General features: G+C 51.3%; 47 protein-coding genes, 1 other RNA gene and 1 pseudogene. 29 read left to right on the top strand and 20 right to left on the bottom strand.

All coding sequences use genetic code 11. The features are described from left to right. Positions 1-353 precede the first annotated feature (353 nt). The 8 genes from GNT65_RS19250 to smpB all read right to left on the bottom strand — a co-directional run bounded on the left by GNT65_RS19250 (position 354) and on the right by smpB (position 7640). On the bottom strand, positions 354-1361 hold the full coding sequence (locus GNT65_RS19250; RefSeq protein ID WP_160798816.1) for a ParA family protein: 1008 nt from the start codon (positions 1359-1361) through the stop codon (positions 354-356). A gap of 191 nt (positions 1362-1552) precedes the next feature. Beyond that, complete coding sequence (locus GNT65_RS19245) at positions 1553-2107, bottom strand: recombinase family protein (RefSeq protein WP_160798815.1); 555 nt, start codon at positions 2105-2107, stop codon at positions 1553-1555. Between the two features lie 375 nt (positions 2108-2482). Then, entirely contained in the window at positions 2483-2842 is a 360-nt protein-coding gene (locus tag GNT65_RS19240; RefSeq protein WP_244952233.1) for a DUF2787 family protein, read from the bottom strand. A 77-nt stretch (positions 2843-2919) separates the two neighbouring features. Continuing rightward, on the bottom strand, positions 2920-3402 hold the full coding sequence (gene radC / locus GNT65_RS19235) for a RadC family protein (protein ID WP_160798814.1): 483 nt from the start codon (positions 3400-3402) through the stop codon (positions 2920-2922). A gap of 349 nt (positions 3403-3751) precedes the next feature. After that, on the bottom strand, positions 3752-4780 hold the full coding sequence (locus tag GNT65_RS19230) for an endonuclease domain-containing protein (RefSeq protein WP_160798813.1): 1029 nt from the start codon (positions 4778-4780) through the stop codon (positions 3752-3754). Further along, positions 4780-6261: a site-specific integrase gene (locus GNT65_RS19225; RefSeq protein ID WP_160798812.1), complete on the bottom strand. Its 1482-nt coding sequence runs from the start codon at positions 6259-6261 to the stop codon at positions 4780-4782. Before GNT65_RS19225 ends, GNT65_RS19230 begins: the two co-directional genes overlap by 1 nt. A 409-nt stretch (positions 6262-6670) precedes the next feature. Beyond that, positions 6671-7026: a transfer-messenger RNA gene (gene ssrA, locus GNT65_RS19220) on the bottom strand. Between the two features lie 122 nt (positions 7027-7148). After that, the gene (smpB, locus tag GNT65_RS19215; RefSeq protein ID WP_160798811.1) at positions 7149-7640 is read right to left on the bottom strand and encodes an SsrA-binding protein SmpB; all 492 of its coding nucleotides are present in this window, start codon (positions 7638-7640) and stop codon (positions 7149-7151) included. Positions 7641-7843: 203 nt separating this feature from the next. Between smpB and GNT65_RS19210 the strand changes: the two genes are divergently transcribed. Together GNT65_RS19210 and GNT65_RS19205 are read left to right on the top strand one after the other, a co-directional pair. Next, the gene (locus GNT65_RS19210; RefSeq protein ID WP_160798810.1) at positions 7844-8275 is read left to right on the top strand and encodes an SRPBCC family protein; all 432 of its coding nucleotides are present in this window, start codon (positions 7844-7846) and stop codon (positions 8273-8275) included. 28 nt (positions 8276-8303) lie between these two features. Beyond that, complete coding sequence (locus GNT65_RS19205) at positions 8304-8636, top strand: RnfH family protein (protein ID WP_160798809.1); 333 nt, start codon at positions 8304-8306, stop codon at positions 8634-8636. Positions 8637-8818: 182 nt separating this feature from the next. Here GNT65_RS19205 and GNT65_RS19200 read toward each other — a convergent pair whose 3' ends face one another. Then, positions 8819-9319: an outer membrane protein assembly factor BamE gene (locus tag GNT65_RS19200; protein WP_160798808.1), complete on the bottom strand. Its 501-nt coding sequence runs from the start codon at positions 9317-9319 to the stop codon at positions 8819-8821. A gap of 396 nt (positions 9320-9715) precedes the next feature. On the opposite strand from GNT65_RS19200, the gene GNT65_RS19195 reads away from it, so the two are divergent. The 6 genes from GNT65_RS19195 (at position 9716) to GNT65_RS19170 (ending at position 18598) form a co-directional block, all read left to right on the top strand. Further along, the gene (locus tag GNT65_RS19195; protein ID WP_160798807.1) at positions 9716-10525 is read left to right on the top strand and encodes an SAM-dependent methyltransferase; all 810 of its coding nucleotides are present in this window, start codon (positions 9716-9718) and stop codon (positions 10523-10525) included. Positions 10526-10610: 85 nt separating this feature from the next. Then, the gene (locus GNT65_RS19190) at positions 10611-10832 is read left to right on the top strand and encodes a hypothetical protein (RefSeq protein WP_160798806.1); all 222 of its coding nucleotides are present in this window, start codon (positions 10611-10613) and stop codon (positions 10830-10832) included. A gap of 75 nt (positions 10833-10907) precedes the next feature. Next, positions 10908-12629 (top strand): GGDEF domain-containing protein, encoded by a 1722-nt coding sequence (locus GNT65_RS19185; RefSeq protein WP_160798805.1) that lies wholly within the window; start codon positions 10908-10910, stop codon positions 12627-12629. 1105 nt (positions 12630-13734) lie between these two features. Further along, complete coding sequence (aceB, locus tag GNT65_RS19180; RefSeq protein ID WP_160798804.1) at positions 13735-15369, top strand: malate synthase A; 1635 nt, start codon at positions 13735-13737, stop codon at positions 15367-15369. A 106-nt stretch (positions 15370-15475) separates the two neighbouring features. Continuing rightward, complete coding sequence (aceA, locus tag GNT65_RS19175) at positions 15476-16801, top strand: isocitrate lyase (protein WP_160798803.1); 1326 nt, start codon at positions 15476-15478, stop codon at positions 16799-16801. Between the two features lie 348 nt (positions 16802-17149). Next, on the top strand, positions 17150-18598 hold the full coding sequence (locus GNT65_RS19170) for an HDOD domain-containing protein (RefSeq protein WP_160798802.1): 1449 nt from the start codon (positions 17150-17152) through the stop codon (positions 18596-18598). Positions 18599-18600: 2 nt separating this feature from the next. Here GNT65_RS19170 and GNT65_RS19165 read toward each other — a convergent pair whose 3' ends face one another. The 4 genes from GNT65_RS19165 to GNT65_RS19150 form a co-directional block, all read right to left on the bottom strand. Beyond that, on the bottom strand, positions 18601-19074 hold the full coding sequence (locus tag GNT65_RS19165; protein WP_160798801.1) for a nuclear transport factor 2 family protein: 474 nt from the start codon (positions 19072-19074) through the stop codon (positions 18601-18603). Between the two features lie 23 nt (positions 19075-19097). Beyond that, complete coding sequence (locus tag GNT65_RS19160; RefSeq protein WP_160798800.1) at positions 19098-19922, bottom strand: M90 family metallopeptidase; 825 nt, start codon at positions 19920-19922, stop codon at positions 19098-19100. A gap of 220 nt (positions 19923-20142) precedes the next feature. Then, positions 20143-20574 carry a CopG family transcriptional regulator gene (locus GNT65_RS19155; RefSeq protein ID WP_160798799.1) on the bottom strand — a complete coding sequence of 144 codons (432 nt, stop codon included), beginning with the start codon at positions 20572-20574 and terminating at the stop codon, positions 20143-20145. Next, on the bottom strand, positions 20534-21277 hold the full coding sequence (locus GNT65_RS19150) for an AAA family ATPase (RefSeq protein WP_160798798.1): 744 nt from the start codon (positions 21275-21277) through the stop codon (positions 20534-20536). Before GNT65_RS19150 ends, GNT65_RS19155 begins: the two co-directional genes overlap by 41 nt. Positions 21278-21849: 572 nt before the next feature. Here GNT65_RS19150 and GNT65_RS19145 point away from each other — a divergent pair. From GNT65_RS19145 to GNT65_RS19135, 3 genes are all read left to right on the top strand, one after another. Then, on the top strand, positions 21850-22074 hold the full coding sequence (locus tag GNT65_RS19145; RefSeq protein WP_160798797.1) for a DUF3820 family protein: 225 nt from the start codon (positions 21850-21852) through the stop codon (positions 22072-22074). A 127-nt stretch (positions 22075-22201) separates the two neighbouring features. Next, complete coding sequence (locus GNT65_RS19140) at positions 22202-22504, top strand: hypothetical protein (RefSeq protein WP_011865085.1); 303 nt, start codon at positions 22202-22204, stop codon at positions 22502-22504. A gap of 245 nt (positions 22505-22749) precedes the next feature. Beyond that, a complete protein-coding gene (locus GNT65_RS19135) occupies positions 22750-23250 on the top strand; it encodes a GNAT family N-acetyltransferase (RefSeq protein ID WP_160798796.1) in 501 nt (166 codons plus the stop codon). 42 nt (positions 23251-23292) lie between these two features. Here GNT65_RS19135 and GNT65_RS19130 read toward each other — a convergent pair whose 3' ends face one another. Continuing rightward, the gene (locus GNT65_RS19130) at positions 23293-25053 is read right to left on the bottom strand and encodes a bifunctional metallophosphatase/5'-nucleotidase (RefSeq protein WP_160798795.1); all 1761 of its coding nucleotides are present in this window, start codon (positions 25051-25053) and stop codon (positions 23293-23295) included. A 130-nt stretch (positions 25054-25183) separates the two neighbouring features. Next, the gene (locus tag GNT65_RS19125; RefSeq protein WP_160798794.1) at positions 25184-26317 is read right to left on the bottom strand and encodes a CNNM domain-containing protein; all 1134 of its coding nucleotides are present in this window, start codon (positions 26315-26317) and stop codon (positions 25184-25186) included. A gap of 145 nt (positions 26318-26462) precedes the next feature. Here GNT65_RS19125 and rlmN point away from each other — a divergent pair, with 145 nt between their 5' ends. From rlmN to GNT65_RS19080, 9 genes are all read left to right on the top strand, one after another. After that, positions 26463-27584 (top strand): dual-specificity RNA methyltransferase RlmN, encoded by a 1122-nt coding sequence (gene rlmN / locus GNT65_RS19120; RefSeq protein ID WP_160798793.1) that lies wholly within the window; start codon positions 26463-26465, stop codon positions 27582-27584. A 32-nt stretch (positions 27585-27616) separates the two neighbouring features. Then, on the top strand, positions 27617-28405 hold the full coding sequence (pilW, locus tag GNT65_RS19115) for a type IV pilus biogenesis/stability protein PilW (protein WP_160798792.1): 789 nt from the start codon (positions 27617-27619) through the stop codon (positions 28403-28405). Then, positions 28405-29397, top strand: a complete 993-nt coding sequence (locus GNT65_RS19110) for a RodZ domain-containing protein (RefSeq protein ID WP_160798791.1) — start codon at positions 28405-28407, stop codon at positions 29395-29397. The genes pilW and GNT65_RS19110 overlap by 1 nt, the downstream gene beginning before the upstream one ends. Positions 29398-29415: 18 nt before the next feature. Beyond that, entirely contained in the window at positions 29416-30531 is a 1116-nt protein-coding gene (gene ispG, locus GNT65_RS19105; protein WP_160798790.1) for a flavodoxin-dependent (E)-4-hydroxy-3-methylbut-2-enyl-diphosphate synthase, read from the top strand. A 153-nt stretch (positions 30532-30684) separates the two neighbouring features. Beyond that, a complete protein-coding gene (gene hisS / locus GNT65_RS19100; RefSeq protein WP_160798789.1) occupies positions 30685-31956 on the top strand; it encodes a histidine--tRNA ligase in 1272 nt (423 codons plus the stop codon). Positions 31957-31970: 14 nt separating this feature from the next. Next, positions 31971-32594 (top strand): tetratricopeptide repeat protein, encoded by a 624-nt coding sequence (locus tag GNT65_RS19095; protein ID WP_160798788.1) that lies wholly within the window; start codon positions 31971-31973, stop codon positions 32592-32594. A gap of 11 nt (positions 32595-32605) precedes the next feature. Beyond that, positions 32606-33793, top strand: a complete 1188-nt coding sequence (gene bamB, locus GNT65_RS19090; protein ID WP_160798787.1) for an outer membrane protein assembly factor BamB — start codon at positions 32606-32608, stop codon at positions 33791-33793. A 94-nt stretch (positions 33794-33887) separates the two neighbouring features. Beyond that, positions 33888-35357 carry a ribosome biogenesis GTPase Der gene (der, locus tag GNT65_RS19085; RefSeq protein ID WP_160798786.1) on the top strand — a complete coding sequence of 490 codons (1470 nt, stop codon included), beginning with the start codon at positions 33888-33890 and terminating at the stop codon, positions 35355-35357. Positions 35358-35547: 190 nt separating this feature from the next. Further along, positions 35548-36081: a hypothetical protein gene (locus GNT65_RS19080; protein WP_160798785.1), complete on the top strand. Its 534-nt coding sequence runs from the start codon at positions 35548-35550 to the stop codon at positions 36079-36081. A 68-nt stretch (positions 36082-36149) separates the two neighbouring features. Here GNT65_RS19080 and xseA read toward each other — a convergent pair whose 3' ends face one another. Beyond that, positions 36150-37478 carry an exodeoxyribonuclease VII large subunit gene (gene xseA, locus GNT65_RS19075; RefSeq protein WP_160798784.1) on the bottom strand — a complete coding sequence of 443 codons (1329 nt, stop codon included), beginning with the start codon at positions 37476-37478 and terminating at the stop codon, positions 36150-36152. 119 nt (positions 37479-37597) lie between these two features. Here xseA and guaB point away from each other — a divergent pair, with 119 nt between their 5' ends. The 3 genes from guaB (at position 37598) to tadA (ending at position 41430) form a co-directional block, all read left to right on the top strand. Beyond that, positions 37598-39064, top strand: a complete 1467-nt coding sequence (gene guaB / locus GNT65_RS19070) for an IMP dehydrogenase (RefSeq protein WP_160798783.1) — start codon at positions 37598-37600, stop codon at positions 39062-39064. A gap of 104 nt (positions 39065-39168) precedes the next feature. Further along, positions 39169-40746 (top strand): glutamine-hydrolyzing GMP synthase, encoded by a 1578-nt coding sequence (guaA, locus tag GNT65_RS19065; RefSeq protein WP_160798782.1) that lies wholly within the window; start codon positions 39169-39171, stop codon positions 40744-40746. A 147-nt stretch (positions 40747-40893) separates the two neighbouring features. Further along, on the top strand, positions 40894-41430 hold the full coding sequence (tadA, locus tag GNT65_RS19060; protein ID WP_160798781.1) for a tRNA adenosine(34) deaminase TadA: 537 nt from the start codon (positions 40894-40896) through the stop codon (positions 41428-41430). 47 nt (positions 41431-41477) lie between these two features. On the opposite strand, the gene GNT65_RS19055 is transcribed toward tadA, so the two are convergent. Continuing rightward, on the bottom strand, positions 41478-41615 hold the full coding sequence (locus GNT65_RS19055; protein WP_160798780.1) for a hypothetical protein: 138 nt from the start codon (positions 41613-41615) through the stop codon (positions 41478-41480). 51 nt (positions 41616-41666) lie between these two features. Next, positions 41667-43097, bottom strand: a complete 1431-nt coding sequence (mltF, locus tag GNT65_RS19050) for a membrane-bound lytic murein transglycosylase MltF (protein WP_160798779.1) — start codon at positions 43095-43097, stop codon at positions 41667-41669. Positions 43098-43422: 325 nt separating this feature from the next. Here mltF and purL point away from each other — a divergent pair, with 325 nt between their 5' ends. The 4 genes from purL to cydX all read left to right on the top strand — a co-directional run bounded on the left by purL (position 43423) and on the right by cydX (position 51388). Next, on the top strand, positions 43423-47304 hold the full coding sequence (gene purL / locus GNT65_RS19045) for a phosphoribosylformylglycinamidine synthase (RefSeq protein WP_160798817.1): 3882 nt from the start codon (positions 43423-43425) through the stop codon (positions 47302-47304). Between the two features lie 1241 nt (positions 47305-48545). Continuing rightward, a complete protein-coding gene (locus GNT65_RS19040; RefSeq protein WP_160798778.1) occupies positions 48546-50102 on the top strand; it encodes a cytochrome ubiquinol oxidase subunit I in 1557 nt (518 codons plus the stop codon). 15 nt (positions 50103-50117) lie between these two features. Beyond that, a complete protein-coding gene (gene cydB, locus GNT65_RS19035) occupies positions 50118-51257 on the top strand; it encodes a cytochrome d ubiquinol oxidase subunit II (RefSeq protein WP_160798777.1) in 1140 nt (379 codons plus the stop codon). Between the two features lie 14 nt (positions 51258-51271). Continuing rightward, complete coding sequence (gene cydX / locus GNT65_RS19030; protein WP_041510590.1) at positions 51272-51388, top strand: cytochrome bd-I oxidase subunit CydX; 117 nt, start codon at positions 51272-51274, stop codon at positions 51386-51388. A 905-nt stretch (positions 51389-52293) separates the two neighbouring features. Here cydX and GNT65_RS19025 read toward each other — a convergent pair. After that, complete coding sequence (locus GNT65_RS19025) at positions 52294-52524, bottom strand: DUF2188 domain-containing protein (protein ID WP_088905075.1); 231 nt, start codon at positions 52522-52524, stop codon at positions 52294-52296. A 249-nt stretch (positions 52525-52773) separates the two neighbouring features. Between GNT65_RS19025 and GNT65_RS20580 the strand changes: the two genes are divergently transcribed. Both GNT65_RS20580 and GNT65_RS19020 read left to right on the top strand, forming a co-directional pair. Beyond that, entirely contained in the window at positions 52774-53055 is a 282-nt protein-coding gene (locus GNT65_RS20580) for a hypothetical protein (protein WP_181006376.1), read from the top strand. A 172-nt stretch (positions 53056-53227) separates the two neighbouring features. Beyond that, the gene (locus tag GNT65_RS19020; protein WP_160798776.1) at positions 53228-53674 is read left to right on the top strand and encodes a hypothetical protein; all 447 of its coding nucleotides are present in this window, start codon (positions 53228-53230) and stop codon (positions 53672-53674) included. A 140-nt stretch (positions 53675-53814) separates the two neighbouring features. On the opposite strand, the pseudogene GNT65_RS19015 reads toward GNT65_RS19020, so the two are convergent. Continuing rightward, positions 53815-53942 (bottom strand): annotated as a pseudogene (locus tag GNT65_RS19015) (IS4 family transposase); the annotation flags it as partial.

Genomic DNA, 53942 nt, shown 5'->3' with positions numbered 1-53942 from the left:
TGCGCAGCTTCTAATTTGAACTCTGCACTGAATGTCGGTCTTGTGTTCTTCATTTCTACCACCTTTTTTCCAGAAGTGAGTCTATCACTTCGTCTATTCAGGTGGCCAAATTCACTATGCCACTACAATCTGTGTTCCAATAAACTCAAGCTTCCTTCGGACGTCCTTGTTCTAAAGTGTGAGCTAAGTTGTTGATTTTAGACTGCGGTAGGCAGAAAAAAAGACGTCCTGAGACGTCTTTAATCCTTTTATTGGTGGAGGCGGCTTATGTCAAACCCCCATTACCTAACTACCTGATTTCTTTCTGGAACCGACAGTGGGTTATGTAGCACAGAATGTAGCACAGGCATTTATTAAATGACATGCATTAGACGTTCAATAATTCCTTTGTAATGACTTGCTGACTTTCGGGCTTTAGTGATGTGAGCACCTCTAAGCTTATCTCGACCTGTACAGTCGAAAACAGGTTTTTTCGCTTCTAATGAATAGGGTACAAGACTATGAAGGTTTGGGATGTCACCTAGATGCCAATTTAAATCTTTACCATCCCACTCGAACACTTGTCCTCTTGGCTGAAGCTTCTCTACTACATTCTCTCTGATTGCTCCGTCAACTCTATTGCCGAATATTTGCCACCCTAGAGTCATTCCTTTTTGGTTGTTTCTAATGTTATGTTGTTGTTTTACATAACCTAAAAACTTAGGAGCTCCTTTAGGTATGTCTATATCAACAGTACCTCTGGCTTTCCATGCTTCTTGACACTGTACCCAGCCATCGTTCCAGTTAAGCATTTTGTTACCTAAGTTCTCTGTGCCTCTTATTGAGAACAAATCTGGTGACATCGGTACAATGAAGTAATCACTACTACCGAGAACAGCCCTGTTGAGTGCTCCCAAGTTTGGTCCTAAATCAACAAATACTGCATCAGCATTGACATTTTTAGATGCCCATCGAATATACCTGTGGATCGCCGATTGGACCCTGATATCTGGTTCAGAGCCGCCTCGTGCGGCGTTCCAAGAATCACCCAATCTATCTTCAAAGTTGCTCAGTGCTATATCACCTGGGGCAAGAAAAAGAGTGGGGTACTGGGTATTGAATTGCATTGGAGCTAATTCGCGAAAGTCACCTAAACCTCTATAGATTGGCTCAACAACACGGTACATGCTGTTTCCGGTTTCTTCCCAAGCCTCACTTAATTGCTCATCCTTTAAGCAATATGAGGAAAGGTTACATTGGCTATCGAGATCCACCATTAAGATTCGTTTGCCTTTTTTAGCTAGTAGGTGAGCTACATGGAACAAATATGTAGTTTTGCCAACGCCGCCTTTATTGTTAAACACGCTAATAACTGGAACCATTTAAACTCCATTTTGGTTAGGTGAAAGTCCTTTGGATTCTATCATTTACTTCTTATAAAGTCTCTTGCGAAACCAAAGGACTTCAGACAATTCATTCTTGTGGCTAACTAACCTCAAGCTCATTCAGTATGAGAAGTTTGTGAAAAGGCACTATGGAGTCAACTTGGTAGATGATCTCCATTGTGACTTCATCATGTCTTCTTTCGTTGGTCTTTCGCTATTCGCTGCACACTTGATAGGGAAATGCCTGTACGCTTGGCAATCTCGGCTTTTGGTATGCCTTCTTGCAGCATGACCACCACTTGGTTTCGTTTGAGCATGGCGATGGGCTTACGTCCTTTATAGCTCCCACGTTGCTTTGCTAGAGCGATCCCTTCAGCTTGTCGTTCTAACATTAACTCTCGCTCAAACGTGGCTATCGCACCGACCATAGTTAGCATTAACTTTCCGGTTGGCGTACCTGTATCAATCCCTAGGTTTTGGATTTTCAGGGTGACTTTCTTAGTGGCAAGAAACTCTGCGATTTCCAGTAAGTGTCGGGTGTTTCTTGCCAGCCTGTCTAATTTGGTCACTACAACTGAATCACCTTCACGTACAAACTCTAGCATTAAGGTGAGTTGTGGCCGGTCATCTTTAGCACCGCTAACTTTCTCCTGAAACACCTTATCGCATGGACTCAGGGCGGCGAGTTGGGCATCTAGGCTTTGTCCTGTGGTTGATACTCGGGCATATCCAATGGTTGCCATCATGGTCTCCTTAGTTGGTCATTAGGGTCTAGGTTCACTGACTAAACGTGTCAAAAGTCGGAAAGGGACCCATGTGACATGGTTTAAGCTTCCTTTTTTGCTATGTCACATGGGCTTGGTCTATTGACCTGTACGGCGAGGACTCAGGAAATCTCCTTCTCGTTATCCTCGTCATCTAGGCCATGGTTACTTTGGTGGTTAACCCAAGGGTCTTCACCTGACAGATATTCGTCAGCGAATGCTTGGATTAAGATTGGCACTATGGTCAGTAGTGCGGCTTTAGCGACCTGCTTCATTAGTTCGTTAATGATGATTCTCCTTGTTATCTAATCGGCAGCATAAAGGTCTTACAGTCCTTCTTGCTGCATTGGTGGGTTAATCCCAAGTGATGGTTATCTGAAACGTATCGTTGTTCAGATAGCTGCGGAAGTTGGCTTCCCATATCCGATAGATACCGCTGAAGTTTCTAAGGGGATGAATACCAACAAATGCCTGATACCCCTGTCCGGTGGTGAAGTTGAAGTCGATATCCTTTTCCAGCTCAGGGTAGGGGCGGCCAAAGTAGCCAAAGTCAGTGATGTAGCAGATGTGCCAATCGCTGTTCGTAGGGCAGGGCTCTATGCGGATCTCGACAGGATGAATACCACCTGATTCAGGTGAATAATCAGGGGCACGAAAGTTGAGCGTTACGCCAGTCTGCAAGGTGGCTGGTGGTTTCTCTGCAAGTAAGGCCATAAGTTGTGCCACCAGCATTCTGGTAACGGGAAGCCAGCGTCTTGCTGGTTGAGCGTTGATGAAAATCGATTTGTCTCTCATATCCACCCCCGCTCGGCGAATGATACAACGTCCAGATGACCAATCACCAGATGGTCAAGTACAGGGATGTCTATGGTTGCTAATGCCGCCTTTAGACGCACTGTGATCCGTCTATCTGCATCTGATGGTTCAGGGCAACCCGATGGGTGGTTGTGGGCGAATATTACCGCTGCGGCGTTCCTAGCGAGTATTAGCTTAACGACTTCTCTGGGGTATACAGCGGCTGCGTCTATGGTGCCGTAGAACAGCTCCTCGTAGCGAATAAGCCGATGCTGACTATCCAGTAACATGACGGCAAAGACTTCCCGTTGGTAGTCACTCATACGCAATTTAAGATAGTCTTTTGTGATGACCGGAGAGTTGAATGGTTGGTGTGGTTCAGTTTGTTGGCCGTAACGGGCTTCCAGAATAGCAATAGCTTCTCTGACTACGTTATCATCGGGTGTTTCAGATAGTGGATTAGTGTGTTTGGATAACATGGTTAGACTCCTGAGTAATTGTTTTTCCTCAAGATTCTTATGCCTTAGTCCAATTCAGATATTTAATCAGGTACAAGGTATGAAAGTGTCGGACTGTTACTTACCATGGTCCGACACTTTGATTTTGGACGTTTTGCTTAAATCCCTTTGGGATAAGGGGACTGAGCGTTATACATGTGCATATAAAGAAAAGGGTGTAGTCCCTAGGGCTATATACAGTGTATTTCTACGAAAATTTATTGGTTTAGTGGAACAAAATCGATAACCTATTGATAATTAATGACTATAAATTGTCATCGGTACCGGTAATTGTCACTCGTTTTGCCACTTTTTTTGGAACAATTGCACATTAGTTGTCTTCCTCATGCTCAATAACCAATACCCTCATTTCCTTGCCTTGGTATTGGAGCCTTGCTCGTTTCGATGAAACACCGTTTTGGTGTAAGAAATTGGCGATATCGACCAGTGGTTGTTTCGACCTTGATTTAATCGCCCCGATGGTTTGTAGGTATTCTAAGCATACATCCAAGTTAGTCGGTGGAATAAACCGTTTGCCCGTGCGAGGATGCGTTTTGATGAGCAAGTTGATCTGCTCTTGAATAGCCGATGGAAGATGCAGTGGATAACAGATTTCATAGCAAGTACCTAGCCATTCTTGTGCGTTCTGCTTACCCAAGCGAATGACCTTGTAGCCCAATGCCTCCAGTTCAGTATCACGCTCCCTATCCTTGCGTTTTTGTCTAATGGAACCGTGATACTCTTCATCAAATTCAATGACAAATTTGTTGACGACTACTGATGTCTGATACTCCTTGGTAACGGTGATCACAAAGTCCACGATGTGGGAAGCGATAGGTACCTGCTGATCAAAGCGAAAGTCAATGTTTCTATGCCGTGCATCTAACTCCTCGGTTAATGATTTCAGTTTGATAGCAAACTTTTCCTCGGCTCTTGCTCGCTTGGTTATAGGGGCTGGAAACCCTGTGTACTTAGCAAGTTTTTCTAGGTGTGTGCGGTTGTAAGCTGCGTTTGGACCATAGGCGAGCAGTAACATGGCAAAGGTGACATGTAGTGTTCGAATGTATCTGGGGTTCTTGGTGTTTGGAAAGTCGTCGTCCTTAAGTACGCCTGCTTTAATTGCTGCGGCAATTGCTCTTTTCATCCACTGGGCGTAGCGCCCGTTGGCATTATGCAGCTTACTGTAAAGCGTTCGCATCTTTACTAGAGGGGGACAGGTAGCATAATGGTGTTGTAATGCTTCTTGATAGATATCTTCGAAGCGATAGTCTTGCCGTAACAGCGGTTTCCAACCATTGGCCATTACTGCTTGTTCAAAGCGAACTGAATAGCGATATGCGGGGATTCTAGGAGTATTCATTATGCTGACTCCTCTTCAGAGACAACTGCGGCAGGAGCATTGTGAAAGATATCTGGTGCAATTGGTTTGATATGAGCTGTAGCACCGTCATAGTTAACGCCGTTAACGAGCGGTAGGAGATGAGATACATCATCCGCTAGAAGTCCACCGTACTGATTCCCCGCATGACCAATTAAACGAGCGATATGCTCTGGATTAGCAGTCATTCGGCTAAGTTTGTCTCGGTATGAATGACGGAAAGCATGAGGGGTAACGTGCTTGGGTAACCCTAGACGATCCCTGAAGTGCTCGATGAACCATTCACTTGGCTTATTGCTGTAGTTACCTTGGATCAAGCGGATATTGGTAAATAGCCTTTGACCAGAGTGACTTCTTACATAGTCGACATATTCAATCAAGCCGATTCTGAGCAATTCTGAGTGGATCGGAATAACACGAGCTGCGTTAGGTGTTTTCAGGTACTGGTCATCCCGTGTCTGTTGGACAACGAAACACCACACCTCTTTGATTTGCTTAATGTCATCAACGAGTAACTGGGAAATCTCCCCTAAACGCATACCGCTATAGGCTGCTATCAGAGGCATCCAGAAGTGGCTTGGATGCTGAATTTTCTTAGTGTGAGTGCCCTTAAGTTCGCTAAAAAGAGAGTGAGCAAAGATCTGTTTGGCTTCGTTGTCAGTGATGGGGTCTCGTTTGGCCTGTTTCGATACCTTAGGCGTAGGGAGATTATCGTCGGGCATTGGATTTAACTTGATGTAGCCCATCGATTCAACCCAGCGAAAAAACTCCCTTAAGCGGTTCATGTGGTTATTTGCGGTGGTGACTGATATTTTGAGTGCGTCATCGTCAGTCAGGCAAGCTTGAAGCCCATCTCGCGTAATATCAGCTTGGTACTTCCCCTTGATGAGTCGCGGTAGGGTGGCTCGTAACTCCCGACCTTGGCTACGTGTAAGTGCTGCAACTGAGAGATCTCCAAGTCGCTCTAACGAAATAAACAAGGTGTGTTGATACTGCCTGATAGTCTTGGCTTTCCAGCCTTTTTGCTGGTTTTCTGATAGGTATTCCTGCATCACTTCGGATAACGTTTTATTGGACGCGGGTTCAGTTCCCAAAGCGGAATCGGAAGTGATTTCCGCACAGTGAGTTTTAGTTGTAAAGAGTGGTTTATGGTGTAAAAGGGATTGATAGATGGACGGAAGTTTATCGCAGACTTGGCGTACTAAAGGCTGTAATTCAGATTCATCAGGCAATAACTGCCCTGACTCGGAAAAGTACTCTTTTACAAGTCGCTGGGATTGCTCTAGTCGATTTAGCCTTGAGGCTTCGGTCGATAGGCTTTTGAATAGGCATAACTTCTCAATCCATTCGACATATTCACCTTCTTCTCTTGGTGCGGATTGCCAATCGCCAAGCTCCATTTGGTGGTAATGATGGATGATAGTTTGAACCTGATTTTTTAGTGTTTCATAGGTAGACGTCATTTGAGAATCCTCATGTGTTGACTTTAGGGTTGTCTCAAGACCCAGCCAGTAGTTGCGATTATTGGGCTCAGTGGACCCAGCAACTCCACCTAATGCGGCGGCTACATGATTTGTACTCAAACAGTTACCGAATAATTCGGCATTTCGTCTGCGAATGAAACTATTGAGAAGTAACGCTAATGTTCTGGCTTTTGGATAGTCAGAAGTTCTAAGAGATATCCTCAATGACGTATTTATACTCCTAGTGGGAAGGCGTTGTCTATACCACCAGGTATGATTTCTCTGATAAAGATACGTTGGAAGGGGGGGCATGGAATGGACTCCTGTAGCACAACTTGTAGCACAAAAGAGTCAATTCCAGATAAGAAAAAAGGACTGAAACCGTTATGGAATCAGTCCTTTAGGTGTGTGGTGGAGGCGGCGGGACTTGAACCCGCGTCCAAAAAGCCTACATCCTCGGCGCTACATGCTTAGTCTTTCTATTGGTTAACCAACAACACTCCGAAAGACAGGATTGTTATTGGCGAGTTCAGTACTGTTTCGCGGTTCACCCCTGAACATGGTTCCCTCGCTATCAAATGTAAAGGTGACCATCTTAATACTCTGCCCATTTGAGAAACGTGAGCAAGATGGCTAGCTAGCCTAAGCTGCTAGAGCGTAGTTATCGTCGTTTGCAACTATAACTGTGCGGCTTTTTACGAGGCCAACCGCCCCTCGGCATGCTCCTAGGGTTTCGTGAATCTTGTCGAATCCAGAATCGCCCCCAGTACAATGTCGATTGTAACCCGCGAGGTCCTCGATCTCCAAGGATTAATCACAGGGGTTACTATCGATTGTTCGTTATCCGTACGTTTTATGCCTGACAAGTCGCTGAATAACAGCGAGTATTATCGAACGGCATGCTTCATGGTACGAGATTTTTCAATTTTCCATTCGCGCTCTTTGGTATCGTCGCGCTTATCGTGCTCTTTCTTACCCTTACCCAGGCCGATTTCGAGCTTCACCCAGGCGTTTTTGCGCCAATACATGGAGATAGGCACGATAGAGTAGCCTTGACGGTCTACCAGACCCTGTAGTTTATCCAGCTCTCTGCGGTTAAGCAGCAGCTTACGATCGCGCATGGGGTCGCATACCACGTGTGTCGATGCGGTATTGAGCGGCGTGATGGTGCATCCAAACAGGTAGGCCTCACCGTCTCTGAGGAACACATAGCTCTCAGACAGGTTTACCTTACCGACTCGGATCGATTTCACTTCCCATCCCATCAGGGACAAGCCGGCTTCAAATTTCTCTTCAAATTTATAGTCGAAGTTTGCGCGTTTATTACGTGCAATCGTCGCCGGTGGGTTCTTTGATTTTTTTGCGTTTTTCTTAGCCATAGGAGGGCTATTATACGCGCGGTTAACCAATTTGGAATTGGCTCGTGCGATTATTTGTTTAATTTGCCTGCGTAAATGGGTCGAGGTGGTGTTTTTTTGAGCTAGGCTTGAGTGCCGGGCGAGGTGACCCTTTCTTTCGAGCATGTTAAAATCGGTTTTTTGCTTTATGGTGTCACGGCCAAGGTTTCAGGTTAAACAGTCATATGCCCAAGATTTCCCGTAGCGTATTAGTGCGCTTTAGTGCCATGCAGATGTACGAGTTAGTCAACGATGTGGAGTCCTATAAGGAGTTTCTGCCGGGGTGTGTTGGCGGAAAGGTGCTTGAGTTTGATGGTAAAACCATGGTGGCCTCGGTCGATGTATCCAAGGCGGGGATTAGCAAGACCTTTACCACACGCAATCAGGTGATCCCGGGCAAGCGGATTGAGCTGGCACTGGAGAACGGCCCCTTTAAACATCTACATGGTCAGTGGGAGTTTACCGAGTTGACGGAAGATGCCTGCAAGGTGGACTTTGAGCTTAACTTCGAGTTTTCCAGTTCGCTAGCAGATATGGCCTTCGGTAAGGTGTTCAAAGAGCTGATGTCTTCTATGGTGACCGCCTTCACCAGCCGCGCCAAAGTGATATACAACTAACAGCTGTTTAATCTTCCTAGGATGTAAGATGAGCGATCAAGATAAGTTTGCCGTTGAAGTGATTTATGCCTTGCCGACCCAGCAGAAGCGCATCAGCGTCATGGTGTCGCCGGGCACCAGCTGTATCGAGGCGGTGAAGCAAAGCGATATCTGCCGCTTCTTTCCTGAGATCGATCTGGAGAAGGTAAAGCTAGGTATTTTTAGCCGTGCGGTGAAGCATGATGAGGTGTTAGAGCCTGGGCAGCGAGTAGAGATTTACCGCCCGCTAATTGCCGATCCTAAAGATGTGCGTCGTCAACGCGCAGAAAAGGCCAAGAATGAGGGCCGCGCCAACAAGACCACAGGGGCTAAGGTGAGCTAACTGGTTTTATCTTCGCGTGGGAGCATCTTGGATCGATAAGCGGTGCCAAATTGGCTACGCGATGGGATAAACAGCAGAGAGAGTGATAGGTCAAATAGTAAAAAGGGTCTTAAGCAATGCTTAGGACCCTTTTTTCATCTTAACGCCAAGACGTAACGTTAGCCTAGCGTTAGTCAAAGCGCTTATTCAAACTCTTTAACTTCGTTGAGCTCTTGCGCTTTCTTCTCTTCCACTAGCGGTTTGGTATCGGGACGCTGCTCAGGATTTAGCGGTTCTAGGTCGCCTTTTGCCGTGCCCAGCTCTGGTAGCGAGCTCTGATCCAGCGGGGTGTTAAACTCGGCGGCCAGCTCATAGTCGCCATCGACCTTAGAGAGCTTGTCGTTGGTAAAGTGCAGAACCAACTCTTTATGGGTGATGCTGGCGTCACGACCACTCTTGTAGTGATAGACATAGTACCAGGTGTCGTCCGAGAAGCTGTCTCTGAGTACGGGACGGCCCAAGATATATTCGACCTGTTCTTTGGTCATCTCTATTCTGAGTTGTTCGACCTGCTGCTTCTCCATATAGTTGCCTTGCGGCACGTCAGGCTTATAGATCAGCCAGTCAAACACGCTGCACCCGCTTAATGAAAGAGACAGCGCCGCTGCGCCTAATAGAGTAATACTATGTTTTTTGATGGTCATTGAATGCGCTACTTCCCTAAAAATCTGTCGGCCATGATACCCAAGCACTCCCTATGCTGACAAGCGCTATCGCCGTTTTCTGGATCTCGTCTGCGTATCGCCTATGACCTTGATGATCCGGGCGTCAAGCGGAGTGTGAATAGTTCTGACAGGCGCTTCATCGATTAGTTTCGTCGGCATGGGTGAAATTTGAGCAAGTAAAGCAGACGAAACAGTGAGCGAGTGATGAAAATGGCTGACTAATTAATTGTTAGTGTTTGTTTTATCCCGATTTGTGGTAAGTTAATTTGGTTTACACCTTTATGGCAACGGCTTTTTCCGTGATCGGAGAAGCAGCAATAGGTTAGGGAGCAAATTTTGGTTTGTTACCCGAGGCAATAGACGGAAGCATCAACAATGGGTGAAGCCTACACTAGAGGCAGTTTAGTTTGCGTTGGCACGGGTCTAAACCTGGGTGGTCAGATAACCGTGCTAAGCAAGAGTTATATCGAGCTGGCCGATGTCGTTTTTTCTTTGGTTCCCGATGCCTTTGCCCTCCAGTGGCTTGAGAGCATGAATCATGATGTCCGATCACTGCATCGCTATTATGCCCAGGGGGAAGAGATCAAGAGTCGCCGTGATACCTACCAGCAGATGGTCGAGGCGATTTTGGCCGAGGTGAGGGCGGGTAAGCGAGTCGTGTGTGCCCTGTATGGTCATCCTGGCGTCTTTGCCTGTGTGTCCCATATCGCCATTCGCCACGCGCGCGAAGAGGGTTTCGAGGCTAAGATGGAACCTGGGATCTCGGCCGAAGCCTGCCTATGGGCCGATGTGGGTATCGATCCTGGCCAGTCGGGGCACCAGAGCTTCGAAGCTAGCCAGTTTATGTTTTACTGTCATACGCCCGATCCTTCTACCCACCTATTGCTTTGGCAGATTGCCATTGCCGGTGAGCACACGCTCACTAAGTTCCATACCAACTCAGATTGTCTAAGGGTCTTGGTGGAGCAGCTTAGTGAATGGTACCCCTTAGACCATGAAGTCATTCTGTATGAAGCGCCGAATTTACCGACTCAGGCGCCCCGAATTGAACGCCTGTTACTCAAGGCCTTGCCCGATGCAAGGTTAACACCTATTACCACTCTGTTAATTCCACCGGCCATGCCTCTAAAAGTGAATCATAAGATATTGGCTAAACTGGGAATTTCCGAAGAGCATATGGGGTAATTAACTTGGATTAAGTTTGGTCAGCCTTGGGGTGGTCAAACTTATTTCTAGCAACTAGTGTTATTAGATAACAATGGAGAATGATATGTCTAAGCTAAGTGACTTTTTTCAGAAGTTAGGTTCGGATGCCGCACTGTTAGAGGCTTACAAGGCCGACCCAGAGGGGGTAATGAAGGCCAACGGATTGACGGATAAGGAGATCCAGGTGGTGTTATCGGGCGATCAGGAGCAGCTCTCGTCGCTCTCCGGTGACACCAGCGAAGTAAAGTCCTATCTAATTATCACCAACCCTGATGATAGCAAGTAACCGATAACTATCTATATGCATTACCTCAGACTCTTTTTGGCTTGGCTGTTTTCGATTGTGGTTTGCGCTCCCCTGATGGCGAGCGATGTCGATTACGACGCGGTTATCGATGAGCTAAAAGCTTCCTTGATTGCAGAGCCTGCCAAGTCGTCTGAGGTAATTGCCTATCTTAAAGATAACTCCCAACATCTAAGCAGTGAGCAGAGGGCTAGGGTGCTCACGCTAGAGAGTAACAAGGAGATGTATAACGGTGCCTACGAGCACGCCTTTAACCTACTTATTCAGGCCGAACAGCTGAGCCACTCTCCCGAGATTCAAAATTCTATATACCTTTATCAAGCTACCGCGCTGATCGCCATGAAGAAGTATCAGGGTGCCTTGGATGCCATGGCGAAGAATCTCGACCGTATCGAGCAGATAGATGACGTCACCATTAAGATGACCTCTTATCTGCGGTTGGCTAACCTCTATCTGGATCTCGAAGTCTATGATGAGGTGAAACGTTATGCCTCGCTGGCATATGGCCTGAGCCGAGAGACATCGCCTAAAGAGCAGTGCTACGCCCAGATGTTTTTGGCGGCAGGGGAGTTAAAGCTCTCTCATTATCACGAGGCAAAGCAGTTATTTGCCGATACCCGCACCTTCTGTAGCGAACACAATATTCCGCTGATCGTCGCCATGGCCGACAAGGGCAAGGGCACATCACACCTCCGTCTAGGCGAGCTGCAACAGGCCGAAAACCTGTTTCTGTCGGCACATAGTGAGTATAAGGCATTCAAATTTCAGTTAGAGATCAATGATGTAAGCTCCTTACTCGCCGAAACTTATTTGATGAAGCAAGAGCTGGAGCGAGCCAAACAATATGCTCAGCAAGTGATAGATATCGAGGATGACCCCAGTGTGATAGGGGCGAAGAAACGCGCCTTCAAGGTGATGGCCGATGCCCTGGCCTTGGAAGGAGCCTACCAGCAGGCCTACCGCTACCTGGATAAGTACCTCCAGCTTAGAGAAGCCGTCATAGATGAAACCAAGGCAAAGGCCTATGCCTACCAGATGGCCAAATTCGAGAATGCCGAGAAGGCTCGCGAAATTAAGATGCTGAATCAGGATAGGGCACTCTATACGGCGCAGCAGAAGGTGGTTGAGCTGGAGAGATATAACGAGAGTATGGCGTTGATGATCGCCATCGGGTGCTCCATCTGCCTGGTTATCTTTGGTGCTTCCATGTTTGTGCAGAAGCGCAAGTATAAGCGCATCTCCCAACGAGATCCTTTGACCGGAGTACTAAACCGAGGTACAGGCCAAGACTTTGCCGAAAATCTGTTTGTCGATGTGTTGGCTCATCGTAGTGTATTTAGCGTGGTGATGTTCGACTTAGATCATTTCAAGGAGATTAATGATACCTATGGCCATAGTGCGGGAGACTGGGCACTGCGCCGTGTCGTCGATGCCGTGTCGCCAAGTTTGAAGGGGCGGGATCTCTTTGTGCGCATGGGGGGCGAAGAGTTTGCTATCTTCTTACCCTATGCCGATGAACAGGCCGCCTTAAAGCTTGCTAAACAGTGTCGCGCCGCGATAGAGGCGATTCAGACCCGGCCACACTATAGTGATTTGAGTATTACCGCCAGTTTTGGCGTCTGCACCAGTGTCGAGGAGGATCTCAGCCTAGATCCTCTGATGAAACGGGTCGATATGGCCATGTATCAGGCCAAGCGCAATGGTCGTAACTGTGTTGTGATGTATCGGTCTAATATGACGGCTATGCCGCAGCAGGCGAACAACGCGGTCAATGCCTAATGGATCTACCGCGCAACACCTGAGCTTCCATGGCCGTAAAAGCAGTTACCTTTCTTACTGAGCGCCATTAAGGGCTTCTCATACACTTTCTGCCTACTATCCATCTACCAGAATTTCAGCAATGTGCTGGCGATGCTTGGTGTGTCTCTAAGCTCATTTCATACCTCCCTTATCCTAAGAAGCTTATGGCTTTAGCAATCTGGATCTTGAGTTATCTGACGTCACCACTTTGATTTGGGACATTTCTTTGCTGACGCCGCGCTTATAACTTAGATGAAGGTTTCTCTGATTGCGCTGAATACCCCTTAAAGTTCCTGATTTTAGCTTTGTCATTGATTTGTTATGTCTCACTGGTGAGAGCATTCCCTTAATCTGCGCGGGCGGCTGATTGTGAGTGGCCTAGGTGGTTGGCGGCTCATTGGAGCAGATCTGAATGATGAGCATATGGAAGAGGTTAAGTATGCAATTTATTCGGTTTTTTTTAATTATTTTTGCAGTAAACCAAAAAAAATTTTGATGTTGATCGACAAACGTTACCAAATTGTGACAACGGCCTTGTGGTATCTCTTTTGCCGTTTACGTAAACGTCAAATTAAAACATGCGTTTGATTTGTTTTTGGGTTGAACTTTATATATTCCCCTGAATTTTATGGTTTTTTATTGCTTTCCTTGCGAGTAAAGCAAAACGGAGTGCTGTTTTTTTCTGCATGGAATAACGCTCGAGCTGTGTACAGAAAAAGTTCCTGAAAGTAATAAAATTACGTAATAACTTTCACTAAGAGGTTTCTGGTTCATTTGTCAGACAATTTTCGGTATATGTCGTTGCACCATACTTGGCGTGCTATATAACTTGTTCTTAATCAATGTTATATGCCTACTTCTTTGTTTTGGTCTTACCAATTTTTTGCCGCTTGAATCTGCTGTTTTTGTTGTTTTTCTCGCCGATGGTATTGTTGCAATCCCAACAGTTTGTTAGTAGGTTTTGTTCAAAACGTACATTTGTAACCCCTGAGAGGTGTTTCAAGCTGTATGTACCCACCGCAAGGTGTGGTAGCGACGGAACAATTGGGATTGGGCGATAAGTTAGCGCTTGGGAGATATCGGGATGACTGAACAGGTAATGAATAAACATCAGCTAGAGACGGGATTGTCTATCCTGGGAGCGCCAGTACCAGGGCAAGAGATAGTGCTTAATGAAGGTGCACTGAGTTTGCTTGAGGTCTTGTGTGAGCAGTTTGCGGCTGAGGTGCCTAAGCTGCTGGAGATGCGCACGCAGAAGCAGGCTTTGATCGATAATGGTGCCTTGCCCGATTTCTTACCAGAGACCCGTGCCATCAGAGACGGTGACTGGCAGATCCGCGGCATTCCGCAAGATCTACAAGATAGACGCGTCGAGATCACAGGGCCTGTGGATCGCAAGATGATCATCAACGCCCTCAATGCCAACGTTAAAGTCTTTATGGCCGACTTCGAAGACTCGCTGGCTCCTAGTTGGACTAAGGTGATTCAGGGACAAATCAACCTGCGTGATGCCGTACGCGGTGAGATAGAGTACACGGCCCCCGAGACAGGTAAGCATTATACGCTGAATGACGATCCTGCCGTGCTTATTGCTCGCGTACGTGGCCTGCACCTAAAGGAGAAGCATGTATCCTTCAATGGCGAGGCGATCCCTGGCGCGTTGTTCGATTTCTGTCTCTACTTCTACCACAACTATCGTCAGTTGCTAGAGAAGGGCAGTGGACCTTACTTCTATATTCCTAAACTCGAGAGTCATGTCGAGGCGCGCTGGTGGGCCAAGGTGTTTGCCTTCGTCGAAGAACGTTTCTGCCTGACACCTGGCACCATCAAGTGTACCTGTCTCATCGAGACGCTACCCGCGGTGTTTGAGATGGAGGAGATCCTCTATGAGCTGCGCTCCAACATAGTCGCGCTCAACTGTGGCCGCTGGGATTACATCTTCAGCTACATCAAGACGCTGAAGAAGCATAGCGACCGCATTCTGCCCGACCGTCAGGCGGTCACCATGGATAAGCCATTTTTGAGTGCCTATTCGCGCCTGCTGATTAAGACCTGCCACAAGCGTGGCGCCCTGGCGATGGGGGGGATGGCGGCCTTCATTCCAGCAAAAGATCTGGCGCAAAACGAGGCCGTATTGGTCAAGGTTCGCGGTGATAAAGAACTTGAGGCACGCAATGGCCACGACGGCACCTGGGTGGCCCACCCCGGCCTGGCCGACACCGCCATGGGGATCTTCAACGAGTATATTGGTGAGGATCATGTCAACCAGCTGCATATCACCCGCGATGTGGATGCGCCGATTCTGGCAAGGGATCTTCTGATGCCCTGTGAAGGCGAGCGCACCGAGTCGGGCATGCGACTCAATATTCGTATCGCGCTGCAATATATCGAGGCTTGGATCCGCGGTAACGGCTGTGTGCCCATCTACGGACTGATGGAAGATGCCGCCACGGCAGAGATCTCACGTACCTCTATCTGGCAGTGGATCCAGCATGAGCAGAAGCTCTCAAACGGTAAGCTGGTGACTAAGGCGCTGTTCAAAGAGATGCTGGTGGAAGAGCTGGCCAACGTCAAACTCGAGGTGGGGCCGGACCGCTTCACTCACGGCAGCTTTACTCAGGCGGCCGTGCTGCTGGAAGAGATCACCACGGCAGATGAGCTGGTGGATTTCCTCACCCTGCCGGGCTACGAGATTTTGACTCAAGACGATAACGCATAACGAATTGAATTTATAAATGAAAGGGTAATACCCAAACCTATTTAGCGCCTTTGAATGTGAGTGGTATTGAGGGAGCTGGATGCTAACACCTGAGATGGAGAAGATTATGACTAAGGCAACTACACAGATTTCACGTCAACAACAGATTGATGCGATTAAGCAAGATTGGGCTGAAAATCCACGTTGGGCCGGCGTTCGTCGCCCCTATTCAGCAGAGGACGTAGTGGCCTTACGCGGTTCGATTGTCCCGGAAAATACTCTGGCAACCCGCGGCGCCGAGAAGCTATGGGAGCTGGTTAACGGTGGTGCTAAGAAAGGCTATGTGAACTCACTCGGCGCTCTGACCGGTGGTCAGGCAGTACAGCAGGCTAAGGCGGGGATCGAGGCCATCTACTTGTCGGGCTGGCAGGTGGCTGCCGATGCAAACCTGGCGGGCACCATGTACCCAGATCAGTCTCTCTATCCAGCAAACTCTGTACCTGCCGTGGTTCAGCGTATCAACAACTCGTTCCGCCGCGCCGACCAGATCCAGTGGAGCAACCAGATCGACCCACAAGACGAAGGTTACACAGACTACTTCTTGCCTATCGTGGCCGATGCCGAAGCCGGTTTCGGCGGTGTGCTGAACGCCTATGAGCTGATGAAGAACATGATCGATGCCGGCGCGGCAGGTGTGCACTTTGAAGATCAGCTGGCCTCGGTGAAGAAGTGTGGTCACATGGGCGGTAAGGTACTGGTACCGACGCAAGAAGCGGTGCAGAAGCTGGTATCGGCGCGCTTGGCTGCCGACGTGAGCGGTGTACCGACCCTGGTTATCGCCCGTACCGATGCCAATGCAGCGGATCTGCTGACCTCTGATTGCGACCCTTACGATCGCGACTTCATCACTGGCGAGCGTACCTCTGAAGGTTTCTACCGTGTGAATGCCGGCATCGACCAGGCTATCTCTCGCGGTCTGGCCTATGCGCCATACGCAGATCTTATCTGGTGTGAGACCGCCAAGCCTGATCTTGAAGAGGCGCGCCGCTTCGCCGAGGCGATTCATGCGCAATATCCAGATCAGTTGCTGGCCTATAACTGCTCACCATCTTTCAACTGGAAGAAGAACCTGGACGACGCTACCATCGCCCGCTTCCAGCAGGAGCTGTCGGATATGGGCTACAAGTACCAGTTTATCACCTTAGCCGGTATTCATAACATGTGGTACAACATGTTCGACCTGGCCTATGACTATGCGCGTGGTGAAGGCATGAAGCACTATGTCGAGAAGGTACAGGAAGTCGAGTTTGCGGCGGCTAAGAAGGGTTATACCTTCGTGGCGCACCAGCAAGAGGTGGGTACAGGCTACTTCGATAAGGTGACCAATGTGATCCAGGGCGGTGAGTCTTCGGTTACGGCGCTGACAGGCTCGACCGAAGAGGAGCAGTTCTAAAGTTTCGACTTGCTGTCCTTTAGCAGCGGTTGTTCCTCGCACTGTGTTCCTACGTGCAGTGCGAGGTTTTTCTTTCCTTTCTACTTGTTTAAATTTGCTTGCCTTGGCGGTCCCTCTTGAGCCGCCTTTTTTATTTTGTGCTTATCAATCGGCTCCCGCTGCCGATAAAGAGGTGAAATCCTCGCCAAGTGAGTAAGTGGTGTAGGATAAAGCCGATTTGCCTCTGGCGACTGATGTAATTGTTATGTTATAAGTTTTTCTGCCTATAATTCATCAAAGACGGTGCCATGCAAGTGAGCGCTAGCCATATTCCTTCATATAAAGAGTAGATACGCATTGAACATTGCTATGTCAGGAAAAGGTGCAGAATACTGGACCAAACGCATCAGCGAACAGGAGATGCCGGCACTTAGTTCGACGGTGAAGACCCTAGAGAAACTTGCCAAAGATGATGTTTCTTCCCTGGCGATACTCGGGCGAAGCGTGATGCATGATAACGCGCTGACTTCGAGAATTCTTAAGGTGGCCAACAGCGCCATCTACAACAAGGGGATCTCCCATGTTACCACCGTGAGCCGTGCGGCCGTGGTACTGGGATTTGATACCATACGCAATATCTGTATTACCGCCAAACTTTTAAGCAGCCTCTTGGAAAACAAGGGCTTATCTGAGCCTGTATATCATAGGCTGCTCACCCTGATGGCGAGAGCTTTCCAGGCTGCCATGCTGGCTAAGATGATGCTTAAAGACCATGACGAAGAGCTGCAAGAAGAGGTGTTTATCGCCGCACTGCTCTATCATCTTGGGGAGAGCGCCTTCTGGAGCATGGGGGGCGAGAGCACAGAGCAGCTCGATGCGCGCCTCAATCAGGTCGACGAGAAGGAAGCCAGCGCCGTAGTCAGAGAGGTGCTTGGCACCTCCTTTACCCAGCTTTCTATGGGGATCGCGAAAAACTGGGGCCTTGGTGAGGTGCTGGTGAAGTCCTTGTCTAACCCCAACGAACGCACGCCTGAGATCCGCTCCATCTATCTTGCCAATAAGATCAGCGAGTTGATGGCCAGCGACACTAAAGATGTCGCCGAGCTGAATCATAGGATCAAGCAGGCGGCGGATATGCTGGATCTTGAGGTGGATGAGTTTAAAGGGCGGATGATCCGCTGCAGTCACGCCACCCGAAAGCTGGCCGATACCTATGGCGCCAAGGTGCTGGTGGCCTTTCTGCCCGATACCCATCAGCTGACGCTGTCGGCGGAGCCCGAGGCCGAGCCTGTTAAGGTGCGCGAGTTTAATGTCGAATTGCAGCTGAAGAAACTTAGGGAGCTCACAGATTGCGCCATCAACAAGGCAAATTTTAATGAGGTGATCACCATTACCCTGGGCGGTTTGCTCGATGGTATAGGTATGGACCGCTGCGCCGTGATGCTACTCTCGCCCAATCGTAAACGTCTACAGCCCAGAGTGGTGGTGGGTGACAACAGCGATAAGATGAAGAATGAATTCATCGTCGAGCTCAGTCATGACAAGAATGTGTTTGCCGAAAGTATAGATCTTAAGAAGCCGCTGTTTGTTGAGAACCCTAGCTCGGACAAGTGGCGTCTGTATATGAATGATGAGCTCAGGCGACATACTTCGGCAGCCGGCTTCATGCTGGCGCCTATACTGGTGGATAACAAGGTGATCGGCCTGTTATATGCTGATAGGCATAGCTCGGATCGTAAACTGGCGGCGGAAGATTTCGACCGTTTTACTCATTTCGCCCAGCTGACCAATCTCTGCCTATCTGTGTCTGTGCATTAGCGCTACTCTTCCTGATTCGCGGCGCTTATCTGCGCCGTGATCCGCTTGGCCATGGCATTGGGGATAGGAAAACTCAGGTGGTATTGCAATATCTTCCAGCCTTCGGGTGTGAGGACCAGGGTGCCTGTGCCGCGGCATTTCCCATATGATTTACTGCTTAAATGCTCATCGAAGACAATGACGTCGCCATGTTGCGCTAGTTGCCGCGAGTCTAGGGTATAGGTCCATCCCTTGGTTGGACGAGCATAGGCGGAAAACTCTGCCATATCCCAATTTTCCTTGGCATCGGTACCGATAAAGTGGGCGTCCTCGGTATAGAGGGCGAAGTAGTTGTCCCAATCGGCACTGGCGGCGTAACTGTGTAACTTGTCTAAGGTTTGTGTCGCCTCTAGCGGGGCCTCGGCGCGGCAAATGCCGCTTAGCAGCAGGGCACTGGCTGCGAGTAGCCAAGTCAGCATAGGATGTCTGGCGGTCATGGTGATACTCCTTTTCATTCGCTTTAATGCCAGTTTACCGGATCTAATTTGAAAAAATGACTCATCTGCTGATAGAGAGCCTGATGCTGTTGGTAAAACTCATGGGGGCGTTCGAAGAAGGTCTCGGTGATCACCGCGAAGAACTCGGCCTCGTTGGTGGCGCCGTAATAGTTAAACAGGCTGGGCTGATGGTACCTGGCGTCTTCACAAAGTTGCTCATATTCCTCAGTCATGATGGCCGACCAGTGTTGATAGTCCCGCGTGTTGGCTAATATGGGGGCGCCGTTGGAGTGGCCATCCTCCTGATCCAGCTGGTGGGCAAACTCGTGGATCACCACGTTGTGGCCATCATAAGGTTGAGCGGCGTCTTCCTTGGCGGTATGCCAGGAGAGTACGACCTTGCCATATTCCCAGGACTCGCCAGAGAGGATGTTCTTCCGCTCCCAGAAGGTGCCATCGCCGTTCTGCTGGGTTTGATTGACGATAAACAGGCTGGGGTAAACCAGGATCTGTTTCAGCTTAGGGTAGTAGTCGGTGTCACGGTTGAGCAGTAACAGGCAGGCCTGGGCCGCGATGGTCACCCGGATCTCATCATCAATCTCTATTCCCTGGCAGCCGATGAAGGTTTTTTCGGCAATGAAGATCTGAATGTGGCGTTTTAGCTGTAATTGTAAGTCGCTCGGCAGGGCTCGAAAATAGGGCATGCGGCGCTTGAGTATGGCGCGCCAGCTTGCGGGAAAGGGACGTTTGGCGATTTGCGCGCGGCGATACCTGACATACCTAGGTTTAAACAGTATGTAACCTATGGCGACACTACTCACCAGTGCAAGAATAAAGATGGCTAGCATAAAAATCTCCCTATGATATAGCAAGATATGGTGCCGTTTGATGAAAATTCAATCTTAATAGGGAGAGAAAAAAGCTGGCAGCCCGTAAGTTCGGATAATGAAATCTGTCGCTGCCAGAAAGGTTAGGGAGACGGGGTGAAAGTGGTGACGCGCTGGATGATGATGAACCCAGCGCGTCTGGGGATGTAGGTTAGTCGACGAATGCCTAATGCATTAACCTCTAATCGACTATGATGGATTGCTCCTTCTGTTGCCGTTCGCTTTCCGTTAACGAGTAATGGTGCTCGATGAGAAAGCGGATCAGCTTGGATTTCGCGACATCGCAGCCACTGGCCAACTCGGCCAGGTGCGATATGGCGGATTCGCTCAGGGTGAAGGTCGCCTTGCGATAAGGGCCGCTTCCCTTAGGCACCACCTTGGGCGAGGGCATCGCCTCGAGGGAGCGCTGACGCTTGATGCCGCCATCGAAGCCTGTTTCTAGCGCGATAACCTCTGCCATCTGCTGCACATTGCTCGGCTGTCCGGCGGCGTAGTGCGTCGCGTCATCGATAAAATCATCGATCAAGGTATCGAGCGATATGTTCAGCAGTTTTCGGTTTTGTCTCGCGGCACTAGACTGCGTAGAGCTTTTCTTGAGATCGGCCAGACCCATAGTTACCCCTTAACTTATCCATCTGTTTTTCGGCGAGACGATTGCGAATCTCTGTAGCACTCGAGGCTTGCAGCATTTCACAGGCTATACTGCGGATCTCGTCGGCGGCCTTGCCTTTTGGCTGAGTTTCCATGACAGACAGACCCGATTCTTCGCTGTCATCATAAATGTTTCGGCTATAGGTGATGGCGTCAAGTACGTTGATATCGTAAGTCTTGCACACCTCTTTCGCCTCAAAGATGCGGTTAGCCTGGTTTGGTAGGCTAGGGCATTGAGTGATCACGAAAGATGCGCGCATCTTAGGGTTGATCATCATACAGGTGGCGACGATGTCATCCATATGGCTAACGGTTTTCAGGTCTCTGCGCTTGGGGCGCAGTGGCATCAACACGTGCGAGGCGACCGACATGGTGGCGCGTAGCGCCAGGTTATCTTGACCGCCACAATCGACTATTACATAGTCATAGTGTTGTTCCAGGCTGAGCAGATCGTTACGTATCTTGCCGTAGAGCTGTACGCAGTTAATGCTGGCCAGGGTGCCGTTGTTGTTACGAGCCTGAATCCAGTCTGAGGTGGTCCGCTGGGGATCACAGTCGACCATGATGACCGACGCGCCGCATTCTACCGTGAGAAATACCGCTATGTTTTGGGCTAAACAGCTTTTTCCGCTACCGCCTTTTTCACCGCCAACTAAAATGATCATTCTGTTTCCTCTCGACTGCCAATGATTGCCGATGTTTGTTGTTAGGTTCCCAAGTGATGTACTGCTGTCTTGCGACCTCACCTGTTTGGGCATGAGTTCAATTTAGGTGTTAATTAATTGTTGGTCAACTACATGAAAATTGACGTTTTTTTTGATTATGGCGCTTGTCATTAAGTTGACGTTTCTGTCTGTTTGGCGGATATTTGACGCTAATAGGTTTCGTGATAATGAATCATACTAAATCGCATATAAAACAGCATGTTAGCTGTATAGTTTTCAATTAAGACTTCTTGTCATCCCCCTTTGGCCAGGAAAGTGTAAGACTTTCATCTTACTGATATATCTAGTTTGTTCTTTGTTTGGCTTTGATATTCTTAAATGTTATATAGCTAGTCGCTAAAACTTTGAAGTCGGTTGGCTTAGACTGGCCTAAATTTACCTTATGTTTCAATACGACGCGCAAAGGCTAGGTTGGTATCGACGGCTTTTAGTCATAAGTGCTTGGTCTGCTGCCTGGGGTCACGTAAGCTTGCCTCAATTACACTCATTGAGAGTCATATAGGATAGTAAAGATGGATCAACAGGCCTTGGTCGAGGCGATAAATCAAAAAATGCCCTTTGGTAAATATGCCGGATTGCGCTTGCTCGAACTGCCAGAGCCCTATTTAGTCTGGTTTCATAGCAAAGGTTTTCCCGAGGGCAAGTTGGGTCAGCAGCTGGCACTTATCTACGAGGTGAAGCTTAATGGCCTCGAGGGCATGCTTAAGCCGCTATTAGTTCCTCGCACTCAGGGATAAAATGCGGGAATGAGAGCTTGATCTAAAACTGATTCATTGAATGCTGTTTTAAGGTGTCCGAGTAGAGATTTATGGCTAAGGCCATGTTTTAATGCAGGGGTTAAAGGCAAACACTTAAGGAATGACAATGATAACTAAATTAGTTCGTTTAGCCGCTGCGGCCACCTTAGCCCTGGGGATCTCGAGTGCCTGGGCGGCTGGTGTAGTGCATCAGGGCACTGTGGTCGATACTATGAACGGTGGTGGTTATACCTATGTTCAGATCAAAGAAGCCGACAAGACGTTCTGGGCGGCCGGACCTCAGGCCGAGGTAAAAAAAGGTGACGTAGTTGTCGTTCAAGAGCAGATGTGGATGAATGACTTTACCAGCAAGACGCTTAACCGCACCTTCGACGAACTGCTATTTGTGGGTCGCATCGACAAGAAGTAGCCTAGGCGGCTTAGCAGCCTGGCCAAGCGTGAAAGACTGAATGTAAGAGTCTAAACATAATAGATAGTGTCGCTAACTTGTTATCGGCACTATTTTTTTGCCTATAGGGTGACTAATATAAGTTGCACAGATGAGAGCCTGGTTTCTGCTTATACCTCTGACTGTTTTCTTAGCTTGGTCTAGGAGAGGTGCAAGGTTGAGGTGAGGCTCAGGGTTCGCCCTGCGAGACACAGATAGATAAGGTGATGATAAAGATAGTTCCCTACCGCAAGGGTTATGGCGTAGAGGTCAGTGAGGTCTATCATCTGGCGGTGCATGCCATTGACGAGGCTCATTACAATGGGGCGCAGAAGCGCGCCTGGTCCAGGGCGCCGCGCTCTGGTTATCACTGGCATAAACGCCTGACTCGTTCACAGGCCTGGTTGGCTGTCGATACGGCTCGATTGGTTGGCGAGCACCCCTGCTGCGTAGGTTTCATCAATGTGGAGACCCACTACGCCTCTCGCGGATATATCGACAGTCTCTATGTGCACCCTGATTACCAGGGGCAGGGGATCGCGCGGCAACTGTTGCAACAACTCGCATCCTGGGCGGTTTCCCAGGGGATGTTAGAGTTGAGCGTCGATGCCTCCAGCCTGTCACGGCCACTGTTTATGGCCGAGGGATTTAGGCTGCGTCACAAGCGTTATCAAGAAAAGGCAGGCCAAATATTTATGGCCTATTATCTGGTGAAGCCCCTTATTTAACCCCTCTAGCATCAGATACTAAGTGGATTTGTTTCCTAATTGCTAGAGCCCTTCTAAATGACTCGTGTATACCACATGGGGTGGCATGACGCCGTTAAGTCCCTCTTCTCGCTGCATGAAGCGAATGAAGGCCTGGGGGAGCGTGAGCGCCTCGATCGATACCTGTTTCTCAGCCTTGAGCAAGTCCTGGTAGCCCTCCTTGCCCGACGCCGTATAGGCTGAGGAGACGCCGCAATATAGCCTGTCTGGCATCACGCTATGCCACTGCGTCTCGCCGGCTATTTCCGTCAATATCTCCAGCTGCAGTATGCGTCGACCTAGCGGCTGCCTGCCGTCATAGCAATATTTCAGACCGTAGGTGTAGGGGAAGCTACCGGCGCCCGTGCCGGTAATACTGTTGTTGGTGGCCGAGTTGATGGCCGACTCCAGAGTTTGGTATAGGTAGCGGCCCAGGATGTGATATTTCACCAGAGGCAGGGCGAAGGGCAGCAGGCGCCCTAGTACGTCCGCCATGGTGACAGTGCCCTTGTTGAGGGACTGCCTGACGCCGCCGGCGTTGTGCAGGGCAAAATCGACCTGAAGATTTAGTCTGCGGGTTTCATGATAGATACTCTTGCAGACCCAGGGGGCGATCTCGCTACCATGGGGCAGCGCCTTGCTGGGTAGGCGAGTATGGATCAAGTTTTTCGGCACAAAGCCCAGCACCTGATGCTCCAGGGCATCGATGGCAGGGCGGTAGTGTTGGGCGATCACCTGATTGATCTCGCTTAGCTCCTCATCCCACTGATCTTCATTCCACAGCACGCCAGGGTGGGCCATGAGCTGTTGCTTCAGCGCGCTATAGATAGTCGCGGTGACCTCTTGCTTCCCTTCGATGATCAGATGTTCATCGAGCATGAAGTAGTTATGCCCAACCAATGAGGTAACACGGCCCTTGTCATCAAATTCGATGTCGCACAGCCCCAGGGTTTCGGCATATTTGCCCGCATGCAATATCGGCGTGTCTTCGACGCGATAGCCATAAGGCAAGGCACTATGACCTATGGCGCTGAATTCACCTTGCAGGGTGTGAGAGTGACCGCCGACGATCAGGCTGATGCCTGGCACCTCTCGGGCTAATACCTTGTCTTTGTCCCAGCCCAGGTGGCTCAGCACCAGGATATGCTCTATCCCCTCGGCTTTAAGTTTGGCCACTGTGTTGGCTGTGGTCGCAATGGCGTCGGCGAAGTAGGTATCTTCATCGGGCCTGGCGATCTCTTTCATCTGATCTAAGGTGATCCCTATGATGGCGAGCTGCTTGTCGCCAAGGGACTTAAGCAAGACCTTGGCCGTGCGACTCTCGACGTCGTAATCAAATAGTCTGGGATGGTTAGCCAGTTTTACCTGTTTGTGAGGGTCTTCCTGGCTGAGATCCATGTTGCCGGCGAGCAGGGGAAAGTTAATGGTATCGAGAAACTGCTTAACCGGTTGATTGCCTGCGTCTATCTCATGGTTGCCGAGCACCATGGCATCCGGCGTGAGACGGTTTAGCAGGTCGGCATTGGCCACACCTTGAAACTGGTTGAAGTAGAGGGTGCCCTGAAAGCTATCGCCGCCATGCAAAAACAGAAAATCTTGCCCGGCATTAGCCGCTTGGTGACGCGCCTGCTGCACTCGATAGCCGATCCTGGCATAGCCACCACTATGGCTATAGACCTCATAACTTTGTTGCTCATGGGTGAGCAGGAATTGGACGCGCGAAGGATCGAAGTGAGAGTGGGTGTCGTTGATGTGTGCAAGCTTGAGCGAGTATCTGTTGGTCATGTAGGCCTCATCTGTGAAGCGGGCAAGTATACCTCAGGGGCGCTAAATGAAAAAGGGAAGCATCTGCTTCCCTTTGTTAACTTTTCTTAAGCTAGTCACATGAGTATTCTGTGTGAGTTATTTACTCAAGTTACTTAGTCACCTTATTCAGTGGCTCGACTTCTGTGACCTTGACGTCTTGAGGTTCGGCTTTGGGTTCCTCGTCATCCTCTGCCGAGCCCTCATCCGAGATGCGTATCCCCTTGTGAGTCATGCGGCGTTTCCACAGGCGTCTCGCCAGTTGCTGCATGTCGGTCACAGGGTCGTTGCTGTCGACAATCTCCAGCCCCAGAAGGGATTCGATGATATCCTCCAGGGTGACGATACCTAGGCCACTTCCGTACTCGTCCACCACCATGGCGATCTTGGTATTGCGCTTAATCATCAGCTGGAATAGCGGCAAGATCTTGGCCGTTTCCGGCACGATTACCAGGTTACGACGTACCGCCGAGATAGGCGCCTGAGGCGTGTCTCGCTCCGACAGCAAGATGGTGTTGCGGTTAACATAACCCACGATATTGTCGCGATCGCCATCGAAAACCGGGATACGGGTAAAGGGACTCCTCTTGTGGGCTTTGGCAAACTCAGATTGGCTCATGGTCGCTGGCACGCTGAACATCACGGTTCTAGGTGTCATGATGGCGGTGACCGGCATCTCCTTGACCGACAACATCTGGGTCAGAATCATAGATTCCTGCTCGTCCAGCTCGCCCGACTCATGGCCTATCTTGGCCATGGCGCTCATCTCCTGGCGAATGTATTGGCCATCGTCCCCCTTACCGAGTTTGTGAGTGACCTGCTGAGACATCCAGATAAGCGGTCTGGTGATGCGCTCCATCCATAGCAATACCAGCGATACGCTCGGTGCCAGGCTACGCCAGTAGTTCGCGCCCAAGGTCTTAGGGATGATCTCAGAGAAGAAGAGGATCAAGAAGGTCAGCACGCCGGAGAAGACGCCCAGCATCTCGTCGCCAAAGACCTTTGCGGCCTGTGCACCGGCAACGGCGGCGCCCACGGTATGGGCGATGGTGTTCAAGGTCAGGATAGAGACCAGTGGCGATTCCACATTCTCCTTTTGGTGGCTCAAACGCTCGGCTGCCGCGGGATGGGTTTCTTTGAGGTTCGCGATAAAGCTAGGGGTAACAGACAGAAGTACGGCTTCGAATACACTACAGAGAAAAGAGATCCCGATAGCGACAAAGACAATAACAATAAGGGTTATCATGGGGGAGGTAAAACAACTCCGGGTAACAAGCCAATATTAGCTTGGGAGGGATTCTAGCATAGTCTATTTCCTTACTGGCTAAAATTTATTGATATCTGTATAATTCGCCGCCCTGTGGCAGGTTTTGGTGTTGAGGTTAGTCAAAATGAGTGAAAAAAAGATCAATTTATTGGATCTCGATCGTAAGGGATTGAGAGCGCTGTTTACCGAGATGGGTGAAAAGCCTTTCCGTGCCGATCAATTGATGAAGTGGCTATACCATTTTGGCGTCAGTGACTTCGAACAGATGACCAACATCAACAAGGCGTTACGTGCCAAACTGGCCGCGCGTTGTGAGGTGGTGGCGCCCGAGATCTCCAGCTATCAGAAGTCTGCCGATGGTACCATCAAGTTCGCCATCAACGTGGGCAATGGCCAGGAAGTCGAAACTGTCTACATCCCAGAAGAGGACCGTGCCACCCTGTGTGTCTCTTCTCAGGTGGGGTGTGCGCTGGAGTGTACCTTCTGCTCGACCGCCCAGCAGGGTTTTAACCGTAACCTGACCGTGTCTGAGATTGTCGGTCAGATCTGGCGCGTATCCCACTTTCTTGGCTTCCAGAAAGAGACCGGTGAGCGTCCCATCTCCAACGTGGTGATGATGGGCATGGGTGAGCCGCTACTGAACCTGAAAAACGTCATGCCGGCCATCGACATCATGCTGGACGATTTTGGCTTCAGCCTGTCTAAGCGCCGCGTGACCGTATCTACCTCGGGTGTGGTGCCTGCGCTGGATATCCTGGGCGATAACTTGGATGTGGCCCTGGCGGTCAGTATTCATGCGCCGAACGATGAGCTGCGTGACGTGCTGGTACCGGTCAACAAGAAATATCCCTTGCAGGAGTTTCTGGCGGCGATCCGTCGTTACCTTGCCAAGTCTAATGCCAACCGTGGCCGTGTGACCCTGGAATATGTGATGCTTGATCATATCAATGACAGCACAGATCAGGCCCACGAGCTGGCCAAGTTGATGAAGGATACTCCTTGTAAGATCAACCTGATCCCTTTCAATCCTTATCCGGGGTCGCCATACGGGCGTTCATCTAATTCGCGTATCGATAGATTCTCTAAGGTGCTGATGGAATATGGCATTACCGTCATAGTGCGTAAGACTCGTGGTGACGATATTGACGCGGCCTGTGGCCAGTTAGCAGGGGATATTCGCGACCGAACCAAACGTTTAGCGAAAAAACGCATGCAAGATAGTCAGATTTCAGTCACAATAAACTAACTTATTGTATCTGCTACTAGATAGGCTTGCGAATGTTAAGCAAAAAGCCAACATTGACCCTATTAATCATCCTGACCTCGGCGTTGATGTCAGGATGTGTGACTGAAAGAACCTATAGTGGCACAGATGTGCCCGTTCAAGAGCGAAGTTTCGACAACGTTGCCGCTGCCCGTCAGCGGGTGCAGCTGGGTTTGACCTATCTGCAGAAGGGCAACAGTGAACAAGCTAAGTACAACCTGGATAAGGCGCTCGAATTCGCCCCCAATATCGAGGCTGTGCACGTGGCGTTAGCCTATTATTATCAATCGGTTGGCGAGTTAGAACTGACCGAGAAGGCGTATCGCAACGCCATCGACGCCAGCGATGCAAGCGGCGACTCCATGAATAACTTCGGCGTGTTTCTCTGCCAGCAGGCAAAATACGATCAGGCCGAGGAGATGTTTCTTCGGGCGGTAAAAATGCCCAAATACACCCGTTCGGCCTCCAGTTATGAGAACCTGGGGATCTGTAGCCGTAAGTCGGGTGATCTGCAAAAAGCACAACGCTACTTCGAGATGGCACTCAACTATGACCCTCGTCGTGCCAACTCTCTATTAGAACTGTCTGAGATCGAATTGGATCTGGGGAACTACTCCGCCGCCAAGAAAGGCTTGGCGCGTTACCATAGGGTGGTGCCCGAATCGGCTCAGAGTCTGGCGTTGGGAATTAAAATTGAGCAAGGCCTAAATGACCCTGAAGCGGTGAGAAAATTTGGCATTCTTCTCCTGGCTAAGTTTCCCGCTTCCAATGAGGCCAAGCAGTATAGAGCAAGCATGCACTAATGACTGATAATCAAATCGATATGCTCAAGGACGATGCTGATAAACCAAAGGATACAGGTGAAACACTAGGCCAGTGGCTAAAGGCGGGGCGCGAGTCGCGCCAGATAACCATCGCCAGCGTGGCTGAGCAGTTAAACCTTCGCCCGTCGATCGTTAAAGATCTCGAGGCGGACAACTATGACAACATCGCCTCGGCGACCTATGTCAAAGGCTATGTGAAGAACTACGCCCGCATTCTGGGGCTGGAGATGGCCAAGGTGGATGCCTATCTGGCCGAAAGCTTTCCCGTGGTCAGCGCCCCGACGATGCAGAGTTTCTCCCGCAAGACGACACGTCAGGCCAGAGATGGTCGCTTGATGCTGGTGACCTATCTGATCATCTTCGTCCTGTTGGCCTTGCTGGTGCTTTGGTGGGTACAGAAGTCCGCCATGGTCGCCGATATCGACCTCTCCAAACCTTCGATGGAAGAAACCGCCGAACTCTCGACCCTAGCAGCCTCGTCTGAGCCGATGTCTGCCCAAGACCCACAGGCGGGTACAGGCATCGAGATGCCAAGAGACCAGTTTGCCAGTGAGCAGCTTGCTCCTGAAAAAACAATGCCAGATCAAGCTGCCAGTGAACAGGTGACAGCAGAACAGGTGCAAAACCTTTCATCTGAGCCGATCTCGACGCCTGAGCCTGGTGCAGCCCAGGCGACCAATTCGATTTCCCAAGCAGATGAAACGCTTAACGCCGCAGACGACGCCGAGTTGACCCTGAGTCTGAGCGGCGACTGTTGGATCAAAGTCACCGATGCCGACGGCAAGGTGCTGGTCAATGGCCTTAAGCTGGCAGGCAAAGAGATGAATGTCTTTGGTCAGGCGCCGTTTAAGGTTATATTGGGGGCGCCTCAGTCGCTGACCATGCGCCTCAATGGTGAAAATATTGATTTGGCCAAGTACCCAAGTGGTCGAGTTGCCAGACTGTCGGTCGGTAGTGCCGCCAATCTTTGAAGTAAAGAGTGAATTAAGATGTACAACGAGTCCCCAATCATTCGCCGCCCTTCGACACGTATCTATGTGGGTGATGTGCCTATCGGTGATGGCGCGCCAATCGCCGTGCAATCTATGACCAACACCCGTACCACAGATGTGGAGGCCACGGTGGCTCAGATCCGCGCGCTAGAAAATGTCGGCGCCGATATCGTACGTGTCTCAGTGCCCACCATGGATGCCGCCGAGGCGTTCAAGGTGATCAAGCAGCAGACTAAGGTCCCCCTGGTTGCCGATATCCATTTCGATTACCGTATCGCCCTCAAAGTGGCGGAATACGGCGTGGATTGTCTGCGTATCAACCCGGGCAACATAGGCAACGAAGAGCGCATCCGCAGCGTGGTGGAGTGCGCCCGCGACAAGAATATCCCGATCCGTATCGGGGTTAACGGCGGTTCGTTAGAGAAAGATCTGATGGACAAGTACAAGGAGCCGACCCCTGAGGCATTGCTGGAATCGGCCATGCGTCACGTGGATATTCTCGACAGACTCAATTTCGATCAGTTTAAGGTGAGCGTTAAGGCGTCTGACGTCTTCCTGGCGGTGGAGTCTTACCGTCTGCTGGCTAAACAGATCAAGCAGCCGCTGCACCTTGGGATCACCGAGGCCGGTGGCGCCCGCGCCGGGGCCGTTAAATCGGCCGTTGGCCTAGGCATGTTGCTGGCCGAAGGCATAGGTGACACCCTGCGTATCTCGCTAGCCGCCGATCCCGTCGAGGAGATCAAGGTGGGTTTCGATATCCTCAAATCCCTGCGGATTCGCTCGCGCGGCATCAACTTCATCGCCTGCCCATCCTGCTCACGCCAGGAGTTCGATGTGATCGCCACGGTGAACGAGCTGGAGCGTCGCCTAGAAGATGTGGTGACCCCTATGGATGTATCCATCATAGGTTGTGTGGTCAACGGCCCAGGCGAAGCCCTGGTGTCTGATATTGGCCTGACCGGCGGCAACCGTAAGAGCGGCTATTACGACGACGGCGTGCGTCAGAAGGAGCGTTTCGACAATGAGCATATCGTCGATCAGCTCGAGGCGAAGATCCGCGCCAAGGTCGCCAGCGAAGACGCGCGTATTCCGACAACCGATATCACGGAGTAACCCTTTGTTTGCTGCGCAGAAGATGGGGCGATTCGCCCCGTTTGTGGCGCAGCTCACTGGCGCGCCGCGCCGGTTTTGCGTTTATTGTTGATGCGCCTATAATGCGAGGCGCTTTTTTATTTTTTACAGCTAAATTTCGGACGAGTTGATACAGTGGCAAAACAGATTCAAGCGATTCGCGGAATGAACGATATTCTGCCGACCCAGAGCCCTCTATGGCAAAAACTAGAAGCAGTGCTGCGTGATACCGTGGCGGCCTATGGCTACAGCGAGATCCGCACTCCAATCGTAGAGAGCACCGACCTGTTCAAACGTTCCATCGGCGAAGTGACAGACATCGTCGAGAAAGAGATGTACACCTTTGCCGATCGCAATGGCGATCTGCTGACCCTGCGCCCAGAAGGCACCGCCTCTACCGTGCGTGCGGGTAACGAGCATGGCCTGCTTTACAATCAAGAGCAGCGTCTGTGGTACATGGGTCCCATGTTCCGCCACGAGCGTCCACAGAAGGGCCGCTACCGTCAATTTAACCAGTTTGGTGTCGAGGTTTATGGTATCGCCTCGGCCGATATCGACGCTGAAGTCCTGATGATGTCGCACCGCCTGTGGCAGAAGCTGGGGATCGGCGAGCATGTAAAGCTGGAGCTGAACACCCTGGGGGATGCACAGGAGCGCGCGGCCTACCGTGACGCCCTGGTCGCCTTCCTGGAGCAGCACAAGGAGAGGTTGGACGAAGACAGCCAGCGCCGCATGTATTCAAATCCACTGCGGGTACTGGACAGCAAGAACCCGGATGTACAGGCGCTGCTGGGGGATGCCCCGGCGCTGATGGATTATCTTGGCGAAGAAACTCGCGGCCATTTTGCACATTTATGTGAACTACTTGAAGCCGTTGGCATCCAATACGAAATTAACCCTCGTCTGGTGCGCGGCTTGGATTACTATAACCGCACCGTATTCGAGTGGGTTACCGACAGTTTGGGTGCCCAGGGCACGGTATTGGCCGGTGGTCGTTACGACGGCCTAGTCGGTCAGCTAGGGGGCAAAGATACCCCGGCGGTAGGCTTCGCCATGGGGCTTGAGCGTATCGTCCTGATGCTGGAAACCCTGGAGTTGACCGATGACGTGCCCGGTACAGTCGATGTGTATGTCACCGCCATGGGCGATGATTGCCGCGTCGCAGCCATCAAGGTGGCCCAGCAGTTACGTGAAGTGGATGGCCTAAGAGTGATGAGTCACTGCGGCGGCGGTAACTTCAAGAAGCAGATGAAACGCGCCGATAAGAGCGGTGCCAAGCTTGCCATAGTGATCGGCGAGACCGAGCTGGCTAACGGTCAGGTGGCACTAAAATATCTGCGTGAAGAGAAAGAACAAGAATTGGTTGCACAGGATTCGTTAGCAGCTTACGTTGCAGAACTGATTTAAAGAGGAAGAGAAACGTGGAAATTTATAGCACAGAAGAACAACAAGTCGATGCTATCAAACAGTTCTGGAAAGACTATGGCAACTCGATTGTCATAGGTGCAGTGGTTGGCCTGGGTGGCCTTTACAGCTGGAACTACTATTCAGATTACAAGGTGGCTCAGGCAGAAGAAGCCTCTGAAGCCTTCCAAACTATTAGTAACTCGGTAAAAGCCGATTCGAGTATGCTGGCGGCTGCCGAGAGCTTCGCCAAGGATCACAGCGGTCAGCAGGGTTATCAGGCGCTGCTGCAACTGATCGTGGCTAAGGCCGCGGTTGAAGCCGGTGAGTTGGACAAGGCCGAGCAGGCCCTTAAACAGATCTTGGTCAGCAAGCCTGAAGAAGGTCTGGTTGCAGTTGCAACATTGCGTCTTGCCCGTGTGCAGGCAGAGCAGGGTCAGTTGGCTACCGCGCTAGCGACACTGGAGCAGATCAGTGCACCTGCCTTCGCCGTGCAGCGTGATGAATTAAAAGGTGATTTCCTGGTACGCCAGGGGGAGGCCGACAAGGCAAAGAGCGCCTATCAGGCGGCCCTGGACAATGGCGGAGCAACTTCAAGCCCAGCATTGCAGATGAAGCTAGATAACCTGAACAAGGCATAAGGAAGCTGCCCATGAAGTCTTGGTGCAAAACGTTACTGGCTTGCAGTCTGAGCCTGGGGCTGTTGTCGGCCTGTTCTTCCAACGATGTTGAAGAAGAGCCGGTCAGTCCGCTGCCGCAGATCGAAGCGAGTGTCTTTCCCGAGGTGAGCTGGAGTACCTCGGTCGGCAGTGGTGTCGGTGACTACTACTCTAAGATCCGTCCGGCCGTGCGTTACGGCAAGCTGTTTGTCATGGATCGTTACGGCGAAGTGACCGCCTACGACGAAGCCACAGGTGAGCAGGTCTGGTCACTGGAGATCAGCTCCTGGTTTAAAGAGGGCGCCTTGTCTAAGAACAAGGGCGCACGTCTCTCGTCAGGCATTACCGCCGCCCGTAACAAGGTGTTCTTCGGTGGTGAGAGTGGCCTGCTGGGTGCCGTCGATGCCGAAACAGGTGAGATGGTCTGGCATGTGACCGCAGGCGGTGAGTTGCTGTCGGCGCCGACGGTAGGCGAAGATGTGGTCGTGGTGCACACAAGTACCGGTGGCCTGGAAGCCTACAATATAGACGATGGCGAGAAGCTCTGGGTTTATGAGAGCAAGCTGCCCACACTGACACTCAGAGGCACAGGTTCGGCCGCCTATGAGGCCGGTGGTTTCTTCGTCGGCACCGCCGATGGCAAGGTCGCGGTTGTGGTGAAAAGTAATGGGCAGGCCGCCTGGGAGCAGCCTATCTATACGCCAAAAGGTGGCAACGAGTTTACCCGTATGGCCGACGTAGATATGAAGCCACTTATCGTGGGTGAGAACATCTATGCGGTGAGCTACAACGGTAACCTGGTATCCATGGAGCTGCGTACAGGCCGCGTGGTCTGGAGCCGTAAATACTCGAGCTTTAACGAGTTGGCCTCGGCCGGTCTGAACCTCTACCTGGTGGATGATCATGGCCGTGTGTATGCGGTCGACAAGCGCAACGGCCTGGAAAGCTGGAGCAACAGCGAGCTGACCAACCGCGAGCTAACCTCACCTGTCGTCTTCAAAGACTACCTGGTAGTGGGCGATTTCGAAGGCTACCTGCATTTCATCGATCGCACCTCAGGTAAGCTGGTGGGCCGTGTCGAAGTGGATAGTTCAGGTTTATTTAGCCAGCCACTGGTAATAGATGATAAGATCTACGTCCAGAGTCGCGATGGCAAGGTTGCAAGAATTACGCTTCCCTAAGGCGAGCTTTAACAGTTTTTAAAGCCCCTGGACCTTGTGCTGGGGGCTTTTTATTTAAGATATTCAGATAGATTTGTAGATTAGAGGCAAAAAAATGATTCCAGTTGTGGCCTTGGTAGGCCGACCAAACGTAGGTAAGTCGACCCTGTTTAATCGTCTTACGCGCACCAGAGACGCCTTGGTAGCTGACTACCCAGGTCTGACTCGGGATCGTAAGTATGGTCGTGCACATCTATCTGGGTACGAATTTATCGTGGTGGATACCGGCGGTATCGACGGTACCGAAGAGGGGATAGAGACCCGCATGGCCGAGCAGTCGCTGGCGGCGATCGAAGAAGCCGATGTGGTACTCTTCCTTACCGATGCGCGTGCGGGCCTTACCGCCGCGGATGAGGCGATTGCCGAGCATCTGCGTCGCCGCGAGAAGACCACCTTCGTGGTAGCCAACAAGGTCGATGGTATCGACGCCGACTCTGCCTGTGGTGAGTTCTGGGCCCTGGGCCTGGGTGAGGTATACCAGATGGCCGCCGCCCAGGGGCGCGGTGTGACCAACATGATCGAATACGCGCTGACCCCTTACGCCGAGGCCATGGGCCTGAACCGTGAAGGTGAAGGCGAAGAGGAAGCCGACGAGCGCCAGTACACAGAGGAAGAGGCCGAGGCGGAGCAGCAGCGTCTGCAGGATCTGCCGATCAAGCTGGCAATTATCGGTAAGCCTAACGTGGGTAAGTCGACCCTGACTAACCGCATCCTGGGTGAAGAGCGCGTCGTGGTCTATGACGAGCCGGGTACGACTCGCGACAGCATCTATATTCCACTGGAGCGCGATGGTCAGGAGTATGTGATCATCGACACCGCCGGTGTGCGTCGTCGCAGCAAGGTACACGAAACAGTCGAGAAGTTCTCGGTGATCAAGACCCTTAAGGCGGTCGAAGACGCCAACGTGGTACTCTTGGTGGTCGATGCCCGCGAGGGGATCGCCGAGCAAGATCTTGGCCTGCTGGGCTTTGCCCTTAACGCAGGTCGCGCCCTGGTGATCGCGGTCAACAAGTGGGACGGTATCGATCAGGACGTGAAGGATCGCGTGAAGAGTGAACTCGACCGTCGTCTGGGCTTTATCGATTTTGCCCGCATTCACTTTATCTCGGCACTGCATGGCACGGGTGTAGGTCACCTGTTCGAGTCGGTTGAAGAAGCCTACGAGAGCGCCACGCGCCGCGTGAGTACCTCTATGCTGACCCGCATCATGCAGATGGCTCAGGATGATCACCAGCCGCCTCTGGTTAACGGTCGCCGTGTTAAGCTTAAATACGCCCACGCAGGTGGTTACAATCCGCCTATCGTGGTTATCCATGGTAACCAGGTGAAGAAGCTGCCCGATTCCTACAAGCGCTTCATGATGAACTACTACCGTCGCTCACTCAAGGTGATGGGCACGCCGATTCAGGTTCGCTTCCAGGAAGGAGGCAACCCGTTCGAGGGCCTCAACACCAAGAAGCTCACCGTGAGTCAGGAGCGTCGCCGCAAGCGCATGATGAGTCACATCAAAGACAAGAAGAAGTAACGCTTTCTGTCGAACTCAAAAGGTCAGCCTAGTGCTGGCCTTTTTGCTATCTCGGTGTTTTATCCTGCCCATTTCCTTGCCTTTGGTCTCATAAACTACTTAATGCAAGCAAATCGAGCCTTTATAGGGATGCCGACTATACTCAAGAGTGCAGTAATTAAGGTAGTTTAACTCACCTGAGGATAGTGTTATGAAACACCAACAACCCCTGCTGCTTGCCGCCACGCTGGCTCTCTTGGCTGGTGCCGCCCAGGCTGCAGATAAACAGGCCTTACTCGAAGACGCACTCAATGCCGCGCCGCCGACCCTGAGGGATAAGGTTACAGTGATGGACTGGGACAATAATGTCCTGCAAAAGGGTAGTGTCGACTATACCTGTTTCCCGACCCCACCTAGCCTGCAAGGCACGGCGCCTATGTGTATGGATGGTCCCTGGATGGAGTGGGCCGACGCCTGGATGAATAAGAAGCCGTTTCAGGCCAAGGCAGTGGGGATCTCCTATATGCTGGCTGGTGATGGTGGCGCGAGCAATACCGATCCCTACGCCGAGGGCGAAACCAAAGACAATCAGTGGATTGTCGAGGGGCCACACCTGATGATTCTCATGCCGGATCCCGCCCTGCTCGACAGCCTGCCAACCGACCCTTACGCCGGTGGCCCCTATGTGATGTGGAAGGGCACACCTTATGCACACATCATGGTGCCGGTCGGTCCGAGAAAATAGGCCGTTTATTTTATTAAGTTGTTAAATACTCAATTCAACGCCCGCAAGGGCGTTTTTTATATGAGGGTTTAAACTACCGTCGAGCTCACCTCGCCATCTACCAGTTTAGTGGTGAGGCGATCGCCTGTGCGGACATCTTGCGCGCTATGCAGCACCTTACCCTCGGCGTCGAGGGTGATGCTGTAGCCGCGGCTCAGGGTTGCCAGCGGACTGACGGTCTCCAATTGATGGGCGGCATATTGCAGCGACTTTTCCGCCGAATTGAGCCTGGCCTGCATGGCGCTTTGTAATCTTTGATTCTGGTGGCTCAGGCGGCTCGATGCCAAGGCCAGCTGATGGCTGGGAGAGACCTGATTTAATCTGGCATGTAGAGACTGCTGGCGGCGCTCCATCTGATGCAGCTTACTCGTTAGCGCGGCGCCTAGTCTGAGCTGCAGCTCGTCGAATCTCTGCTCATATTGCTGCAGGCGGCGCTTGGGATCCTGGCGCTCTAACCTGTGGCGCAGCTGGCTGAAACGCTGGGCCTGTTTCAGGCCATAGTGCTGCCAGCCCTGCTTGAGGCGTGTCATGGCCATCTTGAGCTTGTCGGCCTTGCTGAGCGCATCCTGGGACAGTAGCTCTGCCGCGGCAGAAGGGGTAGGGGCGCGCAGATCGGCGACATAGTCGCTGATGGTAGTATCCACCTCGTGACCCACGGCAGAAACCACGGGCAGGGCGCTGTTATAGATGGTATGGGCCAGGGCCTCGCTATTGAAACTCCAGAGATCTTCCAGTGAGCCGCCGCCACGGGTGAGCAGCAGCACATCAACCTCCATTCGGTCGTTGGCCTGCATGATGGCATGGCACAATGACTTGTCGGCATGTTCTCCCTGTACCTGGCTGGGGTAGATGATCACTTCTATGGAGGGGTCGCGCCTTTGCAACACGTGCAATACGTCTCTGATGGCGGCGCCCGTTGACGAGGTGATCACCCCGATGCGCTGTATGTTATCGGGTAGCGGCCGCTTGGTGTCGGCGGTAAACAGGCCTTCGGCAGCCAGCTTCATCTTGAGGGCTTCATATTGCTGGGCCAGCAGGCCATCGCCCGCGGGCAACATGGAGTCGATGATCAGCTGATAGTCGCCCCTGGGCTCATAGACGCTGATGGCGCCCTTGACTAACACCTGTTGGCCATTGGCCGGGCGGAAGGTAACGGCGCGGTTACGTCCCTTAAACATGGCGGCGCGGACCTGGGCATAGTTGTCTTTCAGGGTGAGATACCAGTGCCCCGAGCTGGGGGCCGAAAAATTGGATATTTCTGCTTCGAGCCAGACCTTACCCAGTTCACCTTCGAGTAATTGCCGCACTTCTCCATTGAGGCGAGATACGGTGTAAACATTATTTTTCGGCATTTTCATAGATATTTTGCTACTAAAGCGACTTTTTTACTATTTTCCATTTACCACACCCAATATGCAAGGTATAATCCCGCCGCAATATTTTACCTCTTATATCACCTACATGGGGAGATGTTGCCATGCTACGTTTAAAAAAAGAAGCACTAACCTTTGATGATGTGTTGCTTGTTCCTGCACACTCGACCGTACTCCCTAACACTGCCGTTCTTAAGACTCGCTTAACCCAAAAGATCGAACTCAATATGCCTATCGTGTCTGCAGCCATGGATACCGTGACTGAAGCGCGCCTTGCCATCGCCATGGCACAGGAAGGTGGTATTGGTTTTATCCATAAAAATATGAGCATAGAGCAGCAGGCCGAGCAAGTTCGCCAGGTAAAGATCTATGAAGCCGGTATCGTTCAGCAACCTGTAACGGTCACGCCTAATACGACACTTGAGCAGCTTAAGGCCCTGACTGAGAAGAACGGCTTTGCGGGTTATCCTGTGATTGACGAAGCCAATGAGTTGGTGGGCATCATCACGGGTCGTGACGTACGTTTCATCACCGACTGGTCTCGCACCGTTGACAAGGTGATGACGCCTAAAGAGCGTCTGGTGACTGTGCCTGAAGGCACGCCGCTGGATGAAGTGCAGAAGTTGATGCACGCTCACCGCGTCGAGAAGGTTCTGGTGGTCGATGCTGACTTCAGACTCAAAGGCCTAATCACAGTTAAAGATTTCCAAAAAGCCGAGCGTAAGCCTAACGCCTGTAAAGATGAGTTGGGTCGCCTGCGGGTCGGTGCGGCTGTAGGTGCCGGTGCTGGCAACGAAGAGCGTGTCGACGCCCTGGTTAAGGCCGGTATCGACGTGCTGCTTATCGATTCATCTCACGGTCACTCTGAAGGCGTACTTCAGCGTATTCGCGACACCCGCGGCAAGTATCCAGATCTACAGATCGTTGGCGGTAACGTGGCCACGGCTGAAGGTGCCCTGGCATTGGTTGAAGCCGGTGTGAACGCCGTTAAGGTAGGTATTGGCCCAGGCTCTATCTGTACCACACGTATCGTAACCGGTGTGGGTGTACCGCAAATTACCGCAGTATCCGATGCCGCTGCGGCAGTTAAGCACTTAGATATCCCGGTTATCGCCGATGGCGGCATCCGCTTCTCTGGCGACTTGGCTAAGGCGCTGGCGGCCGGTGCATCATGCATCATGGCGGGCTCTATGTTTGCCGGTACCGACGAGGCGCCAGGTGAAACCGAGCTATACAACGGCCGTGCATACAAGTCATACCGCGGCATGGGTTCATTGGGTGCCATGACACAAGGTTCTTCAGACCGTTACTTCCAGAGCGATAACGCCGCCGATAAGCTGGTACCCGAGGGTATCGAGGGGCGCGTGCCTTATAAGGGGAAGCTGAAGGAGATCATCCATCAACACATGGGTGGCCTACGTTCATGCATGGGGCTCACAGGATGTCCTACCATTAAAGACCTTAATGAGAAGGCGGAATTTGTGAAGGTGACCTCGGCGGGTATGGGTGAGTCCCACGTTCACGACGTGACCATCAGCAAAGAAGCCCCTAACTATCGTAGCGGTTCTTAATTATTGAAATCAGGCAGTGTCATTGAAAAATACACTGCCTTTTCTTAAGCCAGGTCTTGATAAATAGGACATTGGCAAAAAATCTGAAAGATAAAAGGTAAAGCATGAGCAACATTCATGATCATAAGATCCTCATTCTCGATTTTGGATCTCAGTACACGCAATTGATTGCCCGCCGTATCCGTGAGATCGGTGTTTACTGTGAGCTTTGGGCCTGGGATGTGTCTGAAGAGCAGATCAAAGCCTTTGCGCCTAACGGTATTATCTTGGCCGGTGGTCCAGAGAGCGTCACCGCCGACAATTCGCCTCGTGCCCCTGAATATGTGTTTAACGCCGGCGTGCCCGTACTTGGGATCTGCTACGGCATGCAGACCATGTCAGAGCAGCTGGGCGGTAAGGTGATCAAAGGTGTAGGCGAAGGTGAATTCGGCTATGCCCAGGTAGAAGTTCAGGCGGCATCTGAGCTGTTCAAGAGCATCGAAGATGCGGTCAGCGACAGCGGCAAGGCGCTGCTGGATGTCTGGATGAGCCACGGCGACAAGGTCTCCGAGATCCCTGAAGGTTTCGTGACTGTGGCTAAGACAGATACCTGTCCTTATGCCGCAATGGCAAACGAAGAGAAGCGCTTCTACGGCGTTCAGTTCCACCCGGAAGTGACTCACACCCGTCAGGGGAAGCGCATGCTGGAGCATTTCACGCTGGATATCTGTCAGTGTGAAGCCAACTGGAAGCCTGCTTCTATCATCGAAGACGCTGTGGCTCGTATCAAGGAGCAGGTCGGCGATGACGAGGTTATCCTGGGTCTGTCTGGCGGCGTAGACTCTTCGGTCGTGGCCATGCTGCTGCACCGCGCTATCGGCAGCAAGCTGACCTGTGTATTTGTCGATAACGGTCTGCTGCGTCTGAACGAGGCCGATCAGGTTCTGGAGATGTTTGGCGATCACTTCGGCCTGAATATCGTTCACGTCGACGCCGAATCACGTTTCCTCGAGGCGCTGGCCGGTGAAGCTGACCCAGAAGCCAAGCGTAAGATCATAGGCAAGGTGTTTGTCGATATCTTCGATGAAGAGTCACGCAAGTGCGTTAATGCCAAGTGGCTGGCGCAGGGCACCATCTATCCGGACGTGATCGAATCGGCGGGCAGTGCTACCGGTAAGGCGCACGTGATCAAGTCACACCATAACGTTGGCGGTCTACCGGATGATATGGAGCTGGGGCTGGTCGAGCCGCTACGCGAGCTGTTTAAGGATGAAGTGCGTAAGATAGGTCTAGAGCTTGGCCTGCCTTACAACATGCTTTATCGCCACCCATTCCCTGGCCCAGGCCTGGGGGTACGTGTACTGGGTGAAGTGAAGAAAGAGTACTGTGACCTGCTGCGCCGTGCCGATGCCATCTTCATCGAAGAGCTACATAAGGCCGACCTGTACAACAAGGTGAGCCAGGCCTTTACCGTCTTCCTGCCGGTACGCAGTGTGGGCGTGATGGGCGATGGCCGTAAATACGACTGGGTGGTATCCCTGCGTGCGGTGGAAACCATAGACTTCATGACGGCCCACTGGGCGCATCTGCCATACGACTTCCTTGGCAGAGTCTCCAACCGTATCATCAATGAGATCGACGGTATCTCTCGCGTGGTTTACGATATCTCGGGTAAGCCACCTGCAACCATCGAGTGGGAATAATTCCGCGATAAGATGAGTTGAGAGATAGAAAGGGGGCATAGTGATATGCCCTTTTTTATTTGAGTGGCATTATGTTCCTGCTAGATAAAGTAAGCCGATAAGCTTAGACGACAGCAGGGTCCTTGTGGCCAAAATGATAGAGAACAGATGAGTAAGTCGATAGAGAATCGAGTCAGCCTGGAGCAGCAGGCGGCAAAAGATGAGGCCTTTATGCGTCAAGCCATGGCGCTGGCCGCCCAGGCGGAGTTACAGGGTGAGGTGCCGGTGGGCGCTCTGCTAGTGAAAGACGACAGGGTGATAGCGACAGGCTATAACCTCAGCATCTGCCGTCACGATGCCAGTGCCCACGCCGAGATGGAGTGTATTCGCGCCGCGGGCCAGCTGGTGGAAAACTATCGTCTGCTTGATACCACCTTGTATGTCACCCTAGAGCCCTGCGCCATGTGCGCTGGGGCCATGGTGCACGCCAGAATCGGTCGTCTGGTGTATGGCGCCGACGATCTCAAGACTGGCGCGGCCGGCAGCGTGATGGATCTGGTGAGAAACAGCGCCTTCAATCATCAGCTTGAGGTGACCTCTGGGGTGCTGGCGGGCGAGTGCGGCGAGCAGCTCAGCGCCTTCTTTCGCCGGCGACGCCAGGAGAAGAAGGCACTTAAGATGGCAGAAAAAAAACAAGGGCAATAGGCCCTTGTTTTTTTTAGAGTCATTAGTTTGTTTTGGCGCTGCCTTGATTAGTCGATTGGGCTCAGGCTGCCAGGTTGCTTGATGAAGGTGAAGAACTGCTTCTGTCGGTTGATCGTATGTTGGTGGCGTATCTTAAGCAGAGTTCTTCGCCGTGAAGACAGATTGTTTAAGGTCTTTCTTTTCATGATGAACCTCCGTTAGGCCGCTGCGCTATCTATATCACAAGCGTTAGCTTATTAATCGGGCTGACTCGCTGAAACACCGCTTTGTGATTGTTTTTCGGCTGTTTGTTGTTGCGCTTCCATCATCTCATCTTGTAGCTGTTGATGCTGATTGTCAATCCATACCAGGGTGTCGTAGTAGCGCCTGATGTTATCCACATAGTGAACCGCCTCGCTGCCGCGGGCATAGCCGTAACGGGTCTGTTTGTAGTACTTACGCTTCTGCAGCAGGGGCAATACCTTCTTCAAGTCGCGCCAGGCACTGGGGTTAAGTCCCATAGATTGCGCCAGCTTGCGGGCATCTTCCACATGGCCATAGCCTATGTTGTAGGAGGCCAGCGCAAACCACATGCGCTGATTCTCCGGAATCGATTCCGGCAGGCGATTGAGGATGTCGCTCAGGTATTTGGCGCCGCCGCGTATGCTCTGCTCTGGATCGAGACGATTCGAAATTCCCATCTGTTTGGCGGTGGGCAGGGTAAGCATCATCAAGCCGCGCACGCCTGTGGGTGAGCGGGCGTTGGGGTTCCAATGAGACTCTTGGTAGGCGGTGGCCGCCAGCTTACGCCAGTCGAGATCGCCGGCATATTCGACAAAGTTATCGCGGTACTTGGGGAGTCTGCTGTCTATGGCCCGCAGGAAGGCGCGAGTATCCACATAGTCGAAGCGCTTCACATGGGCGAAATATTTCTCGTTCAGGTGGGCCAGGGTGCCTGCCCGTTTCTCTTTATGCCAGAAACTCAGCAGATCGCTCATCAATCGATCGCTGCCGTTGGGGGGCAACAGCCAGACCACGGCCTGATCTTCACGTAGTACAGGACCGGCCCTGAGTTCCGGCATGTAGCGGCGATTGATCTCGAAGGTGGTCGAATCGGCTATGGTATAGCTTATCTCGTCGCGGGCGATCATCGCCAGCAGCTCTTCGCTATCCTTGTCTCCTTGTTGATCCCATACCAGCTCGGGGTAGAGTTTTTGCAGCTCGGCCAGGGTCTCGATAAAGGAGGAGTCGGAGATCACGGTAATGTTGTCATCCAGCTGGCTGATATCCGCAGGGTATTTGGCCCCCTGCTTGTAGACCAGTACCTGATTAACATAGTAGAGCGGTGGCCCCAGCCTGAACTGTTCTCTGCGGCTCTGGGTATCGGCCAGTCCCGCGGCGATCAGGTCTATCTCACCCGTCTGCATGGCCTGGTAGAGATCGCCTATGGTGGGGTAGGGCTGCATCTTGAGCTCAAGCCCCTGATGTCTGGCGAAGCGCTCGGCCATCTCATAGTCGAAGCCCGCGAGTCCCTGACCCGTGGTCACATAGATCTGCGCGCCGTACAAGGTACCGACATTGAGCTGGGTTTTGGGCTGGGTCTCAACCACTTTTGCTGGTTCCACGCGTTCGCCCTGACAAGCCGTCAGTAGCGATACACAGTATAGAATCAGCAGGAAAGTTCTCATTAAGTTACTATTTTTTAATCCATTTTATAAAAATCGGCCGACGATTATATCACAAGCTGGTCAAAGGCAATAATGGCGATTATTTCGGCTGAAATTGTTTGTTGGTCTATGGATGATTTTGGCGTTTAGCCCACTTAAGTATGGGGCATGAAATTGGCGCTGCGCCAGTTTCTTTAAAACGTAAAGCTGTTTTCGCGCTATGGTGATAATAAATCGAGAGAAACGCCGTTTTGAAGCCAAGCTACGGATGATTTGTGCCCCACATTTCCCTATAATAGCGCCAGATCTGACCCTGCAATTATAAATAATAAGGTGAAAAGACGTGATGGAGATCATCCGCGGAGCCCCAGCATTATCAGCGTTTAGAGTCCAAAAGCTAATGGAGGCCTGTCAGAGTGCGGCGCTTCCAGTACAAGATATCTATGCTGAGTTCATTCATTTAGCCGATTTGACAGAGGCGTTGGACGCTGGCGAAACCCAGCAGCTGGCCAAACTGTTAACCTATGGACCTGCGATTGAAGCACATGCGCCCCAAGGCACTTTGTACTTCGTAACGCCGCGTCCGGGCACCATCTCTCCATGGTCGTCGAAAGCGACCGACATCGCTCATAATTGTGGTCTGAACAAGGTCAAGCGCCTAGAGCGCGGTATTGCCTACTATGTTCAGGCCGATAATCTGGACGACGCCCAGCAGAAACAGCTGCTTGGCCTGCTGCACGACCGCATGGTCGAAGTGGTTCTGGCAGATTTCGAGCAGGCGAGCAGTCTGTTTGCCCGCACCGAGCCTGCAGTCTTTACCAGCGTCGACGTGCTGGGCGAAGGCAAGGCGGCACTGGAAGCGGCCAACGTTAAACTGGGTCTGGCGCTGGCGCCGGATGAGATCGACTACCTGGTGGAAAACTTCCAGCGTCTGAATCGTAACCCCAACGATGTCGAGCTGATGATGTTTGCCCAGGCGAACTCAGAGCACTGCCGTCACAAGATCTTCAACGCCGACTGGACCATCGACGGCGAGGTGCAGCCAAAGTCGCTGTTCAAGATGATCAAGAACACCTTCGAGAAGACCCCTGAGCACGTTCTATCTGCCTATAAAGACAACGCCGCCGTGATGGAAGGTTCTGTCGCCGGCCGTTTCTTCCCCGAACAAAATGGGGTTTATGCCTATCACACAGAGCCAATGCATATCCTGATGAAGGTGGAGACTCACAACCACCCGACGGCCATCAGCCCATACCCGGGTGCAGCCACAGGTTCAGGCGGTGAGATCCGCGACGAAGGCGCAACCGGTCGCGGCTCTAAGCCAAAGGCTGGCCTCACCGGCTTTAGCGTATCAAACCTTAAGATCCCAGGTTTCGTACAGCCGTGGGAAGGCGATTATGGTAAGCCAGATCGCATCGTTACCGCGCTGGATATCATGACCGAAGGCCCATTGGGCGGCGCGGCCTTTAACAACGAATTTGGTCGTCCGGCGCTGCTGGGCTACTTCCGTACCTACGAGCAACAAGTCTCGAGCCACAACGGTGTCGAGGTGCGTGGCTATCACAAGCCTATTATGCTTGCCGGTGGTCTGGGTAACATTCGCGAAGAGCATGTGCAGAAGGGTGAGATCACCGTCGGCGCCAAGCTGATCGTACTGGGTGGCCCTGCGATGAACATCGGCCTGGGCGGCGGCGCGGCCTCCTCCATGGCTTCGGGTCAGTCGAGCGAAGATCTCGATTTCGCCTCCGTGCAGCGTGACAACCCAGAGATGGAGCGTCGTTGCCAGGAAGTGATCGATCGCTGCTGGCAGATGGGCGATGCTAACCCAATTCAATTTATCCACGACGTGGGTGCGGGCGGTCTGTCAAACGCCTTCCCTGAGTTGGTGGACGACGGCGGACGCGGTGGTCGTTTCGAGCTGCGTAACGTGCCATCGGACGAGCCGGGCATGAGCCCGCTGGAGATCTGGTGTAACGAGTCGCAGGAGCGTTATGTTCTCTCTGTAGCGCCGGAAAACCTTGAGTTGTTCACCGCCATCTGTGAGCGTGAGCGCGCGCCATTTGCCGTGGTGGGTGAGGCAACCGAGGAGCGTCACCTGAGCCTGTCGGATGAGCACTTCGACAACAAGCCTATCGATCTGCCCCTTGAAGTCTTACTAGGCAAGGCGCCTAAGATGAGCCGTGACGTGGTGTCGCAAAAGGCGGAATCGCCAGCGCTGGCACAAGAGACGATCGAGCTCAAAGACGCGGTGCGCCGCGTACTGCGTCTGCCTACTGTTGCCGAGAAGACCTTCCTGATCACTATCGGTGACCGCACGGTAACCGGTCTGGTGAATCGTGACCAGATGGTTGGTCCTTGGCAGGTGCCGGTGGCCGACTGCGCCGTGACCGCATCTAGCTTCGACTCCTACAGCGGTGAAGCCATGTCTATGGGCGAGCGCACGCCCCTGGCACTGCTGGACTTTGGCGCCTCGGCGCGCATGGCGGTAGCCGAATCTATCATGAACATCGCCGGCAGTGATATCGGCTCACTCAAGCGTATCAAGCTGTCGGCTAACTGGATGTCTGCCGCGGGTCACCCGGGTGAAGACGCGGGTCTGTACGAGGCGGTCAAGGCCGTGGGCGAAGAGCTGTGTCCTGAGCTGGATCTCACCATCCCCGTGGGTAAAGACTCTATGTCGATGAAGACGGCCTGGCAGGATGGCGGCGAAGATAAGGCGGTTACCTCGCCTATGTCGCTGGTGATCACTGCCTTCGGTGCGGTGCAGGATATTCGTAAGACGGTGACTCCTGAGCTGAGAAGCGACAAGGGCGATACCGAGCTGCTGCTGGTCGACCTTAGCCAGGGCGAGCGTCGCCTGGGCGGTTCATGTCTGGCGCAGGTGTACGGTGAGCTGGGCGACAAGGCGCCAGATTTGGCCGATGCGGCGCTGCTGCGTGGCTTCTTCGAGGTGACTCAGGCGCTAGTAGCTGACAAGGCGCTGCTGGCCTATCACGACCGTAGCGACGGTGGCTTGTTCACTACCTTAGTAGAGATGGCGTTCGCCGGTAACACGGGTCTGGATGTGGATCTCAGCGCGCTGACGGGCACTCACCTTGAGCGTTTGTTCAACGAAGAGCTGGGCGCCGTGATCCAGGTGCGCGCCGCCGATAGCCAGGCTATCAAGGCGCAGTACCAGGAGGCCGGTGTGACCTGCCATGTGGTTGCCAAGCCTGTGGCCGGCGACAGCATTATCATCCGCGATGCATCAAATGAGGTATTGGCCGAGTCACGCACCGAGCTGCGTACCATCTGGGCCGAGACCACTTATCGCATGCAGGCGATGCGTGATAACCCAGAGTGTGCAGAGGAAGAGTTCAAGCTCAAGCAGGTGGCCGATGCCCCAGGCTTGACCGTGGATCTCAAGTTCGACCCGAGCGAAGATATCGCCGCACCTTATATCCTCAAGGGCACAGCGCCTAAGATGGCGATTCTGCGTGAGCAGGGGGTTAACTCGCACCTCGAGATGGCCGCCGCCTTCGATCGCGCCGGCTTCGAGAGCCGCGACGTTCACATGTCAGACATTCTCTCGGGCCGTATCAGCCTAGAAGAGTTCCAGGGCCTGGCGGCCTGTGGTGGCTTCTCCTACGGTGACGTGCTGGGCGCCGGTGAAGGTTGGGCTAAGTCGATTCTGTTCAACGGCCGCGCCCGTGAAGAGTTCAGCCGCTTCTTCGGGCGTAACGACAGCTTCGCCCTTGGGGTGTGTAACGGTTGTCAGATGCTCTCTAACCTGAAAGATATCATTCCAGGCACAGAGCATTGGCCACACTTCGTGCGTAACCGCTCCGAGCGCTTCGAGGCGCGTTTCAGCCTGGTGGAAGTGCAGAAGAGCCCATCCCTCTTCTTCGAAGGCATGGAAGGCTCTCGCATGCCGATCGCCGTGTCTCACGGTGAGGGTCGCGCCGAGTTCGCATCGCCTGAGGCGCTAGCCGCCGCAGAGGCCTCTGGCACTGTCGCGCTACGTTTCGTCGATGGCCATGGTCAGGTAGCGACGCAATACCCAGAGAATCCTAACGGCTCGCCAAACGCCTTAACGGGGATCTGTAGCACAGACGGTCGCGTCACCATCATGATGCCACACCCTGAGCGTGTGTTTAGAACCGTGGCCAACTCATGGCATCCTGACGAGTGGGGCGAAGACAGCCCATGGATGAGAATGTTCAGAAACGTCCGCGCTAAATTAGGCTAACCTAAGCTTAGCGGTTTTATTGATGCAAAAAGGGCCTCGAAATTTCGAGGCCCTTTTTTTATACCCATAAAGGGTTAGCTTAAAATCGCTAAGATACATGTACTTAGCCGTACATTATTATATCTGGAACTACTAAATAGAAATAAAGAAGCTGTATTGACCTTTTTTATGTTTAGTTTACGCAAATACTGTCTAATGCCGAAACCGAGTAAAATTGGTATTAGGCAACCTCTTTTGTTTAGCTTCTGCTAAACTAGCCTGGTATCACCTAAATATAAGCTGCATAAAGTAAAAAGCCACCGCCTTCGAGGAGAAAACGGTGGCCGTTTTGCGCTAACAAAACTTCAAGGAAAGAGGGAAAAAGGGCTACTTATAGCTCTCTTGCGGTATAGAGTTCAACAAAAGTGCGCTTGTAGCTGTTAACTAGACGTTCAAATAGGTTTTTCATAACGGATTCTCCACACAGTGATTAATGATGTGAGCGGAGTGTGGCTTGCCGGGCAACTTCACCGGGTTGATTGAGCCGTCTCCTTAACACAGGGATATAGTAAGCAAATGACGTCTTTACGACAAACGATTAAAATTTCAAATTAGCATTAGAATATCTAACCCATGAAAAGGGTTTGGTTTTTTATTTATAACTATAGGTGGTGGTTATGTTACTAATTTAATGCTTGTTTTGTATGTTCTGGCATTCTTATTTCGGTTAGTTATATTGACCCTGTATTTGTTAAGATTTGTTAAATGTTGTTTTTTGTGTGATATGGGGTGAAGTTTGTTAAAACTATGGTTTTTAATAAAACTAGCTGAGCTCCTACCATGATTTTAATGTTTTGGCAAGCGTGTTGTCGGGTGAAGTGTGGCACCGTCCGCAAAACCCACTATCCACGCCGCGATTGATTGATTTGAATCAATTTTGAATGGTATAAAATGGCTAGGGTACGTTTGACATGCCTTGCTATAAGTTTCTGAAAAAAATGATTTAAATTGATTTTCTCGGCCATTTTATGCGACGAGAGCTTAAAAACCGCAAGGTTTTGTGAGCCGTCTCTCAAAAAAGTGGGTGGGAGGGCCTTTTTGAGCGTTAGCGACGCTTGATAGAGGCAAAAAGTTAAAATTTGGCGGTTTGTGAGACTAGGGTCTGACAAATTACTTGAATAATAAAATTCCTAATTAGGCATTTTTCCGGGTTGATGGGGATCTAACCTTGAAGAATGATCGCACCACCTAAGGAGTCACTGATGATTGTTGAAGAGGTTGTAGAGCTCTCGCGCTTACAGTTTGCGCTGACAGCTATGTATCACTTCCTGTTTGTACCTTTGACCTTGGGGCTGGCGTTCTTGCTGGCCATTATGGAATCACTCTATGTGATGACCAATAAGCAGATCTATAAAGATATGACCAAGTTCTGGGGTAAGTTATTTGGTATTAACTTCGCCCTTGGCGTTACCACAGGTTTGGCGATGGAGTTCCAGTTCGGGACTAACTGGTCATACTATTCTCACTATGTGGGTGACATCTTCGGTGCGCCGCTGGCTATCGAAGGCTTGATGGCCTTCTTCCTCGAATCCACCCTGGTGGGTATGTTCTTCTTCGGTTGGGACAGATTCAGCAAGCGTCAACACCTGGCGGTCACCTGGTTGGTGGCACTGGGTTCAAACATGTCGGCGCTGTGGATCCTGGTGGCCAACGGCTGGATGCAGAACCCAGTGGGCAGCGTGTTCAACTACGAAACCATGCGTATGGAGATGACCAGCTTCGCCGAGGTGCTGTTTAACCCGGTTGCCCAGGTGAAGTTTGTTCACACCGTGGCATCTGGCTATGTTGCCGGCGCCATGTTTGTACTGGCGATTAGCGCTTACTACATACTGAAGAAGCGTGACCTGCCGTTTGCCCGCCGCTCTTTTGCCATCGCGGCCAGCTTTGGTATGGCGTCAATCCTGTCGGTCATCGTACTGGGTGACGAGTCAGGCTATAAGGTGGGCGAGGCCCAGCGCGTTAAGCTGGCGGCTATCGAAGCCGAATGGCACACAGAACCTGCACCCGCGGCCTTTACCGCGGTGGGTTTCCCGAATCAGGAAACCATGCACACAGATTATGCCATCAAGATCCCATACGCCATGGGTATCATCGCCACCCGTTCTATCGATGAAGAGGTTACCGGTATCCGCGACCTTATCGTCGAGCACGAGGAGCGTATTCGCAACGGCATGAAGGCATACGCCATGTTGACCGAGCTGCGCGCCGGCAACGAAACCCCTGAGCTGCGTGCCGCCTTCGAGGCTGCCAAGGTCGATTTGGGTTATGGCCTGCTGCTTAAGCGTTACACAGACAATGTGGTCGATGCGACAGAAGAGCAGATCAAGGCGGCCGCCAAGGACTCTATCCCGTCGGTTGCCCCTATGTTCTGGAGCTTCCGAGTGATGGTTGGCCTGGGTGTCATCATGCTGTTTGTGTTTGCGGCGGCCTTCTGGCAGAGCACACGTCATCAGATCGAAGAGAAGCCTTGGGTACTTAAGGCCGCGCTGTACAGCCTGCCACTGCCTTGGATCGCCATCGAGTGTGGTTGGTTCGTCGCCGAGTACGGTCGTCAGCCCTGGACCATCTCAGAGGTGCTACCAACCTTCATGTCGGCCTCTAGCCTAAGCGCGGCGGATCTCTGGTTCAGTATCATTTCTATCACCCTGTTCTACACAGTCTTGCTGGTGATTGAGCTGTTCTTGATGATCAAGTTTGCACGTAAGGGACCTAGCAGTCTCAAGACGGGCCGTTATCACTTTGAAAACCTAGAAGCTTAAACCGGAGATCTGATTATGTTTGATTATGAAATATTAAGATTTGTCTGGTGGGCGCTCATTGGTGTGCTGTTCATCGGATTTGCCGTCACCGACGGTTTCGACATGGGCGTGGGTGCCTTGCTACCGATTATCGGTAAGGACGATACCGAGCGCCGCATTATGATCAACTCGATCGCCCCCCACTGGGACGGTAACCAGGTATGGCTGATCACCGCAGGTGGCGCGCTGTTTGCGGCCTGGCCTATGGTGTACGCGGTCTCCTTCTCTGGCTTCTATGTGGCCATGATGTTGGTGCTGTTTGCCCTGTTCCTGCGTCCTGTAGGCTTCGATTACCGCTCTAAGATCGAAGATCCAAGATGGCGTAAGGCCTGGGACTGGGCGCTGTTTGTGGGTGGTTTCGTACCGCCGCTCATCATAGGCGTTGCCTTCGGTAACCTGTTGCAAGGTGTACCCTTTAACTTCGACGAGTACCTGCGTGCGACCTACCACGGTGGTCTGTTTGGCCTGCTGAATCCCTTCGGCCTGTTGGCCGGTCTGGTGAGCGTGTCTATGATCATCATGCAGGGCGCCTCTTGGCTACAGATGAAGACAGAAGGCGAGCTGCGTGTGCGTGCGGCGACGGCGACCCAGGTGGCTGCGGCCCTGGTAGCCGTGCTCTTTACCCTGGCCGGTGTATGGCTGGCTAATGGTATCGACGGCTATGTGGTGACCTCGACTATCGACACCCACGGCGCGTCTAACCCAGCCCTTAAGACGGTTGCGCTAGAGGCGGGTGCCTGGCTTGCCAACTACGACAAGTATCCAGTGACCATGCTGTTCCCAATCCTGGGTATCGGCATGCCGGTATTGGCGCTGCTGGCGAGTCGTTTCAACCGCTCTGGTTTCGCCTTCCTGTTCAGCTCGCTGACCGTGGCTATGGTGATCCTGACCTGCGGCGCGGCCATGTTCCCGTTCGTGATGCCATCATCACTTGAGCCAAATGTGAGCCTGACCATGTGGGATGCCACAGCGAGTCACATGACACTAACTGTGATGACCTGGGCGGCCGCGATTTTCGTACCTATCGTGCTAAGCTATACCATCTGGACTTACTTCAAGATGTTTGGTCGCTTGAGCCGTAGTTACATCGAAGACAACAAGACGTCACTTTACTAACAGGAGCCGACACTATGTGGTATTTTGCTTGGATATTAGGCATTTTGCTGGCGTGTTCTTTCGGTATCATCAACGCCTTGTGGTTAGAGAATACTGAGAACATGGATAGGGATTCTGAGCTTAACGATTAAGCCATGAATCGCGATTGATGAGAAACCCCGTATGAGAATACGGGGTTTTTTATTGCCAAATGAATTTGGCGGGATTCTAGTCGGGCGGGGAATTGGAGGTCGAATCTTTATTGATGTTTAGTGCTTGCCGCAGATTTCATTGGTGTTTGTTTAGGTCATTTGAAGGTCGAACCTTCATGGCAACCTAACGCCTGCCCGGCGAGGGGGATAGTGGTATTTGCGTATGGCAGCAATTGGTATTGGCTAGTACATTGAAGGTCGTACCTTCATGGCTACCTAACGCCTACCCGGCGAGGGGGATAGTGGTATTTGCATATGGCAGTAATTGGTATTGGCTAGTACATTGAAGGTCGATCCTTCGTGGCAACCTATAGCCTGCGGCTCGCTTATGTGCAGATACATTTGCTACACGCCGTGAATCCATCCGTGGAGGCTCGACGATGGCATCCCTGCCATCGACGTCCGCAAATGCATCTACACTGGGTGTCCAACGTCTCTTCGAATAAGCTTCATTTGTTTGTCACTGATACAAGTTATTATTTTTAGAGCAAAAAAACGCAACAAAATGTGAAGTGACATGTTGAATGCCAACCACAAGATAGACTAAAGTATCACCAATCAAGGACAGAGTTAGGCCAACTCGAATCAAACATCGACGACGCCATTCAGGGAATGAAAAAGCCAATCAAAACGCGCCAATTAACTCCCTCAAAAGATAACTCTGATTCCATTTATTGTTATAGCTAGGCCCCAAAGAGGCTATTGAAGAAACAGTGGATAGGTTTAAGTCGGAGGAGTGGAGTAATGCTCCAGCCTAACAAAGTCAGCCAGAGGAACCAAAAACGGTCCCTGCTGGCGGCGTTATGTATATTCTGGGGACATCCATTTCCCCAAATGATTAATTGTTAGCCCTTTGAGCTTTTAGGGTCATTCCCATAGCTATGCTTATCACGGATTTTGTTATTGTCACCTCTGTGTATAGATACTTCAGATTGAGCTTTTTTAGCTAGTTCTCTAGTTTTTTCAAAAACCTCTTTCTGGGTACTACCTGTTACACTTGCTCTATTAGCATCTTGGCGTTTACCTCGCCATGTGCCGTCAGCACCTTGATAAACGTTGTAGTCTTTATTAGCCATATAGTTTCCTCAAATGAATAAGTTAATGGATCACCTGTGTGTGCAACCACACAATTCACATATGGGTATTTGTACAGTTGGAATCAAGTGGCTAGGTTGAAAAACATACACAGCAAAGCATTTATAAGGGATTCTCAATGCTGGGCATTTTTGGCACTACTTTAAATTTAGTGTTTATGGCACAATGCGTTAGCTTGGTTGGTGGTGTTGTTCACCTTTTAATGCAGCGTTGTGTGAATTGAGTGAAAAATGAAAATTAATCGAGTTATAGTAATTGGCTTTATTTTAATATTAACCGCCTGCGCGCAATCATCTGGGGTCGTCCCATTAGGCGGTGATCGCTATATGATCTCTAGATCTGAAAAGGGATTCGATGTCACTGGTTCTGCGGTTAAAGCTGATGCTTTAAAAGAAGCAAATTCCTATTGCCAAGCTCAAGGGAAAGAACTTCAACTCATTAAAGCTGTTCCTAAAGATATGGTTCCGTTCAGGTCGGATGCGCAAGCAGAGATTGAGTTTAAGTGCCAATAACTTGCATGTCACATTATAGGGCTGAACCGTTCGCCGTGCATAATGCGCACAGCTGTGGCAACCTACACGCTGCTCCGTTCTTTTTCGATAACCCTAAACAAAGGTGTTGTATACCAATGCACTTTCATGAGGTCGAATTTTGACTGATGTCTCGTTCAAAAAAGTAAATTCAGTGGGTCAATATATTGTATTTTTGTTGTGTTTATTGTGTTGCCTACCTTTTTATTTTTTTCATGAAAACATTCCACCGAATCTAATTGGTAAAGTTATTGTTATCACTCTCTGGCTTCCGGTTTTCTTTATTTGGCTATGTTACAGAATTTACAGGATCTATAGCGATCCAAGCCTTGTTGTTTTGAAGCCGGATGTGAATAGCATTGAGATTGATGGTGTTAGTCACGGCGTTGAACGCCTTAAATACCTTAATGTTGTCTTTGAAAATGACCATTTTAAGCTGGAATGGGAGCTACGAAGCGCCAAACAAATTTGGCAAGCTCAAATCATGAGTACTCGCGCGCACTATGTTACCGACGTCCCTTTAAGTGAAATCAAGAGTCTGACCGAATCTTCTAACAAACTGTCTTACTTCGATAATTCGAGTAAGCTGCAATACAGCTAACAAACGCATTAGATTTGGGTAGTCTTAGGATACCAAACGCCGCCAAATCGAAGAGAGTGAGAACCGGGTGTAAACACATTTGTCACCTTCCGAGGCATGGATGCCGAGGTAGAGCTCTGTAGGATCCCCTCATAATTCATACCCCAACAGCCGTGAATGAGTGATAATTCTGCCAGCTTCCTGGCGGCATTCAGTAGGTCATCGACTGACATTGGGTATCTGTGTCGCCGTCGCATCAGCTCTTTTCCCATACGCACTATCGATAGCA

This window comes from Shewanella insulae, assembly GCF_009831655.1.
GTDB classification, from domain to species: domain Bacteria; phylum Pseudomonadota; class Gammaproteobacteria; order Enterobacterales; family Shewanellaceae; genus Shewanella; species Shewanella insulae.
The sequence above is the reverse complement of the archived record's forward strand: the minus strand, read 5'-3'. Positions and strand labels throughout refer to the sequence as shown.

Coding starts and splice junctions, on each gene's coding strand:
- GNT65_RS19250 (WP_160798816.1), bottom strand. CDS start 1,361: ATGGTTCCAGTTATTAGCGTGTTTAACAATAAAGGCGGCGTTGGCAAA.
- GNT65_RS19245 (WP_160798815.1), bottom strand. CDS start 2,107: ATGGCAACCATTGGATATGCCCGAGTATCAACCACAGGACAAAGCCTA.
- GNT65_RS19240 (WP_244952233.1), bottom strand. CDS start 2,842: ATGGCCTTACTTGCAGAGAAACCACCAGCCACCTTGCAGACTGGCGTA.
- radC (WP_160798814.1), bottom strand. CDS start 3,402: ATGTTATCCAAACACACTAATCCACTATCTGAAACACCCGATGATAAC.
- GNT65_RS19230 (WP_160798813.1), bottom strand. CDS start 4,780: ATGAATACTCCTAGAATCCCCGCATATCGCTATTCAGTTCGCTTTGAA.
- GNT65_RS19225 (WP_160798812.1), bottom strand. CDS start 6,261: ATGACGTCTACCTATGAAACACTAAAAAATCAGGTTCAAACTATCATC.
- smpB (WP_160798811.1), bottom strand. CDS start 7,640: ATGGCTAAGAAAAACGCAAAAAAATCAAAGAACCCACCGGCGACGATT.
- GNT65_RS19210 (WP_160798810.1), top strand. CDS start 7,844: ATGCCCAAGATTTCCCGTAGCGTATTAGTGCGCTTTAGTGCCATGCAG.
- GNT65_RS19205 (WP_160798809.1), top strand. CDS start 8,304: ATGAGCGATCAAGATAAGTTTGCCGTTGAAGTGATTTATGCCTTGCCG.
- GNT65_RS19200 (WP_160798808.1), bottom strand. CDS start 9,319: ATGACCATCAAAAAACATAGTATTACTCTATTAGGCGCAGCGGCGCTG.
- GNT65_RS19195 (WP_160798807.1), top strand. CDS start 9,716: ATGGGTGAAGCCTACACTAGAGGCAGTTTAGTTTGCGTTGGCACGGGT.
- GNT65_RS19190 (WP_160798806.1), top strand. CDS start 10,611: ATGTCTAAGCTAAGTGACTTTTTTCAGAAGTTAGGTTCGGATGCCGCA.
- GNT65_RS19185 (WP_160798805.1), top strand. CDS start 10,908: ATGGCGAGCGATGTCGATTACGACGCGGTTATCGATGAGCTAAAAGCT.
- aceB (WP_160798804.1), top strand. CDS start 13,735: ATGACTGAACAGGTAATGAATAAACATCAGCTAGAGACGGGATTGTCT.
- aceA (WP_160798803.1), top strand. CDS start 15,476: ATGACTAAGGCAACTACACAGATTTCACGTCAACAACAGATTGATGCG.
- GNT65_RS19170 (WP_160798802.1), top strand. CDS start 17,150: ATGTCAGGAAAAGGTGCAGAATACTGGACCAAACGCATCAGCGAACAG.
- GNT65_RS19165 (WP_160798801.1), bottom strand. CDS start 19,074: ATGACCGCCAGACATCCTATGCTGACTTGGCTACTCGCAGCCAGTGCC.
- GNT65_RS19160 (WP_160798800.1), bottom strand. CDS start 19,922: ATGCTAGCCATCTTTATTCTTGCACTGGTGAGTAGTGTCGCCATAGGT.
- GNT65_RS19155 (WP_160798799.1), bottom strand. CDS start 20,574: ATGGGTCTGGCCGATCTCAAGAAAAGCTCTACGCAGTCTAGTGCCGCG.
- GNT65_RS19150 (WP_160798798.1), bottom strand. CDS start 21,277: ATGATCATTTTAGTTGGCGGTGAAAAAGGCGGTAGCGGAAAAAGCTGT.
- GNT65_RS19145 (WP_160798797.1), top strand. CDS start 21,850: ATGGATCAACAGGCCTTGGTCGAGGCGATAAATCAAAAAATGCCCTTT.
- GNT65_RS19140 (WP_011865085.1), top strand. CDS start 22,202: ATGATAACTAAATTAGTTCGTTTAGCCGCTGCGGCCACCTTAGCCCTG.
- GNT65_RS19135 (WP_160798796.1), top strand. CDS start 22,750: ATGATAAAGATAGTTCCCTACCGCAAGGGTTATGGCGTAGAGGTCAGT.
- GNT65_RS19130 (WP_160798795.1), bottom strand. CDS start 25,053: ATGACCAACAGATACTCGCTCAAGCTTGCACACATCAACGACACCCAC.
- GNT65_RS19125 (WP_160798794.1), bottom strand. CDS start 26,317: ATGATAACCCTTATTGTTATTGTCTTTGTCGCTATCGGGATCTCTTTT.
- rlmN (WP_160798793.1), top strand. CDS start 26,463: ATGAGTGAAAAAAAGATCAATTTATTGGATCTCGATCGTAAGGGATTG.
- pilW (WP_160798792.1), top strand. CDS start 27,617: ATGTTAAGCAAAAAGCCAACATTGACCCTATTAATCATCCTGACCTCG.
- GNT65_RS19110 (WP_160798791.1), top strand. CDS start 28,405: ATGACTGATAATCAAATCGATATGCTCAAGGACGATGCTGATAAACCA.
- ispG (WP_160798790.1), top strand. CDS start 29,416: ATGTACAACGAGTCCCCAATCATTCGCCGCCCTTCGACACGTATCTAT.
- bamB (WP_160798787.1), top strand. CDS start 32,606: ATGAAGTCTTGGTGCAAAACGTTACTGGCTTGCAGTCTGAGCCTGGGG.
- der (WP_160798786.1), top strand. CDS start 33,888: ATGATTCCAGTTGTGGCCTTGGTAGGCCGACCAAACGTAGGTAAGTCG.
- GNT65_RS19080 (WP_160798785.1), top strand. CDS start 35,548: ATGAAACACCAACAACCCCTGCTGCTTGCCGCCACGCTGGCTCTCTTG.
- xseA (WP_160798784.1), bottom strand. CDS start 37,478: ATGAAAATGCCGAAAAATAATGTTTACACCGTATCTCGCCTCAATGGA.
- guaB (WP_160798783.1), top strand. CDS start 37,598: ATGCTACGTTTAAAAAAAGAAGCACTAACCTTTGATGATGTGTTGCTT.
- guaA (WP_160798782.1), top strand. CDS start 39,169: ATGAGCAACATTCATGATCATAAGATCCTCATTCTCGATTTTGGATCT.
- tadA (WP_160798781.1), top strand. CDS start 40,894: ATGAGTAAGTCGATAGAGAATCGAGTCAGCCTGGAGCAGCAGGCGGCA.
- GNT65_RS19055 (WP_160798780.1), bottom strand. CDS start 41,615: ATGAAAAGAAAGACCTTAAACAATCTGTCTTCACGGCGAAGAACTCTG.
- mltF (WP_160798779.1), bottom strand. CDS start 43,097: ATGAGAACTTTCCTGCTGATTCTATACTGTGTATCGCTACTGACGGCT.
- purL (WP_160798817.1), top strand. CDS start 43,423: ATGGAGATCATCCGCGGAGCCCCAGCATTATCAGCGTTTAGAGTCCAA.
- GNT65_RS19040 (WP_160798778.1), top strand. CDS start 48,546: ATGATTGTTGAAGAGGTTGTAGAGCTCTCGCGCTTACAGTTTGCGCTG.
- cydB (WP_160798777.1), top strand. CDS start 50,118: ATGTTTGATTATGAAATATTAAGATTTGTCTGGTGGGCGCTCATTGGT.
- cydX (WP_041510590.1), top strand. CDS start 51,272: ATGTGGTATTTTGCTTGGATATTAGGCATTTTGCTGGCGTGTTCTTTC.
- GNT65_RS19025 (WP_088905075.1), bottom strand. CDS start 52,524: ATGGCTAATAAAGACTACAACGTTTATCAAGGTGCTGACGGCACATGG.
- GNT65_RS20580 (WP_181006376.1), top strand. CDS start 52,774: ATGAAAATTAATCGAGTTATAGTAATTGGCTTTATTTTAATATTAACC.